The sequence below is a fragment of the Cupriavidus sp. 01T418 genome (assembly GCF_056398885.1).
Map to the genome: position 1 here is coordinate 1 of NZ_JBFTQG010000034.1, position 57,388 is coordinate 57,388.

Genomic DNA, 57,388 nt, shown 5'->3' on the forward strand with positions numbered 1-57,388 from the left:
CAATATCAACACCCTGGCCGTCAACCCCGGCCTGTTCAGCAAGCTTCCCTATGATCCGCAAAGGGACTTTGTGCCCGTGGGCCGCATGTTCTCGATCTACAACCTGCTCGTGGTTCGTGGCGACTCCCCGATCAGGAACGTCGCCGAACTGATTGCGCTGGCCAGGAAGGAGCCCGGCAAGCTGTCATATGCCGCGGCCGGTACCGGTAGCAGTGGCCACATGGGCGGCGAGCTATTCAAGAAGATGGCGGGCATCGACGTGTTGTTCATCCCCTACAACGGCGACCCGCCGTCCCTCACCGACCTCGCCGGCGGCCGGCTTGACTACACGTTTACCAATGCCTCGGTCGCATGGCCGCTCGTCAAAAGCGGCAAGCTGCGCGCGCTGGCGATCACCAGCCGCGAGCGTATTCCACTCTATCCCAATCTGCCGACCCTGGACGAGTCCGGACTGAAAGGCTACGAGAACGTCTCGTGGGGCGGTCTGGTGTTTCCCAAGGGCACGCCACAGCCGATCGTCGACCGGGTTAGCGCCGCGCTGGAGAAAGTGCTGAAGACCGACGCCTTGCGCAAGGAGCTGACCGACGCCAACGCATCGGTAGGCACCGGCTCCCGCGAAGAGTTCGCGCGATTCGTCGCCAGCGAGCAGAAGAAATGGGCCGGCCTCATCGAATCCGCGCATATCCCAAAACAGAACTGAGCTGAATCGTCTGCCTGGCGTTTTCTCTCGCCCCGCGCAAAAGGTCGCACGCCAGTCGTTCGACAAGACTCTCGTGCTCGATACGGCGAAGGGTGGTGTCCCAACCTTGTGGATGCTGCACGAAATGCAATCGCGCGATATGACGCCGCTGGCGATCGTGTTCAATACTGTCAACACAGTCCTCGCACAGGGAGCAGCGCTGGGGACATGATCCAGATCGATCCGGAAGCCAGGACGATTCGCGTGCTGGTTCGATGAGGCGCAGCTATCGGGCCAGATCGCGGAAGGGCCGCAACGCGTGCACGGGCCGAAATAAGGTAACAGGCCGGTCCCTGTCCGCGGTGACGGGGACTACCATTCCGTGCAATCGAGTGCCTGAAAACGGGTGTCTCGTTGCCGTTTCCTCGAATCCTATCGTGGCCAGTCGCCGCACCGCGGCGAACGCCTCAAGGATATAGCCGCCCGACGGCGCACGAAACGGAGTTGCGCAAACAAAAGCGAATGTGGTTGAAGGAGAAGGATATGCATACCGGCAAGAAGTCCGTGCGTGTGCAGGCCGCCAAGTGGTTCGGGCCTGGTGCGGCGTTGCGTGTGATCGAGTTCACTCGCGCGCCTTCGGATCGAAGGCGCTACGTCCGCATTGGCACGTTGCGGCCAGAAGGATGGGTGACGATCGTTTTCTTCCGGCACGATGACGGGTCGTGGAATGTCTTCCCACCAAAGACGGACATGCTGGGGATACGTGCCTGCCAGCTCGCGGCATGAGCGACAGGCCAGGCGAGAGATCTATGGTTTATAGGCTCCAGATGAACATCCTCGAATTGGCACAGGATGCCGGGATGCTGATCGACCTTGACGGCAAGATCGGGGTACCGAATACCGAAGCGTCCATAGAACAATCGACGCCTTTCAGCGTCTTGCACATGCGTTGCAGTCGGCCTTAGCGAAAGGAGATGCGGGGCAAACTCGCGCCGATGCAGCCGCGCCGGCGAGGGTTCACGTCGCTTGAATGGCGGTCTTCTCGTCGATACTGAGCACCACGGCGTTTCGAGGCGACTTGCGGTACAACTTCCCCCACGATGGCGCGATGCTCGATCTGATCTGCCGCCCGCTGCACAGCGTTTCCGAATCTCAACGACAAGCTCGAACAGCGGGGGTGCCAGATAGTGCTACCGCGGTAGCCATCCAGTAGGCACATCGTTTTGCACCAGAGCCGTTGCCGGCCCTGTGCATGCGAGCGGGCGCCTATGCGTTTGGGGTGGCCGGCTCGCCTACAGGATCCGGATGGATTTGCATGATGGCGTCGCGCTTCTCCAGCAAGTGCCGCTTCAGGATGGTGCCCAGCAACTTGCCGTCGCGCGCTTCCAGCGCCTTGATCATGTCTTCGTGATCGTGCACGGCGCGATCCCACTTGTCGGTCTGTTGATTCGAGCGGAAGCGCAGCGCCTTCAGGCGCCGGTTGATGCTCTGGTAGGTCTGGCGCAGCGTGGCATTGCGCGCCGCCTCGTTGATCCGGTCGTGAATTTCCTGGTTGCGGCTGTAGTAGCCCGGCAGGTCGTTCTGCACCCGGCAGGCCAGCATCGAATAATGCAGCGCCTTGATCTCCGCCAGTTCGGCCGGCGTCATGCGCTCGCACGCCAGCTCGCCCGAAAACGCCTCGAGGCCGCTCATCAGCTCGAAGGTTTCCCACACTTCCGATTCCGTCATGCGCGAGACGCTGGCGCCCCGGTTGGGAGAAATCTCGATCAGGCCTTCCGCCGCCAGCACCTTGAACGCCTCGCGCAGCGGCGTGCGTGAGATCCCGAGGGTTTCGCACAATTCGCGTTCATTGAGCTTCATGCCTGGCGCCAGCACGCCTTCCACGATGAATTTGCGCAGGTGCTCGACCACCGTGTCGTGAAGCCGTTGCCGTTCGACTTTGGGGAGGACCGGCGCAGGGCGGACGAGGTCGCCGCCAATTAGATTCTGCATACAAAGTCCTTATCTCTGCGTTTTTCGCATTTTACTGCATCTCCTGCCCGGCGCCCGGGATCGGGGTAAACCCCCAGTGTTTACCCCGAAACAGTACTTGGAGATTGCCCGCCACGCCTGCTAAAGTATTTTGAATGCAAAATGCATAATCCACAAAGGAGGGACCAATCCATGATCAAGCTAGACTTCCACCCCGCCGGCCGCCACTTCCTCCAGATCCCCGGTCCGAGCCCCGTGCCCGACCGCATCCTGCGTGCCATGAGCTATCCGACCATTGATCACCGCGGTCCGGAGTTCGGCGCGCTGGGCCGCAAGGTGCTGGCCGATATCAAGAAGATCTTCAAGACCGCGCAGCCGGTGATCATCTATCCGGCCTCCGGCACGGGGGCCTGGGAAGCCGCGCTGACCAATACGCTCAGCCCCGGCGACAACGTGCTGATGTTCGAAACGGGTCACTTCGCCACGCTGTGGAAGAAGATGGCGGAGGCACTGGGGCTGAAGCCGGAATTCCTGGGCCTGCCGGGCATCGAGGGCTGGCGCCGGGGCGTGCAGGCCGACATGATCGAAGCCCGCCTGCGCGCCGACAGCGCGCACGCCATCAAGGCCGTATGCGTGGTGCACAACGAGACTTCGACCGGCGTTACCTCGAACATTGCCGCCGTGCGCCGCGCCATCGACGCGGCCGGCCACCCGGCGCTGCTGCTGGTTGACACCATCTCCGGACTGGCCTCGGCGGACTACCGCCACGACGAGTGGGGCGTGGACGTAACGGTGTCGGGCTCGCAGAAGGGCCTGATGCTGCCGCCGGGGATCAGCTTCAACGCGTTGTCGCCGAAGGCGATCGCCGCCAGCAAGCAGGCAAAGCTGCCGCGCGCTTTTTGGGGATGGGACGAGATCATCGAGGCCAACAAGAACGGCTACTGGCCGTACACGCCGAACACCAACCTGCTCTATGGGCTGTCGGAAGCGCTGGACATGATCCTGGATGAGGGCCTGGATAACGTCTTCGCGCGGCACCAGCGGCTGGCCGAGGCGACCCGCCGCGCGGTGCGGGCCTGGGGCCTGGAGATCCAGTGTGCGGACGCCTCGGTGTACAGCCCGGTGCTGACCGGCGTGATGATGCCGGAGGGCGTCGACGCCGACGCGGTGCGCAAGCACATCTACGAACGCTTCGACATGTCGCTGGGCCAGGCGCTGGGCAAGATGCGCGGCAAGATGTTCCGCATCGGGCATCTCGGCGACTGCAACGACCTGACCCTGATGGCCACGCTGTCCGGTTGCGAGATGGGGCTGAAGCTCGCCGGCGTGCCGGTGGCGGCGAGCGGGGTCGTGGCGGCGATGGAGTACCTGGCCTCGCACGCGGACACGCCAACGCTGAAGGCCGCGGCCTGAACCGTCACCGGAAGGCCGAGCGGCTCGCCCGCGTGGCAGGCGCACGCCGGCCTTCCTGAATCACAGCAAGTGCAGACAGGCATGGCTTCGCCTCCCGGGGTGAGGCCAGGGAGAGGTGTTGCCTTTTGGTGCCCCGCCGTCTGACGCGCACCAGCGGGAACCGGCCAGAGAGCCGGCCCCGATGAATTTACCCCGGGCCCGGCACCCGCCGGGCGGGCAGGAACAATGCAACGGAGACAAGCCATGAAGCGCCTGCGTGCAACCAGCGTCGTGCTGGGGATGCTATGCATCATGTATTTCATCACCTACCTGGACCGCGTCAACGTCAGCACGGCCGCAGCCGGCTTTGGCCAGGAGTTCAACCTCAGCAAGACCCAGATCGGCCTGGTGTTCTCGGCCTTCGCCTACCCCTACCTGGTGTTCCAGATCATCGGCGGCTGGGTCAGCGACCGGTTCGGCGCCAAGCGCACCCTGATGGTCTGCGGCGTGCTCTGGGCCATTGCCACCTTGTTGACAGGTTTCGCCGGCGGGCTAATTTCCCTGTTGGCCGCGCGCCTGCTGCTCGGGCTGGGCGAGGGCGCCACGTTTCCGGCTGCCACCGCCGCCATGGCGCGCTGGGTGCCCAAGGAGAGGCGCGGCTTCGCGCAAGGCATCACCCACGCCTGCGCACGGGTGGGCAACGCCGTGGCCCCGGCCGCGGTCGTCGCCATCATGGCGGTCTATGGCTGGCGTGAGTCGTTCTATCTCTGCGGCGTGATCAGCCTGGTCTGGGTGGCGTTGTGGGCGGTGACCTTCACCGAGCACCCGAAGGATCATCCCCGCATCACGGCGGACGAGCTCGAAACGCTGCCCGCCCCCAAGAAGAAGGCCGGCAACGTGCCCTGGCGCCGCCTGTTCAAGCGCATGGCGCCGGTGACCATCGTCTACTTCTGCTACGCCTGGACCCTGTGGCTGTTCCTGAGCTGGATTCCCCAGTACTTCCTGCATAGCTACGACCTGGACCTGAAGAAGTCTGCCATCTTCGCCTCCGCCGTGTTCTTTGCCGGCGTGCTAGGCGACACGCTCGGCGGCATCGTCACCGACAAGCTCTACGAGCGTACCGGCAGCCTGAAGCGCGCCCGCAGCTGGATGGTGGCGGTCTGCATGCTGCTGACGATGCTGTCGCTGATCCCCATGTTGTTCACCCACCAGCTCTACGTCTCGATGGCTTGCCTGGCCGCCGGTTTCTTCTTTTCCGAGATGACCATCGGGCCGATGTGGGCGATCCCCATGGATATCGCGCCGGAGCATTCCGGTACCGCGAGCGGGATGATGAATTCCGGCTCCGCGCTGGCCGCGATCATCTCGCCGGTGCTGTCGGGCTACCTGATCGACCGCTTCGGCAGCTGGGAACTGCCCTTTATCGGCAGCATGGTGCTGATGGGCATCGGCGTGGTGCTGGCCTTGCGCATGCAGCCGGAAAGCAAGTTCGAGAGCGAGCCCGCTGCCGCGGCCAACTCCAAGCAATTGCACGCATCAGCGATGCGCGCTCCCCATTCGCCAACAGAAACCTGATCATGAGCTATCCCCATTTGGAACAGGAACTCGCCAGCCGGCTCGCACGCGCCGGCAGCGAAGGCCTTTGCTTCTCCGCCTTGCCCACCGAACTGCTGCCGCAGGATGCCGACACCGCCTACGCAGTGCAAGCCGAAGTGCTGCGCCTGCGCCAGGCCGGCATCGGCGGCTGGAAAGTCGGCGCGAAATCGGCGACCGGCCCGATCCAGGGCGCGCCGCTGCCGGACGACTGCGTGCATCCGAGCCCGGCAACGCTGTCGCGCAGCGGCTTCCGCCCGCTTGGCCTGGAACTGGAGATTGCGTTCTGCTTCGGGCGGGCCTTCACGCCGCGCGGCGCTCCTTATTCCTGCGAGGAGGTGCTGGATGGCGTGCAAACCATGGCGGCCGCGATCGAGGTAGTGGCGAGCCGGTACCAGGAATGGCCCGCGGTGGACAAGCTGGCGCAGCTTGCCGACCTGCAGAACCACGGCGCCCTGATCGTCGGCGAATACGTGCCCTACGAGCCCGGCTATCCCTTCCTGGATCCAGGCCTGTTCTTCACCTTCGATGGCGAGGACGTGGTCAAGGGCGCGCCGGCCAATCCCGCCGGCGACCCGCGCCGCCTGCTGCCGTGGGTGGTCAACCACTGCACCGCGCGCGGCATGACCGTGGGGCACGGCACGCTGGTCACGACCGGGTCCTATACCGGCATGCATTTCCCGGACAAGCCGGGCGCGGCGCTGGGCAGGATCGCCGGCCTGCCTCCGGTCGAACTCATCCTCGCGTAACAAGCCGCGCGCAGACGCGGCGCCGATACCCACAAGCCACTGGTAGAAAGCCATGAACCATCCCTCCTCCCTGCTGGCAAAGCCGATCCACCTCGTGCCGTCGCAAAGCCAGTGGTGACGGGCGGGGGTACCGGCACGGCGGAGTTCGACGCCGGCAGCGGCGGCGCTTGCGCCGTAGGGAGCCTCGCTCCCCGCCAGCCGCGAGCGATCCCGGACGTATTGCCAGTCTTGACGAGATGAATGTGTTCATCGCGTCGCCACTTAGCGCCCGCTCTGGCGCGGTCTCGACATGCCGGGATGATATTGACGTGCGGCTTGGGAAAGCCAGCGCGAAAGCGCTTCATGGCCTTGCGCAGCAGCGCGGCCTGCACGGTCGAGCAGCGCCTAGTCCAGCGGCGTCATATCGAAGATAGTGCGCGCGCGGACCCTCATCGATTCATAGAGCTTGAGGAAGCGGAGGCTTCGGGCAGCAGCCTGCGGCTCTCCTCGCTCAGCGCGATCGACTTGCCAGCGCGATCGAACAAACTGTATCCCAGGTCCTCCTCCAGCCGGCGTACCAGCGTGCTCATGGCAGCAAGCCGTGCGCCGGCGGCGGAGAACGAGGCAGCTTCCGCGACGACAAGGAAGGTACAGAAGTAGTAGCCCATCTATCGAAATTTTTGATTCTTAGAACAGAAATAATTCGTTTCATATTACGAGTTCTGCTGATTACAATCAGTGCAACGGGAACACCACAACACTTCTCAATTCCGCTACCCCGTGACAAGAAAGAACCTTCTCATGAACGCAACTCCGTTGTTTCACCTGGCATTTCCCGTTCACGACCTGAGCGAAGCCCGCCGCTTCTATGGCGAACTGCTGGGTTGCCCTGAGGGCCGCAGCTCCGATGCCTGGATAGATTTCAATTTCTACGGCCACCAGGTGGTCGCCCACCTGGCGCCGGAAGAATGCGGCCATCGCGCGACCAGCGCGGTCGATGGCGATGAGGTGCCGGTGCGGCATTTCGGCGCGATCTTGCCGATGGAAGAATGGGAAGCGCTGGCGAACAATCTGCGCGCCGCTAATACGAAGTTCGTAATCGAGCCGCATGTGCGCTTTAAAGGACAGGTTGGCGAGCAGGCGACCATGTTCTTCCTCGACCCGTCGGGCAACGCTCTGGAGTTCAAGGCGTTCGGCGACCTCAGCCAGGTTTTCGCCAAGTAATTAATTTCTCCTCGTACACGGGCCCACGTTGGCCCGCACGGAACAAGTACCGAAAATGACTGAATTCGTTATCCAGCCCGCCGAGCAGGCGAGCGTCGCCGTGGCCGGCAGCAGCGCCCGCTTCCCCATCCGCCGCGTGTTCTGCGTAGGCCGCAACTACGCCGCGCACGCCCGCGAGATGGGCAATGACCCGGACCGCGAGCCGCCGTTCTTCTTCACCAAGCCCGCGGACGCCGTCGTGGCCGCCGAAGGAACTGTGCCTTATCCGCCGCTGACGGAAAACCTCCACCACGAGATCGAACTGGTGGTGGCGATCGGCAAGGGTGGCGCCAACCTCAAGCCGGAGCAAGCGCAGGATCTGGTCTGGGGCTACGGCGTGGGTGTCGACCTGACCCGCCGCGACCTGCAGGACACCGCCAAGAAGATGAGCCGGCCCTGGGACTGGTCAAAGGGTTTCGATGCTTCCGGCCCGTGCGGCCCGTTGCATTCCGTGGCCAGTGTCGGGCATCCCGCCGAGGGCCGTATATGGCTCAAGGTGAACGGCGAGATCCGCCAGGAAGGCGACCTGAACGAGCTGATCTGGCCCGTGGCGGATGTCATAGCCTATGTCTCACAAAGCGTGGCCCTCGCTCCCGGCGACCTGATCTTCACCGGCACGCCCGCCGGTGTCGGCGAGCTGCAACCCGGCGATGAAGTCACGGCGGGTGTCGCGGGTGTCGGCGAGATCGCCTTCCGGGTCGGCAGGCGGTAAAACCAGCGCAATGGCGGCAGCAAGGCGGGCAAGACCAGTCTTACCGCGCCCAGCTTCCCGCCTGCCTAAACGGCCCCTCGCGAAGGAACCCCCGATGAGAAAACGAATCGTCGTGTACCGGAGCGTGCCGCAGAGCGCGCTCGCGCTGTTGCGCGAACAGCATGACGTGGTCGAGGTTGAACAGGTCGCTGCCGCAAGCCGCGCGCCGTTGATCGAAGCGCTCGCGCGGGCACACGGCATCCTCGGCAACAACATGAAGATCACGCCGGAGCTGCTTGACGCCGCACCATTTCTGGAAGCGGCATCGACCATTTCCGCCGGATTCGATGCATTCGATGTCGAGGACCTGACGCGGCGCGGCATCGTCCTCAACAACACGCCCGACGAATTGACCGAAACCACCGCGGATCTCGCGTTCACCCTGCTGCTCGCGAGCGCGCGGCGTGTCGTCGAACTCGCCGAATGGGCGCGGCGTGGTGAATGGCGTGCGTCGGTCGGAGCGGCTCAGTTCGGCGTCGACGTTCATCACAAGGCGCTCGGCATCGTCGGGCTCGGACGCATCGGCGGCGCCCTCGCGCGACGCGCGGCGCTGGGTTTCGGCATGGACGTGCTGTATTGCAATCGCACACGTAATCACGAAGTGGAAGAAGCCTACGGTGCGCAATGGCGCACGTTGCCGGAACTGCTCGCGCAGGCCGATTTCGTGTGCCTGCTGGTGCCGTTGTCCGCCGCGACCGAGCGGCTGATCGGCGCGGCAGAACTCCGCCTGATGAAGCGAACGGCGATCCTCGTCAACTGCGCGCGCGGCCAGGTGGTCGACGAAGCCGCGCTCATCGAGGCGCTGCGGGAACGCCGCATCCTCGGCGCCGGACTCGACGTGTTCGAGCGCGAACCGCTGCCACCGGACTCGCCGCTATTGACAATGCCGAACGTCGTCGCCCTGCCGCATATTGGCTCGGCTACGCAACAGACACGCGACGCGATGGCGTTGCGCGCTGCCCGCAACCTGCTCGACGCACTCGCCGGCCGTATCACCTCGACCTGCGTGAATCCAGAAGTGCGAGATGTCCTCGATGCCCGACGCCACGCGGGATGAAGCCCCACATCGTCCGGCATCGTCCGTAAACATTAAGTGCATTGCGCACGATTTGGTCCAAGGTAAACCCGGAATCACCGTGCTGGCAATCGCGGATACTAGAGTACATCCCTCGAGGGTCACCGTATCGGGGGCACCTTTTTTCGGAAGATCATCCAATGCAACAACGCAAACTCGGCACTTTCAACGTCAGCGCCATCGGTCTGGGCTGCATGAACCTGAGCCACGCCTACGGAGTGCCACCATCGGCCGAGCAAGCCGAAAAGGTACTGCTGACCGCGCTGGATGCTGGCGTCAATTTTTTTGACACGGCCGCCCTATACGGCTTCGGTGCAAATGAGAAGCTAGTCGGCAACATCCTGTCCAAGCACCGCAACCAGTTCACCCTGGCCAGCAAGTGCGGCATGACCGGCGTAGACATCAATGGCGATGGCAAGCCCGTGCGAGTCATCGACGGCCGACCACAGACCATCCGGGCCACCTGCGAAGCCGCGCTCAAGCGACTGGGTACCGACGTGATTGACCTGTACTACCTGCACCGCTGGGACAAGAAAGTACCCATCGAGGATAGCGTCGGCGCCCTGAGCGATCTGGTGCGCAAGGGCTATGTCCGCGCCATCGGTCTATCGGAAGTGTCGGCAACCACGCTGCGCAAAGCCCACAACGTGCATCCCATCACCGCGTTGCAGACCGAATATTCCTTGTGGACGCGCAACCCGGAAATCGCCGTACTCGAGGCCTGCCGCGAACTTGGTGTGGCCCTCGTCGCCTTCAGCCCTCTGGCACGCGGCTTTTTGTGCGGTGAACTGACCGACGTAGCCTCGCTCGAAGCCAAGGACATCCGCCGCTCCATGCCACGCTTTGCACCCGAGGCTTACGCCGCAAACTTGTCGCTGCTGGACGGCTACAAAGCCATTGCCCGCGACGTCGGTTGCTCGCTGGCACAGCTCTCGCTGGCTTGGCTGTTGCATCGTGGCAATGACATCATTCCGATCCCTGGCACCACCAGCGTGGCGCACTTACTGGACGATCTCGGGGCGATCGATGTGAAGCTCAGCGCAGATGACATGGCCCGTTTGGAGTCAGTGATCAACCAGCGAACCGTGGTGGGCAACCGCTACAATCCGCAGGGCAACAGCGAGGTGGATACAGAGAATTTCTGACCCGAGACGGGGGTGTCCGAATTTCTGTGACTGCGTAGTGCCGTCCAACTGGCGCAAATCCTGCGGATCGCCCCAAAGCGGGCAAGGTACTCAGCCTCTGGCACAGCCGGCATTTGGTCACAGTGCGTCCGCGGCTGGCAGCGCCGCCGCGAAGACTACTGGGCCAACCCATTCGTATGGCCGAAATCTTTAGCATCCGCACAACCACAAGTTCCGCATCGGCTGCATTGAATACCGCGATTGGGCTTGCACTCCTCAAGGCACAGCGCCTCAAGCAACTCACTGGTAAGCAAAAAACGATTGATCCGGCCGGGGGCCAGCGCTCAGGCAGACCTCGCAAGCCGACCGGCGCGGCGACCGCGCGGCACGTCGCGGCCACCAGGGCCCTCCGCGATTCAGGCTAACACCGGCACTGCCTCCTGGATCGGTTCGCGCAGCAGCACGAAGTAAGCCAGCGCCGCCGCCACGGCAACCGCCGCGCTGATGACGAACGCCAAAGAAAACGAGCCGCTGTACTGCACGCTGAAGCCGGTGACGATGGGCGCGACCGAGCCGGCCAGGTAGCCGCCGAAGTTCTGGATCGAGCCGAACGAGGCCACGCGCCTGGACGATATGACGGTGTTGACGATCATCCAGGCCGTAGCGCTGGCCATGTTGATGGAGAACAGCGCCAGGCACAGCAGCACCACGCAGCCCACCACATTGGTCACGAACGTCACCATCAGGGTAAAGGCCGCCGCCATCAGCAGGCCGGCAATGATGGTGAACTTGCGGCTGCCCAGGACGCTCATGCCACGCCGCACCAGCAGGTCGCAGGCGCGTCCGGCGACCACCGTACCGATGGCGCCGAACAGGTAGGCCAGCGAAACCACCCATGCGGTCTTGTACAGGTCCATGCCGTGCTGCTTCTCGAAATACCCGGGCAGCCAGGTGAGGTGCAGCCAGAGCATGTAGATCACGCCCATGAAGCCGAGGAATGCACCCCAGGTTGTTCCGCTGCGAAACAGCATTGCCCAGTCGGCCATCTGCTCGGACATGCTCGGACGCGCGGCCCGTGCGCTCACCGGCTCGGCGCGGCCGCTACTGGCGATGTATTCGGCCTTGCTCTTGTAGAACACGAACCAGCAGCTGGCGAGCACCAGCCCCAGGACACCGCTGATGACAAACATGCCGCGCCAGCCGAAGTGAACCATGAACAGCGTCAGCAGCGGCGGCGCCACGCAGGGGCCGATGCAGGTGGACGACCACACCAGGCCCGTGGGCGTGCCCCGTTCCTCCGCGTCGAACCATTCGGCCAGTGCCTTGGCCGCCGATGGGAACACCGGCGCCTCGCCGATGCCCAGCAGTACGCGCAGGCCGATGAAGTTGCTGAAGCCGCTGGCGAAGCCGAACACGGTCTGGGCGACGGACCAGAAGATCAGCGACGCGCCCAGGGCGATCTTGCTGCCCAGGCGGTCGATGATGATGCCCATGGGCAGTTGCGAGAAGGCGTAGGCGATGGAGAACGCTGACAGCAGGATGCCCATCTCCGACGGGCTGATGGACAGGTCTTTCTGGATCGAGGTGTTGGCGATGGACAGCGCGCTGCGGTCCAGGTAGTTCACCACGCCGATGAAGAACAGGAACACGACCGCGACCGTCTTATAGCTTTTAATTTTTCTCATTAATGTGTCTCCTTGATATGGAGTATGGGTCTGGCCCGGGCGGGCCTTTATCGGCTGAGCATTGCGGGGAACTCCTTGACCCCCATCCTCTGCGCGGCGGCCTGCAGGCTGGCCACCACGAAACCGGGCAGGTTCACACCATCGCGCAACTGCGCCTCGCGTAGCGCCAGGCCCGCGGCCCCGGGTAGCCGCACCGGCCGCCCGGCCTCCACCGGCGTGCTGGCGCGAACCTGATCCGCGAGGTGAGACGACTCCTCGGTAAAGCTCTCGAGCCCACCGAAGAAGGCCGGGTCGATGGCCATCGTGCACACGGATGCGCCCCAGGCGTCGGGCTTGTCCTTGCGGCCGTGGCCGGCGAGGCCCGAGGTCAGCGCCTCCACCATCAGGCCCAGGGCAAAGCCCTTGTGGCCGAACGCGCGCCCGCCCAGCGGCAGGATGCTGCCGGGCGGCGTGGAGAAGAAGGCTTCCGGGTCATCGGTAAGCACGCCCTGGTTTGACATCAGCACCGGCTGCGGCAGCTTCTCGCCGGCATTGCGCGTCTTGTTGAGGAAACCGTTGGTGATGGTGGACATGCTCACGTCGATCAGCATCGGCGCCTGCCGGGTGGGAATGCCGACCGCGATCGGGTTCGGCGTGAACAGCGGCTCAATGCCGCCGTGGGCCGAGACCGAGGCCACTGACGGATCCGACGAATAGATCAGCGGAACCAGCCCGCAGTCCGTCACGCGCTGGAGGTAGGCGCCAAGGCAGCCGATGTGGTGCGAGCGCCGGACCACCGCAATGCCGATGCCATGGCTGGCCGCCGCCTCGCAGGCAAAGTCCAGCGCCCGGCTCACGCAATACGGGCCGAGCACGTAGCTGCCGTCGAACAGGGCGGACGATGCGCTTTGCGACAGCGTGCGGAACTGCGTGGTGTCGACAATGGCGTGCCCGTCCAGAATACTGCCGAGGTAGCCGTTGACCAGGTTGGTGCCGTGGGTGGAATGGCCCAGCAGGTCGCCCTCGACCAGCGTGCGGGCGACCACCGAGGCCAGGTCGGCTTGCGCACCGGCCTTGTGGAACAGGCCCTCGACGAAGGTCAGCAGCGCGTGGTGGCCATAGCGGCCGGTGTTCAGTTCAGTTTGCATTGGATCTCCTCCTGCCTTTGCTTTGTCCGCTCTCGTGGGGGTGTGATGGCCCAAGCGCTCAAGCCAGGGCCTCGCGCGTCTCCACGCCGTCCACCAAGCGCTCGATCCCTAGCGGGTTGGCATTCTTGAGCGCGTCGGGGAGCAAGGCGTCGGGGAAGTTCTGGAAGCAGACCGGCCGCAGGAAGCGATCGATGGCCAGCGTGCCCACCGAGGTGCCGCGCGCGTCGGAGGTGGCCGGATAGGGGCCACCGTGGACCATGGCGTCGCACACTTCCACGCCCGTCGGGTAGCCGTTGATCAGCAGGCGGCCAACCTTCTCTTCCAGCAGCGCGAGGATGTCGGTGGACGCCAGCAGGTCCGCCGGCTCGCCGATCAGCGTGGCAGTCAACTGGCCGCGCAGGCCGTGCAAGGCGCGCATCAGTTCTTCCCGGTCGGCCACCTCCACCACCACCGTCGCCGGGCCGAAGACTTCCTCCTGCAGCAGCGCGTCGCCCTCCAGCAGGAGGCTGACATCGGCCTTGAAGACCTGCGCATGCGCTTGGTGGCCTTCTTGCTCGCTGCCCGCCAGGCGCGTCACGCCCGGGTGCGCCAGCAATGCCTCCAGGCCATGGCTGTAGCTGGCCAGCGCGCCGGTGTTGAGCATGGTCTGCGGGGCCACGTCGCGCATCAGCCCGCAGAAGCGCTCGAGAAAGGCGCTGAGCTGGGCGGAGCGGATGCCGATCACCAGGCCCGGATTGGTGCAGAACTGCCCCGCCCCCAACACCACCGAGGCCGCCAACTCGCCGGCGACCTTGTCGCCGCGCGCCTGCAACGCGCCGGGCAACAGCACGACCGGGTTGATGCTGCTCATCTCGGCAAACACCGGGATCGGGTGCTGACGCGCTGCGGCCATGTCACACAAGGCGCGGCCGCCCTTGAGTGAGCCGGTGAAGCCCACCGCCTGGATGGCCGGATGCTTCACCAGCGTCTCGCCGACACCCGCGCCGAAGATCATGTTGAACACGCCGACAGGCATGCCGGTACGCCCGGCGGCGCGGAGGATGGCATCCGCCACCAGTTCCGCCGTGGCCATGTGGCCGCTGTGCGCTTTGAACACGACGGGGCAGCCGGCCGCCAGTGCGGCGGCCGTATCGCCGCCGGCGGTAGAAAACGCCAGCGGGAAATTACTCGCGCCGAACACTGCCACCGGGCCAACGCCGATGCGGCACTGGCGCAGGTCCACGCGCGGCAGCGGCGTGCGCTGCGGCTGCGCGCGGTCAATGCGGGCGCCGAGGAAATCGCCCCGCCGCAGAACGCGCGCGAACAAGCGCATCTGCCCGCTTGTGCGGGCGCGCTCGCCCTGGATGCGCGCGGCCGGCAACGCGGTCTCGCGGCAGACGATGGCGATGAACGCCTCGTCCAGCGCATCCAGCTCATCGGCGATGGCATCCAGGAACTGCGCGCGGCGCTCGGCCGGCAGGCTACGATAGGCCGGGAAAGCTGCGGCCGCGGCGTTGGCGGCGGCATCCACCTCCTCCACCGTGGCCTGGATGAAGCGCTGCGGCAGCGCCTCGCCGGTGGTGGCGTCCAGGCTGCGCAAGATGACGGATCCGGCCGCGCTGCGGCCGCCACCGATGTAGTTGTAGCCAGCGTTGTCCGACATAGTAATCTCCTTCGAAAGGATGCACCGGGCGCGCAAGCGTGCGCCCCGGGCATGAAGCATGAAAGCGGATTGCCGGCTCAGGTCAATACCGGCCGGACGAATGGCGCCGGTGCACAGCCTTGTGCGACGGCCGTGCGCAGCCAAAGGCGATGCGGTTTGCGCCAGCCGCAGCCGGACCGGTTGCGGCTGGTTGCGGCTGGTTGCGGCTTCAGGCGGCCGAAAGCGCAGAGTCTGTCAATTGCCGGCGTAGCGGCAATGGGCTGGGCCATGGACTGCATTGGGGGGCTCCTCGGATGGCGCCCCCAAACGTTCTGCCCGGGGCACATCCGGGGGGCTATCGTTTTTGTCTGGAGGCGCGCGTTGCGGCACTTCCACGGCGCCCATTCTAGAGAGACGACCGATACCTTCCCAATGATATATTTGGATTAAACAATAACCTCACGTTATTGAAATCAGGTCGGTCCCGCCGCATCGTCCGCCATGCCGCCAGCCATTCCACCCGCCGCCCCCCGCAGCAGGATCGAGGCAAACTCCCGGGCCGAGCCGGTGAGCGGCTCGTCCTTGCGCGTCAGGATGCCGTAGTCCTGCGGCGTGAGCGTCAGGGAAGTGTCGAGCCGCTTGAGCAAGCCGCCCTGGATATGCATCTGCACCATGGACTCCGGCAGCATGGCGATCATCGGCCCGGACTGGAGCACCTGCAGGAAGGTATGCATCGAGATGGTCTCCACGGTGTTGGCCGGCGACGGGATCCCGGCATCGGCGAACGCCCGCTCCATGCGCGCGCGGATCGGCGTGCCTTGCGGGTAGAGGATCCATGGCCAGTCGCCGAGCTGCTCCAGCGGGGTCGGCGTGATGACGCACAGGGGATGCCGACTGTTCACCACCATGCAGAACGGCTCCGGCTCCAGCGGCTGAAAGTCGAACAATTGCCGTTGGCGCTCCTCGGTGAAACGCGCCACCACCAGGTCGAGCTCTTTCTGTTCAAGCATCTCCAGCAGATGGTCGCTGGTGTGTTCCACCACCTCGATGGACAGCAGCGGGTAACGTTCCTTGATCTTCACGATGGCCTCCGGCAGCACCAGGGAGGTCGCGGCAAAGATGGTGCCCACTTTCAGAAAGCCATGCCCGCCGCTGCGCAGCCGGTTCATCTGGTCGAGGAAGCGGTGCGCGTCGTTCAGCGCCATCTCCGCGAAACGCACCACCTGCACCCCCAGCTCGGTGGGCGGCATGCTCCGCGGCAGGCGCTGGAACAGCGCGAAGCCAAGCAGGTTCTCGGTCTCGCGCAGCATCTTGCTCACGGCCGGCTGGCTGATGTTCATCTGCTCGGCCGTGGCGTGCATGTTGCTGGTGCGTGCCAGTGTGTCGATCAGCACCAGATGCTTGAAACGGAGCCAGTTGCAGAGGTGGGAGAAAGCGAGGTCGGCCATGAGCGCAACATGCCGGATTGATAACCCAGCATTATCGAATGTTGAAAAATTGTCATTGGAGTTTATCAGCAGCCCTCTTTAATGTGGAGCGCCTGTACGCTCTCAGACCGCAAGACCGGTAGACGACCCATGCCCCACGTGCAACTCACAGTTTCCAACTCCCTGCCCGAAGACTGGGAGCGCGCCACCCTGATCGGCCGCGCCTGGATTCCCGGCGAGATCGCCGGCCCATCGCCCGTGGCACTGCGCGCCGACGGTGTGTTCGACCTGTCCCGCTCCTTTGCCACCCTTAGCCAATTGCTGGAAAGCGACTCCCCCCTGCAAGCCGTGCGCAGTGTGCAGGGGCGCCTGGTCTGCAGCATCCAGGACCTGCTCGACAACAGCGCCGGCACGCCGGAACCGGCACGCCCCTTCCTGCTGGCGCCCGCAGACCTGCAGGTGATCAAGGCTGCCGGTGTGACCTTCGCCGCCAGCATGATCGAACGCGTGATCGAAGAGCAAGCCGCCGGCGATCCCGCCAAGGCCGAAAGCGTGCGCCAGTTCGTCCAGGCCACCATCGGCGACAACCTGCGCGCCATCCGCCCCGGCTCGCCCGAAGCTATGCGCCTGAAGCAACTCCTGATCGAACAAGGCATGTGGTCGCAATACCTGGAAGTCGGGATCGGGCCGGACGCGGAAGTCTTCACCAAAGCGCCCGTGCTGGCCAGCGTCGGGTCCGGCGCCGCCATCGGCATCCACCCGAAGTCCGAATGGAACAACCMCGAGCCCGAAGTTGTGCTGGCCGTCGACAGCCGCGGCCGCATCCATGGCGCCACCCTCGGCAACGACGTCAACCTGCGCGACTTCGAAGGCCGTAGCGCCCTGCTGCTCAGCAAGGCCAAGGACAACAACGCCTCGTGCGCCATCGGCCCTTTCATCCGCCTGTTCGATGAACACTTCACCCTGGACGACGTCCGCGCCTGCGTAGTCAACCTGGAAGTGGCCGGCGACGACGGCTACACCCTGCGCGGCGCCAGTTCCATGAACCAGATCAGCCGCGACCCGGCCGACATCGTCGGCCAGACGCTCAATGCCAATCACCAGTATCCGGACGGTTTCCTGCTTTTCCTCGGCACGCTCTTCGCGCCCACCGAGGACCGCGACCAGCCAGGCGACGGCTTCACCCACAAGCTGGGCGACCGCGTGAGCATCCGCAATGAACAACTCGGCGGGTTACACAACGTGGTCACCCACAGCAGCCAAGCCACGCGGTGGACATTCGGCATCGGCGCGCTAATGGCGAACCTGGTCAAGCGAGGCCTGCCGGTCGGAAAGCAAGAGTCTGCCTAAACATCGCGTGGTCCAATGCGAGTAGACCCTGTCGACAGCCAGGGCTTAGCGCTGTATTTGCAGCGCTGCCAGCGCAAAGCATGAACCGATGGCATGTGCCGAGCCAGCCTCGCGCTTCCCAGACAGCCTGACCAAGGGTATCGCGGTCCGGCCGGCGTTTCCTGGTACATCGACGCGGTTGACGGATACCGTCGTCCGCTTCGAGATGGAGCTACCGGAACGCCTGTCTGTACGATGTCACGGTAGACCTATCGGCGTACCCGACTGTAGACCCATGGCCTGGAAGCAGATTGATGATGATGGAAAACAGTCACCCGGCAGGTGACCAATTGAATGAAGCCCGTAGCCCCTCCCCTATGCGGGCTTGGCTAGCGGTGGGTTCCGTGACTGTGGGCGCCTTTGCGTTCGTCACAACGGAATTCTTGCCGGTCGGACTTTTGCCACAAATCGCCCGGGAGTTCGGCGTAACGCCTGGCACCGCTGGCCTCATGGTCACGATCCCCGGCGTGATGGCGGCCATTTCCGCGCCCGGCATGATGCTCGGGGCTGGACGGGTCGACCGCCGGCATATCCTGCTCATACTTTCGGTGTTGCTGCTGACGTCCAATCTGGTATCCGCATTTGCACCCAATTTCGCGGTCATGCTGATCGGGCGCGCCATCCTGGGTGCAAGCCTGGGAGGCTTTTGGACTCTCGCGCTTGCCGCCGCGGGAAGACTGGTGCAGCCGCATGAAGCAGCGCGCGCGACCGCAATGATTCTGGCGGGGGTCACGTTTGCTACAGTGATTGGAGTACCCCTCGGCACGTTTATCGCCAACCTTGCGTCATGGCGGGCATCATTCATAGCGACCGGTACTCTCGTAACCGTCGCCTTGGTAGCCCAGGCGATCCTTGTCCCGTCACTGCCCTCGAAGGCTGCATTGCGTTTCGCTGATCTGTTCGCGCTCTTGCGCCGGACGCACTCGCGCAGAAGCCTGATCATGGTCGCCTTTATCTTCGGCGCTCACTTTTCTTCCTATACGTTCATTGCCCCTTTCCTGCTGCAATACGCCGACTTCAGCACCGAGGGCATTACGTGGGTTTTACTGGGCTTCGGAGCCATCGGCTTCGTTTCCAATTTCGCCGTGTCGGCAACGGTAACGCGCAACCTCAAGGCGTCGCTGGCTACGATGGTCCTGATGCTGCTGATCTCGCTGCTAGTGATGCCTGCGCTGCGCCATTCTGCCCCGACAGTGGTGGCGATCGTCCTTGCGTGGGGCATCGCATTTGGCGCGATTCCACTGTGCCTCAGCTTGTGGATTCAGAAATCGACAGCCGATCTGCCAGAAGCAGGCTCAGCACTGTTCGTTGGCATAATTCAGGTCGCAATCGCGGTGGGTTCGTCTCTCGGCGGCGGTGTCGTGGACCGGGTTGGCATTCCAGCGGACTTCGAACTCGGTGCGGTTCTCGCGCTGGTCGGGCTTGCGATGCTCGGGAGCTTCCTCACCCCTCAAAGGGATACTGGCTCAACTTCTGTCCCAGGAGAAAGCCTTGGGACCCGTCGCCCCCGCCGAAAGTTGCCAGCGCGGCGATGGCCACCTGCAAGCGGTCGTTGTTGACATGGTCCTGCGCCTGTTCCGCGGCGATCCGCGCCAGTTGGTCTTGCTGGGCCAATCGATTCTCCCGGGGATTTTGTTCCGTCACGCCTTCTCACGCGATGCTGTGCTCAAGCGCATGCGCTGCCGCCAGCACGCGTGCGTCGCCGCGGCATGGGCCGATCAGCGTCACGCCCACCGGCATGCCGTGCGCACCTGTGCCGGTGGGCACATGGACGCAGGGATTGCCCAGCAGCGTCCACATGCGGTTGAAGATCGGGTCGCCGGTAGCGGCCAGGCCTGCAGGCGCCTCGCCCTCGGCGCTCGGTGCGAGGACGATATCGACGGTATCGAACATGGACTCGAATGTCCTGCGCGCAGCAGCCGCAAGCGCCTGGGCCGTGAAGTAGCGGCTGCCATCGATGCTGCTGCCCGCCGCTAGCAGCGCGGCAAATGCGCTGCTGAAACCTTCGCGGTGCGCGCGCATCTCCGGCGCGAACGCAGCGGCTGCTTCGTAAGCCATGATGTCGATCTGGGCTTGCGTCAGTTCGTCGAATACGCCAGGCAGCACGAGATCGCCCAGCACGGCGCCCTGGCTCTCCAGGAAATGCGCTGCTTCGTCGAGCGCGCGACGGCTGTCGTCGCTTGCGCGTCTCCAGTGTGGCGTGCGACAAATGCCGACGCGCAGCCGTCCAGCCTGCCCCGCTTGCGGCGCGAGCGGCAGGCGCGCGAGCGACCCGATGAAGAAAGCGGCATCGTCCACCGTGCGTGCCAGTGCCCCCACGGTGTCCAGGCTTGGCGCGAGCGACTTGATGCCGGCCGACGGCAGCGTGCCGTAAGTCGGCTTGTAGCCTACCACGCCGCAATAAGCGGCTGGGCGCACGATCGATCCCGCCGTCTGCGTGCCGAACGCGACCGGCACCATGCCCGCGGCCACCGCCGCCGCCGAGCCGCTGGACGAACCGCCCGGCGTGCGCGGCGCCTCAGCCGGCGCGCGCGGATTGCGCGTGACACCAGGCTGGAATGTAGCGAACTCGGTGGTAATGGTCTTGCCCATCACCACAGCGCCTGCCGCGCGCGCCACAGCCACGCACGCGGCATCCGTGACGGGTCGATGCGCAGCGTAGATGGGCGAGCCGTAGGTGGTAGGCATATCCGCGGTGTCCATCAGGTCCTTCACAGCGATTGGCAGGCCGTGCAGCGCGCCCGTTGCGGGACCTGCATCGAGCAATCGCGCTTGCTGCAAAGCCAGTACCGGATCGAAAAACTGCCAGGCATGTATGCCGGGCTCAGTCGCTTCGATTTGCTCGATATAGGCGCGTACCACTGCCTCGGCGCTGAGTTCACGCTGCGCCATGCGTGCCGCGAGTTCGCGCGCGGGCAATGTCAGGAAATCGTCCATATCAGTTCTCCGTGAGCCGAAATACGCGGAGCGCACTTCGTCGTTACTTGCTATTGCCTCGGCCGTACGCTGCGCCACCACGTGCCCCTGCGAGAGCACGTAGCCGTAGGGCAACATGGCCAGCGTTTGCCGCGCATCCTGCCCGACCGGCAAGACAGTGATGCCCAGGCGTTGATCTGCCTTATGACCTTGAAACCGGGAACGAAGCCGCGCAGCGCGCGCTTACTGCTTGGAGAGAATCGCTATAGGCTAATGAACCAATGATTGCGAGCATTGCTGTGCTTGGTGCCACTATGGTGCAAGCCGTAACGAACAGCTGCACGCGTGCATCATCGACCCGCGTATCGCCCTACGGATACCGGCACCATCGAAGCCACCCCCGTCAATTAATGCGCACGTTCGCGTCTTTAACCACTCTCGCCCACTTTGCTAAATCCGCTTTCATCATCGCGGCGAGCTGCTCCGGTGTGCTAGCCTCCAAGATAGCACCCTGATTACCCAAACGCGCCACCAAATCGGGCGCTGCAACTACCTTCGCCATCTGTGTGTTGAGCAATTGGACGATCTCTTTCGGCGTGCCAGCGGGAGCAAGCAATGCGAACCAGTTTTTGGCGTCAAAACCGGGCAGGCCGGCTTCGGCAAGGGTTGGGATATCTGGACTCGTAGGCAAGCGCTTGGCGCCCACGACCCCCAGCGCTCTCAGTTTCCCATTTTTCACTAATGGCATGGACGAAGGAACGCTGTCAAAAAAAACGGAAACATTTCCCGCCAGCAGGTCCGGCATCACATTATTACTACCCTTATAAGGGACGTGCAGCATATCTACTCCGGCAGCCCYCATGAACATTTCAAGTTCTAAATGAGACAGGGTGCCATTTCCTTGGGAAGCTGCCGTTAACTGTCCCGGTTTTGCTTTGGCCAGGGCTATAAGTTCCTTGACAGACTTTGCCGGCACAGATGGGTGCACTACCAGCATGTGCGGCACATGGCCAACCAGCGACACAGGCGCGAAGTCTTTAATCACGTCGAAACCAAGCTTGCTGTAAAGGTTTACCGCGATGGCAAGCGAGCCCGATGCCAGCAGCAAAGTGTAGCCATCGGGAGCAGCCTTGGCAACCAAGTCTGTTCCGATGGTGCTGCCTGCACCAGGGTGGTTCTCCACCAATACCGTTTGGCCGAGACCTTCCGACAGCTTCTGGGCAATGGCACGACCCATGACATCCGTCGCACCAGCGGGCGGGAACGGCACAATCAACTTGATCGGCTTGCTCGGATATTGCTGCGCCATCACAACATCCGCGCTGGTAGCCAATACGCAGATGGATATCACTAGAGTAACCAGATGAACAATCTTTTTCCTCATCGAAATTTCCCCTTTTATTGACTGAATTGCACTCCTGAATCAATTCGAAACGACGAGATAACCATGCAATATTTATGCCGGCGTCATAGCGACAATCCTGCACCACTTTTGGAAATAATCGTCTTCGCCACTGGGAATTTTTTCTGTCGTGGCTTGATATAAAAATTGACTGCGGGTGAACTCCAGTTATCGCTGTACGAACGAACTAGAGACTGCAACCGAGTGCCTCGGTACAGTTGCGAGGACTCAATTCGCAGTCGCTGCGAAAGCGGGGCGAAAGCGCGGGGAATAAATCCGAATCCATGAACTTTATGCGGCCGCAGCGGGGATACGGTCATGCCAGTCGGTCGCCTCCTGATAGGCGTGCCCGATACGCAGCGCCAGCGCTTCCTGGTAACCGCCGCAGGCGATTTGCAGGGAAGTTGGCAACCCCCCGGCGGTAAAGCCGTTTGGCAGCGACAATGCGCACATTTCGAGTATGTTGGCGAAGCGCATGAAGCGGGTCGGCGTGGTCGTCTGATCCACCTCTTGCAAGGGCATTGCCGCCGTCGCCGTGGATGGGGTCAGGAATGCATGCACTCCGGTCAGCGCGGCTTCCATCAACAGCTTCATCTCGTCCCGGTGGCGCAGCGCCGCCAGGTAATCGCTGGCCGAGAGGCCGGCTCCGGCGAGCAGCCGGCTGCGCACGACCTCGTCGAGCTTCAGACTGCGATCCTCGACGGTCGGGCCGCGCAGGAAATACGACTCCGACTGCATGATGTGTGTCATCGACACAAAATCGACGAGCTGGAACGGCAGAGTGATGTCAACGATCTCCGCGCCGAGTCCGGCCAGCACGGCCAGCGAACGGTCGTACGCATCCAGCACGTCGGCCTCGACGCCAGTGCGTTCCACCGCCGGCAGACGCGCGAGCCGCAGACCGCGCACGCCATGCTCCAGGGTCGGCATCGGATCGGTCGCCTGACGGCCGCGCGTGACGGGATCCAGCGGATCCGGCCCTTGCAGCAGATCGTAAAGCAGCGCCACGTCCCGCACTGTACGGGCCATTGGGCCGGGTGTGTCGAGACTGGGGCTGAGCGGCAGGATACCGTGCGTGCTGATGCGGCCGATCGTCGTTTTCAGGCCGGTAATGCCGCACCAGGAAGCCGGCATGCGGATCGAGCCGCCGGTGTCGGTGCCGAGCGCCCAGGGCGCCAGGCGCGCCGCAACCGCGACGCCGGAGCCGCTGCTCGATCCGCCGGGCGTACGCGGCGTCCTGGCGTCCCATGGATTCCATGGCGTGCCCATATGCTGGTTTGTGCCCCAGGCGCCGCAGGCGAATTCCACCGTCTGCGTTTTGCCCAGCACAATCATCCCTTGACTGACCAGCCGGCGCACCACCGTCGCCGTGGTCGTCGCGCGATGGTTCAATCTGCTAGCCGAGCCTCCAGTGGTGATCCGGCCTTCGATGTCGATGATGTCCTTGATCGCGATCGGAATGCCGTGCCAGGGGCCAAGAGCATGGCCTGATCGTATGGCCTTATCGGCGGCTTCCGCAGCCAGCCGCGCTTCGGGTGCATAGACTTCGACGAAGGCATGCAGTTTCGGATCATGTGTTGCGATCCGCGCCAGCAATGCATCCATCAGATCGACCGGCGAGAGACGCCGCGCGGCAACGTCCCTCGACAGGACATGCGCTGGAGACAAAAGAGGATCGTTTGTCATGTTTTCCTAATGCATACTGACCAGGGTCAGGTCGAGCAGCCATGATTGCGCCGGGACAAACCCATGCACCTTCTTGTTCATCGCGCGCGGGTTCAGGTCATGCACCACGTAGAGCCATGGCGGATTGTCTACCAGGCGTTCATGTGCGGCGCGGTAAGAGGCCAGAATCGTTGCCGGATCCGTTGCCTTCGCCGCCGTGTCCAGCGCCGCCTCGAACTTGTCATCTTTCCAGTGCTCGAAATTGTTGCCCGCCGGCGTAGCGTTGGCTGCGGCGAAATAACGCGCCATCAAGCCGATGTCGGTCGTGGCCGAACTGGGATTGACCGCCATCGCGCCGTGCAGCCCGGGATTGTCGGGCGCAAGACGCGCTGTGCTCGACAGCACTTGCCACTCCACCACATCGAATTTCACATCCACGCCGCAAGCCTGCTTCAGGTTCTGCTGCAGCAGCTCGTTCATCGGAAGCGGCAGCATTTGGCCGGAGCCGGAATTGGAAATCATCACCTTGAACGACAACGGCTTTTGCGCGGTATAGCCGGCTTCCGCCAGCAAGGCCTTGCCCTTCGCGGGATCGAAACTGTAGCGATTGGCCGGTTTGCCAAAGGCCGGATCATTCGGCTTGAGCCAGCCGACCGCGGGCTCGGCGGTGCCGTTGAGCAGCGACACAATGGCGGGACGGTCGACGCAATAGTTCAGCGCCTGCCGCACGCGCACATCCTTGAATGGACTGTTCGGGGCGCTCATGTTGTACATCCACGGCCAGACATGCGGATAGGAATTGGTCGAGATGTTGAAACCAGCGGCCTTGAGCGACGGAACGCCGTCGGGCAGCGGCACTTCAATCCAGTCCACTTGACCCGAGCGCAACGCAGCCAGCCGGGTGTTGGCTTCCGGTATCGGCCGCAGCAGTATGGAATCGACCTTGGCTTTGTGTCCGGCATCCCAGTAACCGTCCCAGCGCGCCAGCCGCACCGATTGGCGCGGCGTGACCTGCGTGATGCGGAACGGACCGGTGCCGGCGGCCGGCAGCGTGGCAACGCGGGCCCAATCGTGGCCCGCCTTCTCGAACGAGGCCGGCGAAGTGAACAGCACGTAGACCACCATTAATGGAAAATAAGAAGTCGGCGCGGTCGTGGTGAGCGCAACTGTGTTGTCGTCGATCCTCTTGTAGCTGGCCAGCAGCGGTACGCGGGCGCGTGTGATACCGGAGGCTCCGGCCTCAAACTGCGGACTCTCCTTTCTGAAGTAGCGATCCAAATTCCAGATCACTGCATCGGCATTGAAATCGGTGCCGTCATGAAACTTCACGCCGCGCCGTAGGTGGAAGATCCAGGTCTTCTTGTCGTCTTTCGCCTGCTCCCAGCTTTCGGCCAATCCCGGCCGTATGGTTGCCAGGCGGTCGGAATGGCTCAGATCCCACAACACCAGTCCTTCGAAAATCGGATAGCCGAGAAAGCGCATGCCTTCCCAGCCGTTATTGGGCATGCCGGTGGTGGTCGGAATATCGGCTGCGGTCATGGCAATGCGCAGCGTATCTTCGGCCTGGGCCGGCGAGACCAGCGCGATGGCCAGGCTCAGGGCCAAGGGCCAACCGTGGAGAGCGGCACGGAAGCGACGAATATGCATTAATGGTATTCCTATTGTTAGTGCAGAGTGACCAGACTCAGATCGACGAACCAGGATTGCGCCGACACGAAGCCATGCACCTTCTTGTTCATCGCGCGCGGGTTCAGGTCATGGACGACGTAGAGCCATGGCGGATTGTCCACCAGGCGTTCATGCGCGGTCCGGTAGGAAGCCTGGATCGTTGCGTTGTCCGTTGCATTGGCCGCCGTATCCAGCGCCGTCTCGAACTTGTCGTCTTTCCATTGCGAGAAATTCGAGCCGGCCGGCGAGGCATTGACTGCTGCGAAATAGCGCGCCATCGCGGCGATGTCGGTTGTGGGCGAGCTGAAATTGAGCGCCATCGCGCCGTGCAGCGCCGGATTGTCCGGGTCCAGACGCGCCGCGGTGAGCAGCACTTGCCACTCCGCGACATCAAACTTCACGTCCACGCCGCAAGCCTGTTTCAAGTTCTGTTGCAGAAATTCGTTCATCGGCAGCGGCAGCATCTGGCCGGAGCCGGAATTGGAAATCATCACCTTGAACGACAACGGCTTTTGCGCGGTATAGCCGGCTTGCGCCAGCAAGGCCTTGCCTTTCGCCGGATCGAAACTGTAGCGATTGGCCGGTTTGCCGAACGCCGGATCATTCGGCTTGAGCCAGCCGGCCGCGGGCTCGGCGGTGCCGTTGAGCAGCGACACAATGGCGGGACGGTCAACGCAATAGTTCAGCGCCTGCCGCACACGCACATCCTTGAATGGGCTGTTTGCGGCGCCGATGTTATAGAACCACGGCCAGACATGCGGATAGGAATTGGTCGAGATGGTGAAACCGGCGCTCTTGAGAGACGGTATGCCATCGGCTGGCGGCACTTCGATCCAGTCCACCTGACCCGAGCGCAACGCAGCCAGACGGGTGTTGGCTTCCGGTATCGGCCGCAGCAGTATGGAATCGACCTTGGCTTTATGTGCGGCATCCCAGTAACCGTCCCAGCGCACCAGCCGCACCGATTGGCGCGGCGTGACCTGGGCGATGCGGAACGGCCCGGTGCCGGCGGCCGGCAGCGTGGCCACGCTGGCCCAATTGCGGCCCGCCTTCTCGAACGAGGCCGGCGAGGTGAACAGAATATAGACTGCCGTTGACGGGAAATAGGAGGCTGGCGTGGTTGTGGTGAGTGCAACCGTTCTGTCGTCGATCTTCTTGTAGCTGGCCAGCAGCGGCACGCGCGAGCGCGTGATACCGGTGGCTCCGGCCTCAAACTGCGGACTCTCCTTTTTGAAGTAGCGATCCAAATTCCAGATCACCGCATCGGCATTGAAATCGGTGCCGTCATGAAACTTCACGCCGCGCCGCAGGTGGAAGATCCAGGTCTTCCTGTCGTTTTTCGCCTGCTCCCAGCTTTCGGCCAGTCCGGGCCGTATGGTTGCCAAGCGGTCGGAATGTGTCAGATCCCACAACACCAGCCCTTCGAAGATCGGATAGCCGAGAAAGCGCATGCCTTCCCAGCCGTTATTGGGCATGCCGGTGGTGGTCGGAATATCGGCTGCGGTCATGGCGATGCGCAGCGTATCTTCGGCCTGGGCCGGCGAGACCAGCGCAGCGGCCAGGCCCAGGGCCAAGGTCCAACTGGCGAGAACTGCACGGAAGCGACGAGTAATCATGAGCGGTTTCTTTAGATATATAGTTAGTATTAGTGTCAGGCGTGCGCCGGCCTAGGCCCGCACATCCATGGCTGCGCGCAAGCCGTCGCTGACCATGTTGAAGCCGATGCTGGTGGCGAAGATGCAGAAGCCGGGCAGCATGGTCAGCAGCGGTTGGGTGTAGATCGCACCGCGCAAGGTATTGAGCATCAGTCCCCATTCCGCGTCCGGCGGTTTGGTGCCGAGGCCCAGAAAGGAGAGACCTGCGCCAAGGATCATCGATACGCTGATCAAGCTGGTCGCGTACACGAAAATCGGGCCAAGTACATTGGGCAGCACGTGCACGCGCACGATGGTGAAGCTGCCGGCGCCGCTGGCCCGCGCGGCCTCGATATAGTCGAGCTCCCGAACGCTGGTGGTGACCGTTTCCGCGACCCGGATGATCGGCGGAATGAAGACCAATGTGAGCGACAGGATGATGTTGAAGATGCCGCCTCCCAGCGCGCCGCTGATAGCGACCGCGAGCAGCACCGAGGGAAAGGCGAAGAACACGTCGGTGGCGCGCATGATCATCATGTTCACGCCGCCGCCCGCAAAGCCGGCGGTGATGCCGAGCAGGCCGCCGATGGCAAGGGCGATGACGACCGGGGTGATGCCGAGAAACCAGGAGGTGCGCCCGCCGTAGAGCAGGCGCGTGAGCATGTCGCGCCCGAGCTCGTCGGTGCCGAGCGGATGATGCCCGAAACCGATCGGCATCAGGCGGTGCAGCATATCGCCCTGGAAGGGATCGTTGGAAGTGAGCTCCGATGCCAACAGGACCGCCGCGAACATCAGCAGCAAAATGACGCCAAAGACGATGGTCGTCTTGTCGCGCAGCAGCCGGCGCGACACGCCATGCCAGTAGCCGTGGCTTTGCGTTGCATGTTTGGTTTGGATCGTGAGATCCGCCGGGGTAGTCGAAATGCCGGTCATGAGCGTTTAATCCTTGGGTCAAGGGCGGTCTGGAACAGATCGACCAACAGGTTGAGTGCAACGAAGCACATGGCCAGGACAAGGATCGTGCCCTGCAGCACAGGGATGTCGCGCTGGAAGATAGCGTTGTTTAGCAGAAAGCCGGTGCCGGGCCAACTGAACACCGTTTCGACCAGAATGGAGCCGCCCATCAGATAGCCGAGTTGCAGTCCCATCACCGCGGACGCGTTCGGCGCCGCATTCTTGACCACGTGGATGAAGATGTCACGCCGCAGCATGCCTTTTCCGCGCAGCGTTGTGATGAAGTCCTGATTGAGGATCTCGACAACGATGCCGCGCACGGTACGGGTAATGATGCCCATCGGGATGGCGGCCAGCGTCACCGCCGGCAGCACCAGATGCTGCAGATGATTCAGGTCCCACAACCATACCGCGGATCCGTCGGGCCCCGCCCCCATCGCCGGCAGTACATTCAGCATGACGCCGAATATCACCACCAGCACCATGCCGAGCCAGTAATGCGGCAGCGATACGCCGGCCACCGCGATGCCGACCAGGGTGCGGTCGATCCAGGTGCCGCGGAATGCGGCGGCGAGTCCGCCGAACAGCGAGCCGAACACGAAACCGAGCGTGGCTGCGACCATCGAAAGCCGGTAGGTGTTGCCTATCGCATCCGAGAGATCTTCCAGCACAGGCCGGCCGCTGGCGAGCGAGCGCCCCAGATCTCCGTGTACGACGTGCACAAGCCAGATCCCGAATTGCACCGGCAGCGGTTTGTCGAGGCCGTAGTCGTGTTTGAGTTGCACCACCAGCTCTTGCGGTGCGTCGGGCGGCACGATGGCGTTGATCGGATCCCCCGGCGCGATATGCACAAGCATGAAGCAGACGAGGCTGACCGCAAGCGCAATCGGGAAGGTATAGATGACCCGGCGCAGCAAGTAGAAAATCACAGGTAACTCCTTCGTGTTCCAGATACGGTCAGACGGCGTCCGGCACGAGCACGCAACGTATGGCGCGGCTTGGGGAGCGCCTGCGCAGCGCAGGCGTTTCGGCCAGGCATGCGGCTTCGGCCTGGGCGCAGCGCGGTGCGAAGGCGCAGCCTTGCGGCAACCGTTCGAGGTTGGGCGGCGCGCCGCGGATGGTTGCGAGGCGTTCGCCGCGCATGCCGGGGTGTACCGTCGCGCCGAGCAGCCCCTGCGTGTAAGGGTGCAGCGGCCCGCGCATGATTTCACGCGTCGTCCCCTCCTCGATGAAGCGGCCGGCGTACATGACCGCAATCCGGTCGGCGATTTCGCCGGCCACGCCGAGGTCGTGCGTCACGAAGATCACGCCCATTCCCAGTTCTTGTTGCAGCCGCCGCAGCAGTAGCAGGATCTGGATCTGCACGGTGGCGTCGAGCGCAGTGGTCGGCTCGTCGGCCAGCAGCAGCTTCGGGCGGCAAGACAGCGCCATCGCAATGACGGCGCGCTGGCGCAATCCGCCCGAGAGTTCGAAAGGATAGGCGTTAAGGCGTTGCTTGGCGGAGGGGATCTGCACCAGTTCCAGCAGATCGAGCGCGCGGCGATCGGCCTCTGCGCGGCTGATACCCTCATGGCGGACGATGGTCTCGGCGATCTGGGTACCGACCTTGAAGACCGGGTCCAGCGCTGTCATCGGCTCCTGATAGATCATCGAGACGACGCCGCCGCGCAAATCGACGAGCTGCCGTTCGGAGGCGGCGATCACATCCTGGCCAGCGATTCGCATGGCACCGGACATCACCGTCTTACGCGGCGGGTTCAGGCGCATCAACGAACGCAACATCACCGATTTGCCCGATCCACTTTCGCCCAGGACACAAAGCGTCTCACGCGGCGCGAGGTCGAAATCGATGCCGTTGACGGCGCTCACCGTCGCGTCCTTGGACACGAAGCTGACCTTCAGGTCGCGTACTTGTACTAGTGGTTCCATGATGCCCCTTAAGCTGCGACGTGCAGTGAACGGCTGTGGCCACTACCGGGCTCGGCCATCAGACAGGCCGCGAAATGGCGGTCGCTGACAGCCGCCATGGCCGGGCTCTGCTCGCCGCAGACCTGTTCCGCATGCGCGCAGCGGGTGCGAAAGCGGCAACCCGAGGGCGGGTTGACCGGATTGGGAGGATCGCCGGCCAGCGGCGGCTCGTTGGCGCGCTGCTCCGGATCCATCGATGGCCGGCTGGCCAGAAGCGCCGCGGTATAAGGATGAGCCGCGTCGGTGTAGATCGCGTCCGCCGGTCCGATTTCCACCACGCGCCCGAGATACATCACCAGTACGCGGTCCGACATATGCTGGACCACATTGAGGTCGTGGCTGATGAACAGATAGCTCAGGTCGTATTGCGCTTTCAGATCAACCAGCAGATTGAGCACTTGGGCCTGAACCGACTTGTCGAGCGCAGAGACCGGCTCGTCGAGAATGAGCAGGCGCGGCCGCAGCGCCAGTGCGCGGGCGATGTTGATGCGCTGGCGCTGGCCGCCCGACAGTTCGTGCGGATAGCGGCGGCCGAACTGGGTGGGATTGAGTCCCACCGCAGTCATCAATTCATGCGCAGCAGCGAGCGATTCCCGTTTGCCCAAGCCATGCACCTGCGGCGCAAAGGCGACGATGTCTTCAATGGTCAGCCGGGGATTGAGCGAAGAATAGCTGTCCTGAAACACCATCTGCACCTGGCGGCGGTAGTCTTTCATCGTCAACCCGCGCGATCCGACAGTCTGTCCGTCGAATACTATCTCCCCCGCGGTCGGCTGCATGAGGGCCATGATCAGCCGGGACGTGGTGGACTTGCCGCAGCCTGATTCGCCGACGATGCCTAGCGTTTCGCCTTTACGCAGTTCGAAGTTGACGCCGGCGACCGCTTGAACCTTGCCCGGGCTGCGCCCGAACAGGCCCCCCTTCAGAGGGAAATGCTTGATCAGGCCCTGAACGCTTAGCAACGCCTGCGCAGGACCCCCAAGATCGGGAATTTGTTTGAGTGTTTCGGACATGCTCTTCCCAAGTTGCTACATGAGATCGCTTGTGCAAGTAGCATGCCAGTATTTCACATATTGCATTCATTATTCGAACATGGCACACGGCGATGCCGCGTGGACGCCTGGCGGGCAGCCGTATGCGCGCATCTAAATGCCGCCTATACACATCTAAATGCATCATAGGTGCACCTATATATTGCATTGTGAATGCAAACTTCAGGCCCCGAATCTGACCGGGTTGYCATCCTTGCGGTGATCGGATGCGCTACGCAGCCAACGTTGCCTGAGATGTATACAACCCATACGCCACTTTGGGCGCTGAACAGGTCGGCCGTTTCCAAAGTTGATACAAGGGATCGTGCGCGCAAGTGGCGCGCCGTAATTTTCGGATGTTGCATTCAATATGCAAACGCAGTGTGCAGCGAATTGCACAACGCGTTTGCACCCATATGGCGCCTGTATGCACCTAAACGGATCGTTCAGTGCACCTCCACATTGAATATTGAATGCAAAATGGAGAGTCAAATTCCGACGGGATAGCCATCCTTGCGGTGATCGCATGCAGCTACATAGCCGCCATTGTCCAGGCGCAAAGCCGCCTGGGCGCTGCCGAACTCGGTATCAAAGCGTTTGGCAACCGTGATCGGATGCCCGCGCGATGTCAGTCCTTCAATCACCGCTTGCGGCATATTCCATTCGACGGTAACGCCATGGTTGTCGTCAAGTACGCGCCAGCGCGGCGCATCGCTAGCCGCCTGCGGGTTCAGTCCCTGATCGACCATGCGCGAGACCATCTGCATATGACCCTGTGCCTGCATGGATCCGCCCATGAGGCCGAAGCTCATCAGCGGCCGGCCGTTTTGCATCAGGAAGCCGGGGATGATGGTGTGGAATGGACGTTTTCCAGGCGCCACTTCGTTGGTATGGCCTGGACGCAAATTGAAGCCCCAGCCGCGATTTTGCAAGGCGATGCCGGTATTGGGCACGACCACGCCGGAACCGAAGCCCTTGAAGTTGGATTGAATAAACGAAACCATCATGCCGTTGCGATCCGCCGTGGTCAGGTAGACGGTGCCGCCGCCAAGCGGCTTGCCGATGCGGGCCGGCGCTGCCCGCTCGGGGTCGATCAGCTTGGCGCGCTTTGCCAGATATGCCGGGTTGAGCAGGTCGGCCGCAGTTACTTCCGTCATGTGATCCACGTCGCCGACGTATTCATGCAAGTCGGCAAAGGCCAGTTTCATTGCCTCGATCTTCAGATGCATCGCCAGCGCGCTATCCTGGTCCATGATCTTCAAATCGAAATGCTCAAGCATGCCCAACGCCATCTGCGCCGCAATGCCTTGACCGTTAGGCCCGATCTCGTACAGTTCAACATCCCGGTAGCGGATGCTGATCGGCTCGACCCAGTCCGCCTCATGCGCGGCGAGGTCGGCTTCAGTGATCGCGCCGCCGGTATTGCGCGCGTGGTCGGCGATCGCACGGGCCAGTTCGCCATGGTAAAAATCGTCGCCCTTGGTGCGCGCAATTCGCTCGAGCGTATTTGCCTGTCCCGGGCAAATGAAGCGCTCGCCCTGAAGCGGTGCCCGGCCGTTGGGGGCAAACGCTTCGCGGTAGCCCGGCTGATCGATCAGGTCGTCGACCTGTTTTTGCCACTGATTGTGGACATTGTGCGAAACCAGATAGCCTTCACGCGCATAGCGCAGCGCCGGTTCGAACAGCGCTTCGAACGGCAGGCTGCCAAAGCGCTCCCACATGGCGCGCCACGCTGAAACGGTGCCTGGCACGGTTACGGAGTCCCAGCCCCGCTTCGGCATCTCCTCGTATTTTGAAAAATACTCGCGCGTCCATGCGGCCGGTGCGCGGCCCGATCCGTTCAAACCGTGCAGCTTTTTGCCATCCCAGATCAGCGCAAACGCGTCGCCGCCGATACCGTTGTTGCACGGCTCGACCACAGCCAGGGCGATTGCAGTGGCAAGCGCCGCATCGGCTGCATTGCCGCCGCGCAGCAGCATTTGCAAGCCGGCCGCGGAGGCAAGCGGCTGCGAGGTCGTCACGACGTTGTCGGCGACCAGCGGCAAACGCTGCGACGTGTAGGGGAAGGTCCAGAAGGCGCTTTGATTCGATTGCATGTTGTCTTGATGTAAATAGCAGCCGACGCGAAGTCTGGCGGCGGCAAGCCGTTCAGCTAAGTACGGCGGTTGAAAAAATGTCGGCGCAATTAGGCGCTTCGACGGAAAGTATGCGGTCAAAGCCGCACATGTCGGCATTCACGAACTTGCCGGCGCGCTCGCTCAGCGGCGCGGCACGGTCATCGTTAGGGAAGCGCATGGAAATCTCCGGGCAATTGGCAGTGCGGGTAACGCGAAAACACATCGACCCATATCAGTCCACATCAGTCCACAACGATGTTCTGTCGCTTGGCAAGCGCCCGCCACCGCTCCACGTCCTGCACGATGGTGGCGGCGAACTGGGCCGGCGTGACGGGCCTGGCTTCGGCGCCTTCCTTCAGGAAGGCCGCCTTGATCTCGGGCTTGGACAAGATAGCGTTGACGGCGGCGTTGAGCTGGTTGACGATCGCCGGCGGCGTGCCGGCCGGCGCCAGCAGGCCCCACCAGAGCTCGAACTCATAGCCCGGCACGGCGCTGGACATAGGCGTGAGCTCCGGCGCGATCGGGCTCGCCTTGAGGCTGGTGATGCCAACAGCGCGCACCTTGCCGGCGCGGATCATCGGCAGCAGCGAGGGGCCGGTGGAGATAAGCAACTGCGTCTGGTTGCCGATCAGGTCGGTCAAGGCCGGGGGCATGCCGCGATACGGGATATGCGTGATGCGCAGGTTGCCGGCCTTGGCCTTGAGCAGCTCGGTGCCGAACTGGTTGACGCCGCCCGCCCCGGACGAGGCGTAGTTGTACTTGCCCGGCTTGGCGCGGATCGCGGCAATCAGTTCCTGCGGAGTCTTGGCGGGGAATTCATTGTTGACCGCGACGATGAACGGCCCTTGCGCAAACATCGCCACGGGCGCGAAGCTCTTGACCGCATCGAACGGCAGTTTGGCCTGCACCGCGGCATTGGTCGTCATGCTGGACGACACGACAACGAGCGTGTACCCGTCCGGGGCCGACTTTGCGACGATGCCCGTGCCGGTATTGCCGCTGGCGCCGGGGCGGTTGTCGATGACAACGGGTTGCTTTAGCTCCTCGCCGATCCCCTTGGCGACGATGCGCGCGAAGATATCGTTGGATCCGCCCGCCGGATACGGCACGACGATGGTGATGGGCTTGCTAGGATACCCGCCCCGCGCGAAGACCACGCCAGACACCAGGCTGGCAATTAGCATGGCGGCGAACGCCACGCTACGGGAAACGGATGCGGATGATGCTTTCACAATGCCTCCTTCGTCCTCGAGGTCGAACGACAGGCCGTCTGCTGCGCTGGCGGATGCCTTGTCGAACAATTCCGGGCAGGAGCCAGGGACGAACAGTTTGCTTCTCATGGCAGCGTGAACGCGTGGCTTTGTAATGCGGAAGTGTGGGTCACGCCGGAGCAAAGATAAACCATGCAAGTCTTTCTTTAATCCAAAGAGAATTTATGGATACAGGCAGGCCGACCGGTACCTGCGGCAGGCCGGAATCACCGCGCACGAGCGGTTCGAGCTTGGCTCGCTAGTGGCCATCGCCATGAAGGTCGAAAGTGGAATATGCCCAAAACAACACATGCAGGTGAGAATCCATATTGAGATGAATAAATGGCCCGGTGAACGGGCCATTTATTCAAACATAGATTTTCAGTCGACGCGTGCTAAGCGCGCCGTGGACGTGGACGCTGGCGCCCTGCGCGCGAGGGAAGCCTGTTCAAAACCATACGCGTACTGGATCAGCTGAGGTTCACTCCATGGCTGACCGAGAAATTCCATGCCGACAGGCACGCCGCGCGGAGCATCCTCGGTTGGAGAAGAAAACCCGGCAGGAACAACAACGGCGGGGAAACCTGTTAGCGAAGCCAGAATACCATTACGCTCCTTCTGGTCATACTCTCCAATCGGCACAGGCAGGCGTTTTTGGTGTGGATAAATCATCGCATCCAGCCGATTTTCCGCCATCAGGTTTGCAAGACTCATCTTAAGCGCGTCGATCTTTAGTAGCCGTTCCTTGTAGTCCGGTTCATTCAGGCCATTTTCCAGACCTTGGGCGGACAGCAAGAATTTACTCAGCGATTGATGCGTTTTTCCACTGGCGATGATCTCATCCAGTGAATGCGCGGGGTAATTATCTCCGCCCGTTTTGAGGTAGGCATTAATGCTGCTTTTGTATTCATACTTCTGCACATCAAGACTGGCATTCAATTTGTCGGTATCCATCTCCGGCGTTGAGATGGGTACAATAATTGCTCCATTTTTCTTCAGAATATCGATTGCATTCGCCATGACGCGATTGACCTCCTGATGGTCAGGCCCAATTCCGAAAAGAGTCTGCATTACGCCGATCCGCACCCCTTTCAACCCTTCCTTGTGCAGGGAATCGGTATACGTCTTGGGGATGTGCCCGACGCTAAATGCAGTCACTGGATCGGCTCGATCATACCCGGCCATGACGTCCAGCATGCGGGCGGCATCGCCCACCGAACGCGCAATAGGTCCCGCCTCATCTTGGGTGAAGGAAACCGGCACGATGCCAGATCTGCTGACCAATCCAAGCGTCGGTCGAATTGCAACCAGGCTATTATTAGAAGCTGGCGAACGAAGCGAATTTGCCGTATCCGATCCGGTACCAATCGTTGCGAAATTTGCAGCCAGTGCCGCCGCGGTGCCGCCGCTTGAGCCACCGGGAGTCAATTTTAGATCGTAGGGATTCTTTGTTTGCCCGCCCAGGGAGCTCACAGTAACGCCGCCTAGCGCAAACTCCTGAAGATTAGTTTTTCCGAGAATTAATGCACCATTATTTTTTAGTTTACTTACAACAAATGCATCTTCCGCGGGCCGCGCTCCAGCCAACGAAGCGGAGCCCCCGGTGGTTGGCATGTCTGCGGTATTGTAATTGTCCTTGAGTACTGTCGGAATGCAGTGCAATGGTTTCATTTTTCCACTACGCTTGAATTCCAGATCCATGGCATCTGCTTGCGCAAGAGCGTCCGGGTTAATGTAGAGCATGGCGTTCAATGCCGGACCTTGCTTGTCATAAGCCTGAATTCGATCCAGATATTGCTTTACAAGTCCATGGCATGTCAAATTTCCTGCCTGCATCGCCTCATGGATCTCGGCAACGGACGATTCCATAACATCAAATGGCTTGTCAGCCGAATAAGCTGCTAAAGGTAGCAACCCGGATACTACTACCATTGTATTGACTGCTATCTGCTTCATTAGAATGCCTCTATCAAGGTTAACGCGGAAGTATAAATATTTCATCGAACCACAAAAAATAAAGCGTCCCGAAGAATTGGCCGCGCAGGCCTTATCCGAGGTAGCGCCGGCTTGAGCACAGCAATCGCCAACAATGCTGTCGAAATGTCGAGGGCAATGGCGACACCAAATACAGGCATCCAGCTACCGAGTCTTTCGTGCATCAGGGCAGCGAGCGGTCCGCCCAGGATTGAACCAATGCCCTGGGAGATGTAGAGCCAGCCGTAATTGGTGGTTGCATAGCGCGTGCCGAACGTATCGGTCAACGTGGATGGAAAGAGCGAGAAGATCTCTCCCCAGCCGAGAAACACGACGCCGGACAAGAGCACGAACAGCACGGCGTTCTCGCGGGTCAGGAGCCACAGCGCCATCGCCACCCCTTCCAGCGCAAAGGCGAAGCACATCGTGTTTTCGCGGCCCCACCGGTCGGACACCCAGCCAAACAGGCCCAGAAGGACATGGCAGTGAGACCAAAGGCGAAGCCAGACAGCCCTTGAACGAAGCCCGCAACAATGGCTCCAATTGTCACAACCAAGATCACTGCATCCATGCGTAAAAGCCTATCCTGATTGGGGAGTCATCCGAGAATACGCGGTCAATCGATATCCTCAAGCCGTCCCGTAAATTCGACAAGACAGCCAAAACCGCCATGGAACAGAGCTTCGCGTTCATCCTCATGGACACCGCATTCCAGGATTTTGTCTGCGTACCGTTCCGCATCGTCTTCGGGTACATAACCAAGGAACCGCACGTTGGCATTGTTCCAGCGATTTCTGGCATTGGCCGAAACGCCATATGCGATAAGGAAGTGATACTTCGGTGCATCGATCGCTCGGCGCGTCAACTGCACAGTATCCCGATGACTGATCCACGAGAAAAGGTGGCGTTCCACGGTGGGTTGGTCGTCGGGACGAAATGACCCGATACGCAGACACGCCACTGACAGGCCATATTTGTCCGCATAGAGGCGGCCAAGCGCTTCGCCAAAGACTTTGGACACGCCATAGCGGCTGTCCGGACGCGGCATTACTTCGTCATTGATGATTCGATCGCGGCGATGAAAGCCAACAGCGTGATTCGAGCTTGCAAAAATCACGCGTTTGACGCCAGCCATGCGGGCAGCCTCGAACACGTTGTAGCAACCTTCGATGTTCAGACGGCGAATACGGTCCCATGTGTCCTCATCTGGAATGCCGGCCAGGTGAACTACACAATCGATTCCCTGCATCGTTCGAGCGAGTTGTTCGATGTCCGTAATGTCAGTCGTCACGACTTCCTCGCCGGCACCAGCAGGCGCCTGGCGTGCGACATCGGCAAGCCGTATCAGTTCGTAATGCCCTTGCAATCCTTTGCGCAGCACACGGCCGATGTGACCGGCAGCGCCAGTAATCAAGACGCGCTTCATGAACTTCTCCTATATATTGCGTGCTCGGCCTGCTTCGAGAAGCAAACCTTCTAACGGGAAGGACGGATAGTCGCCATCCATTCTGATGCGTCGCTGAACACCTGCTATGCAGCGGAATTGCTCGCTGCCGGTTGGCTCATTGTGGTCCCGCTATTGATCACGAACACCATGGCCAGAACACCCACCAGATCGATCGTTGCGCCAAGCGCAAAAGCACTGCTGTATCCGCCGAAGTACTCAACCGCGAAGCCAGTGACGGTGGGGCCGACGATGCCGGATATATTGCCCAGAAGGTGCACAAATCCACTGACGCCGCCCAGATGTTTCCCCGGAACGAGTTCGTGCATCAGTGCCCAGCAAGCCTGCGAGGAGGCAGTCAGGAATAGCACAGCAGCCGCCACAAGAGCCACTGCCGTGGCTGTCTCCGTAGCGAAACTCACGACGAGCATGGCGAGTGCGGACAAGGCAAGTGGCAAGACCGCCGAGAGCTTGCGTGCATTCAGCGGATTCTTCATGCGCTTGTAGATGAAATCTGACAGGATGCCACCGCCGAAATAGCCGATTGCGCCGCACGCCCAGGGAATTGTGCTCAGGATGCTCATCTGTTTCAGGTCGAGGTGCAGCGCATTAGTGAAATAGCTCGGCAGCCAGGAGACGAAAATGAACAGGGTGTAGTTCACCGCAAACAAGCCGGTGCCCAGCGCCAATATACTGGGCTTGAACAGATACTCGCGCAGCGTCGTTCCGCGTTCGCCCTCATCGGCTGGGTGCGCGGCACTGCGGCTCTGTTCGATCAGCCGCACTTCGTCAGCGGCCACACGGCGGTTCTGCGCCGGGTTATCGGTAACGAAATAGCGCCAGAATCCGATCCAGATGAATCCAATCAGCGCAATCACGACAAAGGAAATGCGCCACCCGAAGGAGATTGCCACCAGTCCGACAATCGGGCCGGCGATTGCACTGCCGAGCGTTTGCCCCGAGAAGGAGAAGCCGATCATCCTGCCGGTTTCACCACGCGGAAACCAATTGGTAATGGTCCGGTTGGTTGTCGAATTCATCGGCCCTTCCCCGAATCCGAACAATGCGCGCGACAGGAGAAGAGTAGTGAAGCCTGTCACACCCGCAGTGAGTCCACACAGCAGTGACCAGCCTCCCATCGCCCAGGAGAAGACACGCCGTGGCCCATAGCGGTCAGCAAGTTGTCCGCCGACAAACGCAAAGATGGAGTATCCAAAAAAGAAGCTGCTAAAGACAATTCCGAGCTGCGACGGGGAAATGTTCAGCTCTTTGCTAATAATCGGGGCAACGACGCCCAGCGCAGCGCGATCCATGTAGTTGATCATCCCGGCCGCAAATAGAAGGCCGGCCACTACATATCGATACTTTCCAGACATCATTGCCTCCAAAAAACCTATACTATTTATAAGTACAATTACAAAATATTAATTGCAAATTAAATGACTGAGCTCTCCAAGGAGCTGAAGAGGGAGGAAAAGTGTGGACGGCAAGACGGAGACTCAGCCGCCTACGGCGCCTTGCGTGTTCACATACAAGGCATAGACTGACTGGCAAGAAGCCATAAAGAGCCGATTACGCATCAGTCCACCAAAACAAAGATTTGCACAGCGTTCAGGAAGCGCGATCCGGCCGATCAGTTTTCCCTCGGGCGACACACACATGACGCCGTCAAGATCATCGCTGCCCATGCCCCAACCACACCAGAGGTTTCCGTGAATATCGCAGCGCATGCCGTCGATTGTTCCTGCGCCCGCATCTAGCAGGATTCTTCCGTTGGCAATACGCGTGCCACCATCGACGAGGTCATAGGCCCAAATCTTGCGCCCTGGCGTTCCGCGCGATTCGATTACATACAAGATGCGCTCATCCGCGGAGAAGCACAGGCCGTTGGGCCCCTTCAGCTCCGTTGCCATGACGGTCGGCGAACCCGACTCGGCATCGAGCCGGTAGACCGAATGAGGCAGTTCCGGGGTCGCGGCGCGACCTTCGTAATTGCCTTGTATTCCCATCGGCGGATCAGTGAACCAGATGGAACCATCTGATTTGACGACAACATCGTTGGGCGAATTGAGGCGCTTTCCCTCAAAGCGGTCGATCAACACCGTGAGGCTACCGTCGTATTCAGTGCGCACCACGCGGCGCCCGCCGTGTTCGCACGTGATCAATCGTCCTTGCCGGTCGCGCGTGTTGCCGTTCGCGTAGCCCGATGGTTGCCGGTACACGCTGACCGCGCCAGTCTCCTCCTCCCACTTCATCATTCGGTCATTCGGAATGTCGCTCCACAATAAAAAGCGGCCATCGCCGAACCAGACCGGCCCTTCCGCCCAGCGAAATCCAGTTGCGATCTGCTCCACCGCGGCGTAGGCGATCCGGTATTTCTCGAACTCCGGATCCAGCACCTGGATGCGAGGATCGGGGTATCGTGCACTTGCTTGCCACATGACGTACCTTCCTTCTTACTGTTCCCGTATGCCGGTAGTCAGCTCATGATGCCGATATGCCAGGGCACGAATTCGTTGTCCCCGAGCCCTAGCAGTTCGCTCTTCGACGCCTTGCCCGAAGCGGTAAGCAGCATCAGCTGGAAGATCTCTTCGCCGACCTGCTCAATGGATTTCTCGCCGTCGAGAATCGTGCCGCAGTTCAGGTCCATGTCTTCCTCCAGCCGCCGATACATCGGCGAATTGGTGGCCAGCTTGAGGCTGGGGACGGGCTTGGCACCGAACATCGAGCCCCGTCCGGTGGTGAAGGCGATCAGGTTGGCGCCGCCGGCGATCTGGCCAGTGGCCGATACCGGGTCGTAGCCCGGCGTGTCCATGAATACAAGCCCGTGCTGCGTGACCGCCTCGGCGTAACGGTACACCTCCATCAGCGGACCCGTACCGCCCTTCATTGACGAGCCCAGTGATTTTTCGAAAATATTGGCCAGGCCACCCATCTGGTTGCCCGGGCTGACCGCGCCGTTGATCTGCACGTCACGTCCGACGGAATAATCCTCTTTCCACCAGAGTACGCGTTCCAGCAGCTTCTCGCCGACTGCGCGGCTGGCGGCACGACGGGTCAACGTGTGCTCCACCCCGTAGATTTCCGGCGTCTCCGACAGGATGGCGGTGCCGCCGTGGCGCACCAGCAGATCCACAGCCGCGCCCAGGGCCGGATTAGCGGTGATGGACGAAAACCCGTCCGAGCCGCCGCACTGCAAGCCCACGGTCAGGTGGCTGGCCGGCACCGCACGGCGCTCCACGCTGTTGACCAGCGGCAGCAGTTCCCTGACCGCGGCAATGCCGGCCTCGATGGTCTTGCGCGTACCGCCGCTTTCCTGCATGACGAAGGTGCGCAGCAGGGGGCCGGGCTCCAGAGAATGCGCGTCGAGCAGGCCCTTTAGCTGGTTGCGTTCGCAACCCAACCCTACGATGAGAGCGGCGCCCAGGTTGGCGTGGCGCGCATAGCCGGCCATGGTCCGGCGCAGCAGATCCATGGGCTCTCCTGTCATCTCCATGCCACAGCCCAGCGAGTGACTGAACGCCACCACGCCATCGACGTTGGGGAAGTCTGCAAGCCGCTCCGGCGTGAACCACTCCGCGATCTTGCGTACGACGGTGGCGGAGCAATTCACCGTTGACAGGATGCCGAGATAGTTTCGCGTGCCCACACGGCCGTCGGCCCGCACGATGCCGTCGAAGCTTGCCTGCCGGCCTGCTTCGACCGGGTCCACGGGCCGGTAGTCGCGGCCGAAGGCGTAGTCCCGTTCGTATTCCTGAAAGCTGACGTTGTGCGAATGGACGTAGCTGCCCGGCTGGATGTCGGCCGCGGCAAAGCCGATGCAGACGTTGTACTTCAGGATCGGCTCGCCGGCCTTGATAAAGCGGGCGGCGATCTTGTGGCCGGCGGGAACCTGGCTACGCACGCCCCAGGTTTCCCCCGGCACTTGCGCGCCAATGGCCACGTTCATGCGGGCGACCAACACGTTGTCCGCAGGATGCAGGCGGATACAAGGTCCGATGATGCTCTTTTGCTGGGTTTCCATACTACGTTTCCTGGATTGCGGAGTCGGATAAAGCCTGGGCGCTCACTCGGCCTGGATGCCGGCGCTCTTCACCACGCTGCCCCACTTGGGGACTTCGGTGGTCATGAACGTGCTGAACTGTTCGGGACTGGTGCCGAGGATAGTGAGCCCCTGCTCGGTGAACTTGGCGCGCAACCCTGGATCTTTCAGGGCTACGCTGACTTCGTCGCTGATCTTGCTGGCGATGGCCCTGGGCGTCTTGGCAGGCACAAACAAGCCGTACCAGGTCAGCACCTCGAAGTTCTTCAACCCCGCCTCCGACAACGTTGGCACCTGCGGCAGCGCCTGGGCACGCGCCAGGCTGGACACCGCGATTGCCTTGAGCTTGCCGCTCTTGATGAACGGCGCGGCCACCGGCACGTTGGCAAACATCAAGGACACAGTGCCGGACATCACGTCGGTCAACGCCGCCGCCTCACCCTTGTAAGGCACGTGCGTCAGCTTGATGCCGCTCATCGAATCGAACAGCGCACCGGCAATGTGCTGCGGGCCGCCTGCGCCCGACGAGGCATAGCTCCTCAGCTTGTCGGCACGCGCGAGCGCGATCACATCCTGCACCGTGCGGGCCTGCACCGACGGATTCACTACCATCACCAGCGGCATCGATACCACCTGTGTCACCGGCATGAAGTCCTTCAGCGGATCGAACGGCAGATTGGCGTACATGCTCGGCGCGATGACCATGGTCGACTGCGACGCCAGCATCATCGAATAGCCGTCGGCAGCCGACTGGGCCACGTTGGTCGCCGCGATGGTGCCGGTAGCGCCGGGCCGGTTATCGACGATCACTGTCTGGCCCGTTTGCCTGGCGAGCTGGTTGCCGATCTGGCGGGCCACGATGTCGGCGCCGCCGCCAGGGGCAAAGCCCACCACGATGCGGATAGTCTTCTTCGGATAGGCGTCGGCCGCCCTTGAAGGCGAGGCGCAGCCAATCGCAGCGATACCGGCAATCGCTGCGCACAGCATGATGCGCCGGCGCGCATCGTTGGACTGGTGGGTGAAGGGCGTGGCTGGCATAGGTGTCTCCCGGATGTTATGTCCTGTTTTCAACACTGGTCCATGGCAGTTCTTTGTCCACGGATGGGCCGATGGTCCTGTTATCGGTTCAGGCTGCCAGTAGTTGCGCGCCCGGCATCACAAATCCAAGCGGGTCCAGCGACTGCGCCAGTGCCTCGCGCTGGCCCGCCTGCAGCTCCGTCAGCGGCGGCCGCACGATGCGCACATCCGGCAGCGCGCAGGCGCCGGTGCCAGGCATCAGTTGGGAGCCAGGAATACCCGCGTCCAGCAGTACGTCCAGCAAGCGGCGCTTTTCGTCGACCGACAGCGAGTTGGCTTCGGAATTGGTGCCGAACACCGCCAGCCCCACGCCTTGCGCCGTCAACCAGCGGCAATGGCGCACGAAGCGCTCAGCATCCGGCGCATGCTCGGCGCCGAACGGCGTGAGGACGGGAGAGAAAACGCCGCGCGGGCGGGCAACATCAGCCATCAGTCGTCTCCTGGAGAATCTTCATTTGATTTGAGACAAATTGTAGAAACTGGCAGAATGCAAAAACAGCATTGACCGCCTTGTTCAATCAATAGAATTTTTTTTGTTATGGACACCCGCTACCTGCAGAGCTTCGTCGCCGTGGTTGAGTACGGTTCCTTCGCGGAAGCCGGGCGTCGCCTGGGCCTCACGGCAGCCGCAATTGCAGCGCGGGTCCAGGCGCTGGAGGACGCGCTGGATACGGCGCTGGTTAAGCGTGCGGGCCGCACGGTGCTGCCAACCCAGGGGGGCTTGCGCATCCTGCCCAAGGCGCGCGCGGTAGTGCGCGACGTGCGCGACCTGAGCGCGGTGGCGCACGACGACACCCTGGTGGGGGAACTGCGGCTGGGCGTGTCGACTTCCTCGCTGACCGGACTCTTGCCGCAGATCCTGGAGAGGCTCTACGCGGAACATCCGCAGCTGAAGATTTTCGTGGAGCCAGGCGCATCTTCGCACCTGTACCGGCGCATCGTCTCGGGTGATCTGGACGCTGGCATCATCGTGGAACCGCAGTTCACGATTCCCAAGGCATTTGCCTGGCAAGTGCTGGTGGAAGAGCCGTTCATCGTGCTGGCATCGCAGGCCATGGCCAGCCGCGGCGCCCATGACCTGCTCGCCAGCGAGCCGTTCATTCGCTACGACCGCAGCATGTGGGGAGGCATGGTGGCAGACCGCTACCTGCAGGAGCACAACATCGTGCCGCAAGAGCGATTGGAAATCGACGCGCTCAACGCCATCGCCACCATGGTCCACCAGGGCATCGGCGTCTCGCTGGTGCCGGACTGGACGCCGCCGTGGCCCGAGGGCCTGAAGGTGGCGCGGATCCCGCTGCCCGGTCGGGCGCCGGTGCGCAAGGTGGGATTCTTGTGGTCGCCACACGGAGCGCACGCCACCCTGTCGCAGGCGTTCCTGGAGTTCGGGCTGGCCTCGCGGCGGGCGGGGGCACGCTAACCGCGCGGCCGCTGCAGTGACGGTGCGGGCGCGCGTTGGTGCCCGGAGTATTTAGCAGCGGTCAGCGCCCTGGCCCTCCGTCCAAGCCTTGTACCGCGCCTTGTTCTCCTCGTTGGGCGGATACAGTCCGGGCAACGGCATGCCGCGTTCCACCTCCCGCATGATCCAGCCTTCCAGGCGCTCCTGTTCCACTGACGCGGCAATCACTTCGTCGAGCATGGCGGCGGGAATCAGCACCGCGCCGTCCTGGTCCACCACGATGACATCGTTGGGGAATACCGCAACGCCGCCGCAGTCGATAGGTTCCTGCCAGCCGACGAAGGTGAGACCGGCGACCGAAGCTGGTGCCGCTGTGCCCTGGCACCACACCGGCAATCCCGTGCTCAGCACTCCCGCCACATCGCGCACCACACCGTCGGTCACCAGTCCTGCCACGCCGCGCTTGCGCAAGCGCGCACACAGGATATCGCCGAAGATGCCAGCATCGGTCACGCCCAGCGCACCCACCACCGCGATGCAGCCGGCCGGCATGTCCTCGATGGCCGCGCGCGTGGAAATTGGCGAGTCCCACGAGGCCGGCGTCGCCAGGTCTTCGCGAGCGGGCACGAAGCGCAGGGTAAAAGCGCGGCCGACCAGGCGCGGCTGACCGGGTGCCAGCGGCCGCGTGCCGCGCAGCCAAACGTTGCGCAGGCCATGCTTGAGCAGCACGGTGGTCAGGGTTGCGGTGGTAACGCCTCGCAGAGCCTTGATCACACTTTCGTCGAGGGGAAGCGATGTGGTCGCCATGATGTTTCCTTGTTGCATTTGGTTTGGGGTTTAATCTGCCAGTGCCGCGCGCGGGTCATGCCTGGCCAGACGCCGCAGCAGGTGGTCCACCTCGTGCCGTGCCGTCGCCGACATGGCCGCCGCTGGCTTGCGCTGCGCCGCGGAGGTGAGGATTCCGCGCCGCATCATCACGTACTTGCGCGCGGCCAGGCCGACGCCGGGCTGCTGCTCATACCGCAGCAGCGGCAGGTGGGCGTCGAAGAGGTCGTGCGCGGCCTCGCGCTCGCCCTGGGCCGACAAGCGCACCACGTCGCAGAGCATGTCCGGGAAGCAGTAGCCGGTATTGGCGCCGTCGGCACCGCGCTCCATTTCATAGTCCAGGAACAGCCCGTTGTTCCCGCACAGGATGGAGATGTGCCGCATTGAACCCTCCTTCTCGAAGGCGCGCAGGGCCGAGATCTTTTCCAGGCCGGGCCAGTCTTCGTGCTTGAGCATGACGCACGAGGACAACTCGCCGACGATGCGGCGGATCACGCCTGCAGTCATCTGCACCGAGAATATCAACGGATAGTCCTGCAGCACGAACGGCACGTCGGCGCCGATCGCGTCGACTGCCTGCTGGTAGTAGCCGACGATCTGGTCGTCGGTGCGCAGCGTGTTGGGCGGCGCGATCATGACGCCAGCCGCACCCAGGTCCATCACCTCGCGCGTCAGGGCGCGCATACCGGCGAAACCCGGCGCCGAGACGCCGACCACCACCGGTAGCCCGCCTGCGCGCCGGATCACGCGGGCCGCCACGTCGATCGACTCGGCGTGCTCGAGCTTATGCGCCTCGCCGAGTTGGCCGAGCACAGTCACACCGGTCGCGCCACAGCCGAGATAGAAATCCACCAGACGATCGATCGAGCTTACGTCGATCGATCCGTCGTCCAGGAATGGCGTGGGCGCAATGGGGAAAACGCCTTTGGCGTCGGCGGTCAACAGCATTTTTGGGTCTCCGGCGATGGCAGGTGTTGGGTCGGGTCGGTCTTGCTGGGCGCGCGCAGGCAGTCCCGCGCCCGGCCTCAGATACTCTGGATGAGGCCACCGTCGATACGGATGGTTGAGCCGGTGATATAGCCGGCGCGGTCGCTGGCCAGGAAGGCCACCGCATCGGCATATTCCTCCGGGCGGCCGTAGCGGCCCACCGCGATGGCGGCGGTACTTTCGGCCGAGACAGCCTCCACCGGGCGTTGCTCGCGCCCGGCCTTGGCTTCGTCCAGGAAGCGGATGCGGTCGGTGGCGATGCGCCCCGGCAGCACGATATTGGCCGTCACGCCGTCACGGCCGACTTCACGCGCCAGGGTCTTGGACCAGCCCACCAGGGACAGGCGCAGCGCATTGGAGATGCCCAGATTCGGAATCGGCGCGACCACGCCGGACGAGGTGCTGGTGACGACACGCCCCCACTGCCTGGCCCGCATGCCGGGCAGCACCCGGTCGGTAATCGCGATCACCGACAGCACCATGCTTTCGAAGTGCTTGCGCCACAGTGCCGTTTCCTGGCCGAACGCGGTGGTGGGGGGCGGGCCGCCGGTATTGTTGACCAGGATATCGACCTGGCCGAATTGCGCCTCGATGGCGGCGACATGCGTCTCGATCGACGCCAGGTCCGCCAGATCCCAGGTGCGCGCAAGCGCTGTGCCCCCCTTGGCGGCGATCGTGGCTGCGGTGCGGCTTGCCGCTTCCTCATTGACGTCTGCGACCACGACCTTCGCACCCTCCGCCGCCAGTGCCAGCGCAATGGCGGTGCCCAGGCCGCCGCCGCCGCCCAGCACCAGAGCTACCTTGCCCTCGATTCCTAATTGCATGAATACCTCACTTGAAAAACTTGAAACGCTTGAATTGACAATTTACCTTTGCCGCACGCAGGGTTCCGCTCGGGAGTTGCCCTGCCGCGCGGAGAGCAGACCGGCGCTCACGCCATGGACCACCGGCGTCAATGCCGCTCCGCCACCCAGCACGGCTCGCACGTTATCCAGCATCAGCCTCAGCATCACCGCACGCGTCTCCCGCGTGGCCGAACCCGCGTGCGGAGACAGCAACACGTTCGGCAGCGCGGTCAGCTGCGAATCGGTCAGCGGCTCGGACTCGAACACGTCGAGAGCCGCCCCCCGGATGGTGCCTGCTTTCAGGGCCTCGCATAGTGCCGCCTCGTCGACCACGCTGCCGCGCGCCATATTGAGCACGTAGCCGTTCGGCCCCAACGCAGCCAGTATCGCGGCGTCGACCAGATGGCGGTTCTGTTCTGTCGCGCGGCAGGTGAGGACCAGGATGTCTACCGACGCGGCGAGTGCGAGGGGGGTCTCGTAATAGCGATATGGCAGGATTGGGCGCTGCGTGCCGGTGTAGGCCATTTCCACGCCGAAGGGAGTCAGCCGCTGCGCAATACCCATGCCGATGCGGCCGAGCCCGACAATGCCGACACGCTTGCCGGCCAGGCTGGTGGTGAGCGGGAAGGCGTTCTCACGCCAACCGCCGCCGCGCACATGGCGGTCGGCAGCGGGAATCTCGCGCACCAGCGCCAGCAACAGGCCGATGCCCAGTTCGCAGACGGCCGCGTCCAGCACCCTGGGCGTGTTGGTGACCACGATGCCGCGCCTGACTGCGTGGGCGACGGGGATGCCGTCGTAGCCCACGCCCGAGGTCGCAATCACCTGCAGCGCAGGCAGGCGGTCGATCACCTCCGCGGGCACCTGGTAATTGCTGCGCGTGACGATGGCGCGCACCGCGCCGCGCAAGGCGCCGTCAGCCGCGATTTCGGCCTCGGAGACGCAGCGAAAGCTGGCGTCGATGACGTCTTGCTGCGCAGCGTCGAAGGAACCGATGCGCAGCACCGGCTCACGTGGATCGCCTGTCATTCCCGCCCCTCCTCACTCAGGCGCCTTGCCGCGCGTTTCGGGCGCGCGCAGGAAGTCGAAGTCGACGCCCTGATCGGCCTGTGTCACGGTCTGCAGGAACAACTTCAGATAGCCACGCGGCGCACTCGGCTCGACCACGGGGCAGGCCGCGCGACGGCGTTCCAGTTCCTCGTCCGACACCAGCAGGGCCAGTTCGCGGCGGCTCACGCTCAGGCGGATGCGGTCGCCAGTCTGCACCAGCGCCAGCGGACCGCCCACGGCAGCTTCGGGGGTCACATGCAACACCACCGTACCGAACGCGGTGCCGCTCATGCGTCCATCGGAGATCCGCACCATGTCCTTGACGCCGGCCCGCGCCAGCYTGCGCGGAATCGGGATATAGCCGGCCTCGGGCATGCCTGGCGCGCCCTTGGGTCCGATGTTCTTCAGCACCAGGATATCGTTGGCGTCAACGTCCAGGTCGTCCAGGTCGATGCGCTCGATCAGGTCCTGCGCGCTCTCGAAAACCACCACGCGGCCCTCGTGCTCCATCAGCTCCGCGTTCGCCGCGGACTGCTTGATGATGGCGCCGCCAGGCGCCAGGTTGCCGGCGAGCACGGCGATGCCACCTTGCGGGTAGATCGGGTTGTCGAAGCTGCGCACCACATCTTGTGCGAAGCCCGGGCCGGCATTGTCCAACTCCTCGCCTAGCGTGCGACCGGTGACGGTCAGCGCATCCAGGCGCAGCAGCGGGCGCAGTTCGCGCAGCAAGGTGGCCATCCCCCCGGCTTTGTGGAAGTCCTCCATATAATGCTGACCGTTCGGCTTCAGGTCGAGCAGTACCGGGGTTTCGCGGCCCATGCGGTCAAGCGCCAGCATATCAATATCCAGGCCCATGCGGCCCGCGATGGCCGCCAGGTGCACGATGCCGTTGGTCGAGCCACCGATGGCCAGCAGCACGCGCATGGCATTCTCGAACGCGGCCGGCGTCAAAATACTGTCGATGGTCAGACGCTCGCGCGCCATCGCCACGGCGCGCGCGCCGGTCTCCTCGGCGATGCGGATACGGTCGGCAGTCACCGCCGGCGGCGTGGCGCTGCCTGGAAGGCTCATGCCCATCGCTTCGGCCAGGCAGGCCATGGTGCTTGCGGTGCCCATCACCGAGCAGGTGCCGACGCTGGCCACCAGCTGGCTGTTGACCTGCGAGGCCTCCTCGGCGTCGATCTCCCCCGCGCGGAACTTGCCCCAGTAGCGGCGGCAGTCGGTGCAGGCACCCACCCGCTCGCTGCGGTGCGAACCCGTCAGCATAGCGCCAGTGACCAGTTGGATCGCGGGCACGCCGGCAGAGGCCGCGCCCATCAGCTGCGCTGGTACGGTCTTGTCGCAGCCGCCGATCAGCACCACGGCATCCATCGGCTGGGCGCGGATCATTTCCTCCGTATCCATCGACATCAAGTTGCGCAGATACATGCTGGTCGGCGCGGCAAAGCTCTCGTGAATGGAGATGGTCGGGAATGCCATCGGCAGCCCGCCGGCGAGCATGATGCCGCGCTTCACCGCATCGATCAGCTGCGGCATGTTGCCGTGGCACGGGTTGAATGCGCTACCGGTATCGGCGATGCCAATCACCGGGCGGTCGAGTGCCGAATCGGTATAGCCTGATCCCTTGATGAACGCCTTGCGCAGGAACAGCGAGAACCCAAGGTCGCCATAGTTGGTCAGTCCTTTGCGAAGGCCTGTTTCCTTGGAAGAAGCGTCAGGTCCTTTAGGTTTAGTCGTGGTCATGATCGTGGGGAGAAGTCGGTTCAGCTATCGGAATTGATATGGGCGTCGGTGATTACCTCTTCCCAGCGTGTGACCTCGGTGCGCAAGCGCTCGGCCGCTTTTTCTGGGGTCGTAGGCGGCAAGGCATAGACCCCCTGTTTCAGGAACTGTGCCTTGACGTCGGGCATTGCCAGGATCTTTGTCAGCGCCGCATTCAGGCGCTCGACCACAGGCGCGGGCGTGCCCGCCGGCGCCAGCACGCCGAAGGTGGAATTGACGTCCAGTGACGGCATGCCGCTCTCGGCGGCAGCGGGTACGTCCGGCAGCATCGAGATGCGCTTGGGTGCCGCCACCGCAAGCGCGCGCAACTGGCCGGCCTTGATGAACGGCTGCGCGGCTGGCACCGTCTCCACCATCATGTTGACCTGCCCGGCCACCAAGTCTGTCATGGCGGGGCCGCTTCCTTTGTACGGCACATGGGTCATGTCGATAGCTGTTACCTTCTTGAAGATCTCAGCCGCCATGCGTTGCGGGGCGCCGGCACCAGACGAGGCGTAGTTAAGCTTGCCGGGATTGGCCTTGCCGTACTTGACCAGTTCCTGCAGCGTATTGACCGGCAACTTGGGATTGACCACCACCACCAGTGGCACCGAGCCGACGACCATCACCGGGGCGAAGTCCTTGATGATGTCGTAACGCAAGTGCCCCTTTTCCAGGGTGGCCATGGTTGCATGGGACGTCAGTGCGCCCATCAGCAACGTATAGCCGTCTGGTGCGCTCCGGGCGACCACTTCCGCGCCAATATTTCCGCCCGCGCCTCCCCGGTTGTCAACGACCACTTGCTGGCCCAGCACTTCGCCCAGGCGAGTGGCAACGATGCGACCGATCACGTCCGTGGCGCCCCCCGGCGGATAAGGCACGACCAGCCGGATCGGCTTGTCCGGATAGGCCGCGAACGCGGCCGGGGCAATGGTGAAAGCGGTCAGGGCGGTGAGGGCCAGCAGTCCTGCCCCCAGCAGGGCGCGACGAGTTGCATTGGTGATGGGGCAATCCATGTCGTCTCCGGTTTGTTATTGTCAGCGCACCCCTAGCCAGGAATGCGTCATGCACGGAGTTTGACGAAGACGGAAGCCAAAAAGAAGCGATCCCCAGACCGATTAACCAAAAGATTATTTTGGTTTCGGCGGCGCCCCGCCCGCGCGGGTCAGAGGCCGCCTAGCGCCGCCTTTCCGCACCGTCTCGGCGCATACAGGCACCACCAGCGTGAGCCAAGTACTGACCAAATGATCCATATTGGACCATTTGGTAAAACATCACCCTATTGAAGTAGCTAAGTTATTGAATAATATGAACATTAAAAGATGGCACGGCAAATGCTTCCATCGATTTCCAGACCATGAGTGCAGCCGCATGACGCGGCCCCAGGGGTCCTAACCTACGCGAGGAAAACATGAAAGTCGGCGTCTTCATTCCTATTGGCAACAACGGCTGGCTCATCTCGGAGAACGCTCCACAGTACAAGCCCACTTTCGAACTCAACAAGGAGATCACGCAGACGGCCGAGCACTATGGATTCGACTTTGCGCTCTCGATGATCAAGTTGCGCGGCTTCGGTGGCAAAACCGAATTCTGGGACCACAACCTCGAGTCCTTCACCCTGATGGCGGGCCTGGCCGCGGTGACCAAGCGGATCAAGCTCTTCGCCACAGCCGCGACGCTCACCATACCCCCGGCCATCGTGGCCCGCATGGCCACCACCATCGATTCGATTTCCGGCGGGCGCTTTGGCGTCAACCTGGTGACTGGATGGCAGCGGCCCGAGTATTCGCAGATGGGGATGTGGCCCGGCGACCAGTTCTTCGGGACACGCTACCAGTACCTCTCTGAGTATGTACAGGTGCTGCGCGACCTATGGTCCACGGGCAAGTCAGACTTCAAAGGCGAGCACTTCACCATGGAAGACTGCCGCGTGAGCCCCATGCCCCAGGTTGGCATGAAGGTGATCTGCGCCGGCCAGAGCGATGCCGGCATGGATTTCTCGGCGAGGTACGCCGATTACAACTTCTGCTTTGGCAAAGGCGTCAACACGCCGAAGGCCTTTGCGCCGGCCGCGGAGAAGCTGATCGAGGCCACCGGCAAGACGGCACGGCAGGTCACCTCCTTCGTACTGATGATGGTGATCGCGGACGAGACCGACGAAGCCGCACGGGCCAAGTGGGAGCACTACAAAGCCGGTGCCGATCAGGAGGCAATCGCGTGGCTTGGACAGCAAGGCGCGGTCGACACCAAATCCGGTGGCGACACCAATGTGCGGCAGATGGCCGACCCTACGTCTGCAGTCAACATCAATATGGGCACGCTGGTGGGCTCCTACGAGAACGTCGCGCGCATGCTCGACGAAATCGCGGAGGTGCCGGGCACCGAGGGCGTGCTGCTGACCTTCGACCACTTCGTGGAAGGCGTACGCAACTTCGGCGAGCGCATCCAGCCCCTCATGAAGAGCCGCGCCCACGTGGACAGTCCGGTGCCGTCGGCGGTTCCCCAACAGTGCCAGGCCGCCTGAACACAAGGAGGATTGCCATGTCACAGGCCAAGAACACCACGCTTACCTCCTGCACGCCTGCAGGCGTGCCCGTCGCGCCCGGTGCGCCGATGCCACTCGTGATGCCGGCGCGCCCCGAGCCCGTGGCCCTGCATGCGGCCAACACGGCGCTGATTGTCGTCGACATGCAGAACGCCTATGCGTCGGCCCAGGGCTACCTGGACCTGGCCGGTTTCGATATTTCCGGCGCCCATGCCGCCACGGCCAATATCGCGCGTGCCATCGCCGCGGCGCGCGCCGCGGGCATCCTGGTTGTATTTCTGCAGAACGGCTGGGACGCGGACTATGTGGAAGCGGGTGGACCGGGTTCGCCGAACTGGCACAAGTCCAACGCGCTCAAGACGATGCGCAGCAAGCCCGAACTGCATGGCAAGTTTCTCGCCAAGGGCGGCTGGGACTATGCGCTGATCGATGCACTGGTGCCGCAAGCCAGCGACATTGTGGTGCCCAAGACGCGCTATAGCGGCTTCTTCAACTGCATGCTCGACAGCACGCTGCGCTCACGCGGCATCCGCAACCTGGTCTTCACTGGCATCGCGACCAATGTGTGCGTGGAATCCACGCTGCGCGACGGCTTCCACCTTGAGTACTTTGGTGTCGTGCTGGAGGACGCCACCCACCAGGCCGGTCCCGACTACATCCAGAAAGCGGCCCTATACAACATCGAGACATTCTTCGGATGGGTCTCCAGCGTGGAAGACTTCTGCCGAACCGTGGCACCGGAAAGCACCGCGTCCCACATGCAACCCGCGCCGCCCGAAGCGGCCATCGCCTGATTTTCCCAAGGAGCACATCATGCCAAAGCAAGCCATCATCCCGCCGGGCACCGGCACCCCCATCGCTCCCTTCGTTCCCGGTACGCTCGCCGACGGCGTGCTCTATGTCTCGGGTACGCTTCCCTTCGACAAGGACAACAATGTGGTCCATGTCGGCGACGCCGCAGCGCAGGCGCGCCACGTGCTCACCACCATCCAGGGCGTGGTCCACGCGGCCGGCGGCACGATGGACGACGTCACGTTCAACATGATCATGCTCAAGGACTGGGCTGACTACGCCAGCATCAATGCCGTCTACGCCGAATTCTTCCCAGGCACCAAGCCCGCCCGCTACTGCATTCAGTGCGGACTGGTGAAGCCCGATGCGCTGGTGGAGATCGCCTCGATCGCACACGTGGGAGCCTGAGGCAATGACCCCGACTTACGATCTGCACGGCCCTGTAGATGCGGCCGACACGGTGCTCCTCAGTTCCGGGCTGGGCGGCTCCGCCGCCTTCTGGCAGCCACAAATCCCAGCACTCGTGCAGGCGGGCTACCGCGTGATCGCTTACGACCAGCGCGGTACCGGCCGCAGCCCCGGTGCGCTTCCAGCGCCTTACACGATTGCCCATATGGCGCAGGATGTGGCCGATATCCTGGATGCTACCAGTACAGAGCGCTGCCATATCGTGGGCCACGCACTGGGCGGGCTGGTGGGCCTGCAACTGGCGCTGGACGCGTCGGCGCGCGTGTCCAGCCTTGTGCTGGTCAACGCCTGGTCGAAACCAAATCCGCATTCGGCTCGCTGCTTCGACGCACGACTGGCGCTGCTCGACGCGTATGGGCCGCGCGCCTACGTGGAAGCGCAGCCCATTTTCCTGTACCCCGCCGCCTGGTGCGCCACAAATGCCGCGCGCGTACAGGCGGAAGTGGAGCATGCCTTCTCCCATTTCCCCGGCGATGTCACGATGCGCGCACGCATCGGCGCCCTGCGTGCCTTCGACGTCGAAGCTCGCCTGGCCGGGATCAAGGTACCTGCACTGGTGGCCGCCGCCACCGATGACGTCCTGGTGCCCTGGACCTGCTCCCAAATCTTGGCCGAAGGCTTGCCATACGCCAGGCTGGAATGTGTGCCGCACGGCGGCCATGCGCACAGCGTTACCGACGCGGACGCATTCAACCGCAGCTTGCTGGCCTTCCTGGCCAGCGTGTCGAATCACCGAGAGATTGCCGCATGACCGCACCCCTGGATGATATTGCGCTGGCCAGGCTGTTTACCGATGCCCGCAGCCACAATGGCTGGAGCGGCGAGCCCGTGTCCGATGCCCTGCTCGAGCAACTCTATGCGCTGGCACGCATGGGCCCCACTTCAGCCAATTGCTCACCGGGACGCTTTGTCTTCGTGCGCACGACGGAAGGCAAGCGGCGCCTGGCGCCAGCCTTGTCCAAGGGCAACCTGGAAAAAACGTTGAGCGCGCCAGTCACGGTGATTGCCGCATGGGACACGGCGTTCTACGACAGGCTGCCCGTGCTGTTCCCGCATGCCGATGCGAAGAGCTGGTTCACTGGCAGCCCGGCTGCGGCACACGAAACAGCCTTCCGGAATGGCACGCTGCAAGCGGCGTACCTGATCCTCGCGGCTCGTGCCATCGGGCTGGACGCCGGGCCGATGTCCGGCTTTGACCACGCGAAAGTCGACGCCGAGTTCTTCGCCGGCACCACCTGGACCGCCAATTTCCTGATCAATTTCGGGCATGGAGATGCCTCTAAAGTCTTCGATCGCCTGCCGCGGCTCGACTTTCTTGACGCATGCGCGCTAGTCTGACGCGCCCCTGATTAACGGAGCATGACCATGCTGAATACCATCGCCCCCGAAAGCAAACTCACCGCCCCCCTGGCACCGTTCCCCGCCCTGCCCAAGAGTGACTACCGTGATGCGATGGCACGCCTGGGCGCGGCCGTCAACATCATCACTACCGACGGCCCCGCAGGATGCGCCGGATTCACCGCCTCAGCGGTATGCAGCGTCACCGACGAACCACCCACGCTGCTGGTCTGCCTTAACCGCACCGCTTCCGTCTACGCTGCCGTCTTGTCAAACGGGGTGCTGTGCGTGAATGCGCTCGGCGCGGGGCAGCAGGCGCTTTCCGGCCTGTTCGGCGGCAAGACACCGATGGACGAGCGCTTCGCGGCGGCGCGCTGGAGCCGCAATCTGACCGGGGCACCGGTGCTCGACGGCGCGGCGGTATCCTTCGATTGCCGCGTGGCGCGAAGCATCAGCGTCGGCACACACGATGTCCTCTTCTGCGAGGTGCTTGCGCTCACGAAGCATACGGAAGCACACGGGCTCGTGTACTTCGGGCGTCAGTACCACGACGTGCGCGCACCGGCGAATTGAGCGCCGCCAGCATCAGAGCGGCACTGCATGGGCACGTACCGCAACACCGTTCAGGATGATGCGCTGTACGTTCTCCACCGTCTGCTCGAAGAACTCTGGATCCTCCAGCGTCCGGCCGGTGAGGGTCTGGACCTGCACCGCGAAGTCGGCGTAGTGCTGGGTAGTGGCCCACAGCGCAAACACCAGGTGGTGCGGCTCCACCGGGGCCAGCCTGCCAGCAGCGATCCAGGCTCGGATCACTTCGGCCTTGCGCTCCATCAGGTCGCTCAACTCGCGTGCCAATTCGTCGCGCATCAACGGTGCGCCCTGGATCATCTCGAGGCAGAACAGGCGCGAAGCCTGCGGCTGGTCGCGCGAGATCATGAGCTTGCGCCGGATGTACTCGGCGATGGCCTCGTGCGGATCCTGGTCGGCGTTAAAATCGCGCAGCGGTGCGATCCATAGGGTCAGCAGGTGGCGCAGCACCGAGATATAGAGTTCCTCCTTACTGGCGAAGTAATAAAGCAGGTTGCCCTTCGATACGTCGGCGTGCGCGGCAACCTGGTCCAACGACGTGCCATGCAGCCCGAAACGCGAGAAGAGTCCCAGCGCCGCGTTCAGGATGACACCGCGCTTGTCCTCGATCTGCCGCCAGCGCCGGCTGCCTGCAGGAGCTCCACGCACCCCGACCGGCGCGGTCTTGGAGGCGGTCTTGGAGGCGGCGCGCGCCCCCCCCTTCGTCGTGGCGTTGGGCGCCGTCTTGCGCGCGGGGGCGGTTCTCTCCTTCTTGATATCTCGTGGCATGAAAAGCGATGTCCTGGCGTTGCGATCGTCGTACAGAAGCTCGCCACTCGCGCACGGTGCGCGGGGCGGCAACGATGCAAGCATGCCACAGCTTTCGCATCAGGCGGTGCACCAATACGACACTGCAGTTTTGCCCGCCGTGGCGCTATCCCGGTTTCGGCTCTTGAAAATACACCGATCGGGCGCGCGCCAACGCCACCGCAGCGAGTGTCATGAACGCGAGACGGCTCACTCACATCGTTTTGACCAAATGGTCAAACTGGCACGAATGTTGCCTAACGCAGAGAGCCTGCAACACGGCTTGCTACACAGTACAAATAAGGAAGCGAATTTCTAACTCACAACACTACGGTGGAAGCGCCCATACTGGACCATGACTATATTGCGGGGGGCATTCACACTGTCAGCGGCACCGGCTAGTCGGCGCTGGGTCGTGTGAAGCCATAGTCGCCGACCACGGCGCCCGACTGCTTGGTCGGGCTGTTCGGCGTATTCAGTTCCTCATATGCCACGCCCAGCGACAGATCGTTGCGCTTGTATGAGATGCCAAGGCTGTAGGCATTGTTCGAGTGGAAGTCGCCGGGCTTCTCGCCGAGGCTGAACATGCCGGCGAACTGCAAGCCGCCGTAGGACGGGCTCTTGCAGGCGAGCGTATTGTTCACGCGAAAGGTATTGAACACATGGTCGCTGTCACCGATATGGGTGCCGTAGGCAGCGAACTGTGTCGCAGATTCATATGGCCAATGCCGGTCGAGATCAGCCCATACAGATTGACACCGCTTTCCGCGTGGGCCACCTGGCACGCCAGCAATACCGTCGTAGCGACGATGGCACTTCGCTTCATAGTGATCTTCCTGTCATTCGGCATTAGAAAAAAGTAAAAAGCGGTCCTTCCGCGCGCACCGCGGTGCGCGCGGATCCGGGAGCGAGAAGAGCTGAATTAGGAGAGACGCGGGCGAAGGAGCCGCCAGTAACAGATCTTGGTCACGTCCGCAGCAGCGGGAAGGCTGGAAGGAATCGCCCGCCGCGAGGCAAACAATCTGCTGAACAGGCCT

Annotated in this window: 51 protein-coding genes and 3 pseudogenes; 20 read left to right on the plus strand and 34 right to left on the minus strand. The window is 62.7% G+C overall.

Annotated features, from left to right (window positions below):
* The 4 genes from AC1DQ3_RS25875 to AC1DQ3_RS25890 form a co-directional block, all read left to right on the plus strand.
* Positions 1-700, plus strand: a 700-nt coding sequence (locus tag AC1DQ3_RS25875) for a Bug family tripartite tricarboxylate transporter substrate binding protein (RefSeq protein WP_477123015.1), incomplete at its 5' end; no start/stop codon positions are given.
* A 10-nt stretch (positions 701-710) separates the two neighbouring features.
* The gene (locus tag AC1DQ3_RS25880) at positions 711-911 is read left to right on the plus strand and encodes an aconitase X swivel domain-containing protein (RefSeq protein ID WP_477123079.1); all 201 of its coding nucleotides are present in this window, start codon (positions 711-713) and stop codon (positions 909-911) included.
* Between the two features lie 311 nt (positions 912-1,222).
* A complete protein-coding gene (locus AC1DQ3_RS25885; RefSeq protein ID WP_477123016.1) occupies positions 1,223-1,465 on the plus strand; it encodes a hypothetical protein in 243 nt (80 codons plus the stop codon).
* 41 nt (positions 1,466-1,506) lie between these two features.
* Positions 1,507-1,644 (plus strand): hypothetical protein, encoded by a 138-nt coding sequence (locus AC1DQ3_RS25890; RefSeq protein ID WP_477123017.1) that lies wholly within the window; start codon positions 1,507-1,509, stop codon positions 1,642-1,644.
* Positions 1,645-1,945: 301 nt separating this feature from the next.
* Here the strand turns inward: AC1DQ3_RS25890 and AC1DQ3_RS25895 are convergent, their stop codons facing one another.
* Positions 1,946-2,671 carry a GntR family transcriptional regulator gene (locus AC1DQ3_RS25895; RefSeq protein ID WP_477123018.1) on the minus strand — a complete coding sequence of 242 codons (726 nt, stop codon included), beginning with the start codon at positions 2,669-2,671 and terminating at the stop codon, positions 1,946-1,948.
* Positions 2,672-2,842: 171 nt separating this feature from the next.
* On the opposite strand from AC1DQ3_RS25895, the gene AC1DQ3_RS25900 reads away from it, so the two are divergent.
* From AC1DQ3_RS25900 to AC1DQ3_RS25910, 3 genes are all read left to right on the plus strand, one after another.
* The gene (locus tag AC1DQ3_RS25900) at positions 2,843-4,063 is read left to right on the plus strand and encodes a pyridoxal-phosphate-dependent aminotransferase family protein (RefSeq protein WP_477123019.1); all 1,221 of its coding nucleotides are present in this window, start codon (positions 2,843-2,845) and stop codon (positions 4,061-4,063) included.
* 243 nt (positions 4,064-4,306) lie between these two features.
* Positions 4,307-5,617: an MFS transporter gene (locus tag AC1DQ3_RS25905; RefSeq protein ID WP_477123020.1), complete on the plus strand. Its 1,311-nt coding sequence runs from the start codon at positions 4,307-4,309 to the stop codon at positions 5,615-5,617.
* Positions 5,618-5,619: 2 nt separating this feature from the next.
* Positions 5,620-6,384: a 2-keto-4-pentenoate hydratase gene (locus tag AC1DQ3_RS25910; RefSeq protein ID WP_477123021.1), complete on the plus strand. Its 765-nt coding sequence runs from the start codon at positions 5,620-5,622 to the stop codon at positions 6,382-6,384.
* Positions 6,385-6,812: 428 nt separating this feature from the next.
* Here AC1DQ3_RS25910 and AC1DQ3_RS25915 read toward each other — a convergent pair whose 3' ends face one another.
* Positions 6,813-7,031 carry a LysR family transcriptional regulator gene (locus tag AC1DQ3_RS25915; RefSeq protein WP_477123022.1) on the minus strand — a complete coding sequence of 73 codons (219 nt, stop codon included), beginning with the start codon at positions 7,029-7,031 and terminating at the stop codon, positions 6,813-6,815.
* A 133-nt stretch (positions 7,032-7,164) separates the two neighbouring features.
* Here AC1DQ3_RS25915 and AC1DQ3_RS25920 point away from each other — a divergent pair, with 133 nt between their 5' ends.
* The 4 genes from AC1DQ3_RS25920 to AC1DQ3_RS25935 all read left to right on the plus strand — a co-directional run bounded on the left by AC1DQ3_RS25920 (position 7,165) and on the right by AC1DQ3_RS25935 (position 10,597).
* On the plus strand, positions 7,165-7,587 hold the full coding sequence (locus AC1DQ3_RS25920; protein ID WP_477123080.1) for a VOC family protein: 423 nt from the start codon (positions 7,165-7,167) through the stop codon (positions 7,585-7,587).
* Between the two features lie 55 nt (positions 7,588-7,642).
* Entirely contained in the window at positions 7,643-8,338 is a 696-nt protein-coding gene (locus AC1DQ3_RS25925; RefSeq protein ID WP_477123023.1) for a fumarylacetoacetate hydrolase family protein, read from the plus strand.
* A gap of 94 nt (positions 8,339-8,432) precedes the next feature.
* Complete coding sequence (locus AC1DQ3_RS25930; protein ID WP_477123024.1) at positions 8,433-9,434, plus strand: 2-hydroxyacid dehydrogenase; 1,002 nt, start codon at positions 8,433-8,435, stop codon at positions 9,432-9,434.
* Between the two features lie 158 nt (positions 9,435-9,592).
* Complete coding sequence (locus tag AC1DQ3_RS25935; protein WP_477123025.1) at positions 9,593-10,597, plus strand: aldo/keto reductase; 1,005 nt, start codon at positions 9,593-9,595, stop codon at positions 10,595-10,597.
* A gap of 395 nt (positions 10,598-10,992) precedes the next feature.
* Here AC1DQ3_RS25935 and AC1DQ3_RS25940 read toward each other — a convergent pair whose 3' ends face one another.
* The 4 genes from AC1DQ3_RS25940 to AC1DQ3_RS25955 form a co-directional block, all read right to left on the minus strand.
* Positions 10,993-12,261 carry an MFS transporter gene (locus AC1DQ3_RS25940; protein ID WP_477123026.1) on the minus strand — a complete coding sequence of 423 codons (1,269 nt, stop codon included), beginning with the start codon at positions 12,259-12,261 and terminating at the stop codon, positions 10,993-10,995.
* A 47-nt stretch (positions 12,262-12,308) separates the two neighbouring features.
* Positions 12,309-13,388 (minus strand): Ldh family oxidoreductase, encoded by a 1,080-nt coding sequence (locus AC1DQ3_RS25945; RefSeq protein WP_477123027.1) that lies wholly within the window; start codon positions 13,386-13,388, stop codon positions 12,309-12,311.
* A 58-nt stretch (positions 13,389-13,446) separates the two neighbouring features.
* Positions 13,447-15,030, minus strand: coding sequence for an aldehyde dehydrogenase (NADP(+)) (locus AC1DQ3_RS25950; RefSeq protein ID WP_477123028.1), 1,584 nt, complete (start codon positions 15,028-15,030; stop codon positions 13,447-13,449).
* A 452-nt stretch (positions 15,031-15,482) separates the two neighbouring features.
* Positions 15,483-16,457, minus strand: a complete 975-nt coding sequence (locus tag AC1DQ3_RS25955) for a LysR family transcriptional regulator (protein ID WP_477123029.1) — start codon at positions 16,455-16,457, stop codon at positions 15,483-15,485.
* 129 nt (positions 16,458-16,586) lie between these two features.
* On the opposite strand from AC1DQ3_RS25955, the gene AC1DQ3_RS25960 reads away from it, so the two are divergent.
* Both AC1DQ3_RS25960 and AC1DQ3_RS25965 read left to right on the plus strand, forming a co-directional pair.
* Positions 16,587-17,786, plus strand: a complete 1,200-nt coding sequence (locus AC1DQ3_RS25960) for a fumarylacetoacetate hydrolase family protein (RefSeq protein WP_477123030.1) — start codon at positions 16,587-16,589, stop codon at positions 17,784-17,786.
* A gap of 293 nt (positions 17,787-18,079) precedes the next feature.
* The gene (locus AC1DQ3_RS25965; protein WP_477123081.1) at positions 18,080-19,384 is read left to right on the plus strand and encodes an MFS transporter; all 1,305 of its coding nucleotides are present in this window, start codon (positions 18,080-18,082) and stop codon (positions 19,382-19,384) included.
* A 91-nt stretch (positions 19,385-19,475) separates the two neighbouring features.
* Here the strand turns inward: AC1DQ3_RS25965 and AC1DQ3_RS25970 are convergent, their stop codons facing one another.
* From AC1DQ3_RS25970 to AC1DQ3_RS26065, 20 genes and pseudogenes are all read right to left on the minus strand, one after another.
* Positions 19,476-20,762 (minus strand): amidase, encoded by a 1,287-nt coding sequence (locus AC1DQ3_RS25970; protein ID WP_477123082.1) that lies wholly within the window; start codon positions 20,760-20,762, stop codon positions 19,476-19,478.
* A gap of 382 nt (positions 20,763-21,144) precedes the next feature.
* Positions 21,145-22,125 (minus strand): tripartite tricarboxylate transporter substrate binding protein, encoded by a 981-nt coding sequence (locus AC1DQ3_RS25975; RefSeq protein ID WP_477123031.1) that lies wholly within the window; start codon positions 22,123-22,125, stop codon positions 21,145-21,147.
* A 309-nt stretch (positions 22,126-22,434) separates the two neighbouring features.
* Positions 22,435-23,829 (minus strand): amidase, encoded by a 1,395-nt coding sequence (locus AC1DQ3_RS25980; protein ID WP_477123032.1) that lies wholly within the window; start codon positions 23,827-23,829, stop codon positions 22,435-22,437.
* A 6-nt stretch (positions 23,830-23,835) separates the two neighbouring features.
* Positions 23,836-25,290, minus strand: coding sequence for an ABC transporter substrate-binding protein (locus AC1DQ3_RS25985; protein WP_477123033.1), 1,455 nt, complete (start codon positions 25,288-25,290; stop codon positions 23,836-23,838).
* Positions 25,291-25,472: 182 nt separating this feature from the next.
* Positions 25,473-26,984: an ABC transporter substrate-binding protein gene (locus AC1DQ3_RS25990; protein WP_477123034.1), complete on the minus strand. Its 1,512-nt coding sequence runs from the start codon at positions 26,982-26,984 to the stop codon at positions 25,473-25,475.
* Positions 26,985-27,143: 159 nt separating this feature from the next.
* Positions 27,144-28,043, minus strand: a complete 900-nt coding sequence (locus tag AC1DQ3_RS25995; protein WP_477123035.1) for an ABC transporter permease — start codon at positions 28,041-28,043, stop codon at positions 27,144-27,146.
* Positions 28,040-28,993 (minus strand): ABC transporter permease, encoded by a 954-nt coding sequence (locus tag AC1DQ3_RS26000; protein ID WP_477123036.1) that lies wholly within the window; start codon positions 28,991-28,993, stop codon positions 28,040-28,042. Before AC1DQ3_RS26000 ends, AC1DQ3_RS25995 begins: the two co-directional genes overlap by 4 nt.
* A gap of 28 nt (positions 28,994-29,021) precedes the next feature.
* Positions 29,022-29,993, minus strand: a complete 972-nt coding sequence (locus AC1DQ3_RS26005) for an ABC transporter ATP-binding protein (RefSeq protein ID WP_477123037.1) — start codon at positions 29,991-29,993, stop codon at positions 29,022-29,024.
* 8 nt (positions 29,994-30,001) lie between these two features.
* Complete coding sequence (locus AC1DQ3_RS26010) at positions 30,002-31,045, minus strand: ABC transporter ATP-binding protein (protein ID WP_477123038.1); 1,044 nt, start codon at positions 31,043-31,045, stop codon at positions 30,002-30,004.
* A gap of 506 nt (positions 31,046-31,551) precedes the next feature.
* Complete coding sequence (gene ggt, locus AC1DQ3_RS26015; RefSeq protein WP_477123083.1) at positions 31,552-33,159, minus strand: gamma-glutamyltransferase; 1,608 nt, start codon at positions 33,157-33,159, stop codon at positions 31,552-31,554.
* Positions 33,160-33,422: 263 nt separating this feature from the next.
* Entirely contained in the window at positions 33,423-34,364 is a 942-nt protein-coding gene (locus AC1DQ3_RS26020) for a tripartite tricarboxylate transporter substrate binding protein (RefSeq protein ID WP_477123084.1), read from the minus strand.
* Between the two features lie 447 nt (positions 34,365-34,811).
* Positions 34,812-36,386, minus strand: coding sequence for an amidase family protein (locus AC1DQ3_RS26025; protein ID WP_477123039.1), 1,575 nt, complete (start codon positions 36,384-36,386; stop codon positions 34,812-34,814).
* A 41-nt stretch (positions 36,387-36,427) separates the two neighbouring features.
* Positions 36,428-36,871 (minus strand): annotated as a pseudogene (locus tag AC1DQ3_RS26030) (MFS transporter); the annotation flags it as partial.
* Positions 36,871-36,975: pseudogene (locus AC1DQ3_RS26035) on the minus strand (sulfite exporter TauE/SafE family protein); the annotation flags it as partial. The pseudogenes AC1DQ3_RS26030 and AC1DQ3_RS26035, both read right to left, overlap by 1 nt.
* Before the next feature lie 45 nt (positions 36,976-37,020).
* Entirely contained in the window at positions 37,021-37,830 is an 810-nt protein-coding gene (locus tag AC1DQ3_RS26040) for an NAD-dependent epimerase/dehydratase family protein (protein ID WP_477123040.1), read from the minus strand.
* A gap of 104 nt (positions 37,831-37,934) precedes the next feature.
* Positions 37,935-39,227, minus strand: coding sequence for an MFS transporter (locus tag AC1DQ3_RS26045; RefSeq protein ID WP_477123041.1), 1,293 nt, complete (start codon positions 39,225-39,227; stop codon positions 37,935-37,937).
* Between the two features lie 120 nt (positions 39,228-39,347).
* Positions 39,348-40,289 (minus strand): SMP-30/gluconolactonase/LRE family protein, encoded by a 942-nt coding sequence (locus AC1DQ3_RS26050; protein WP_477123042.1) that lies wholly within the window; start codon positions 40,287-40,289, stop codon positions 39,348-39,350.
* Between the two features lie 38 nt (positions 40,290-40,327).
* The gene (locus tag AC1DQ3_RS26055; RefSeq protein WP_477123043.1) at positions 40,328-41,872 is read right to left on the minus strand and encodes a UxaA family hydrolase; all 1,545 of its coding nucleotides are present in this window, start codon (positions 41,870-41,872) and stop codon (positions 40,328-40,330) included.
* Positions 41,873-41,914: 42 nt separating this feature from the next.
* On the minus strand, positions 41,915-42,928 hold the full coding sequence (locus tag AC1DQ3_RS26060; protein ID WP_477123044.1) for a tripartite tricarboxylate transporter substrate binding protein: 1,014 nt from the start codon (positions 42,926-42,928) through the stop codon (positions 41,915-41,917).
* Between the two features lie 205 nt (positions 42,929-43,133).
* Positions 43,134-43,397 (minus strand): annotated as a pseudogene (locus tag AC1DQ3_RS26065) (dihydrodipicolinate synthase family protein); the annotation flags it as partial.
* 108 nt (positions 43,398-43,505) lie between these two features.
* Here AC1DQ3_RS26065 and AC1DQ3_RS26070 point away from each other — a divergent pair.
* Entirely contained in the window at positions 43,506-44,387 is an 882-nt protein-coding gene (locus AC1DQ3_RS26070) for a LysR family transcriptional regulator (protein WP_477123045.1), read from the plus strand.
* A gap of 51 nt (positions 44,388-44,438) precedes the next feature.
* On the opposite strand, the gene AC1DQ3_RS26075 is transcribed toward AC1DQ3_RS26070, so the two are convergent.
* The 6 genes from AC1DQ3_RS26075 to AC1DQ3_RS26100 form a co-directional block, all read right to left on the minus strand.
* Positions 44,439-45,173: a ribonuclease activity regulator RraA gene (locus tag AC1DQ3_RS26075; RefSeq protein WP_477123046.1), complete on the minus strand. Its 735-nt coding sequence runs from the start codon at positions 45,171-45,173 to the stop codon at positions 44,439-44,441.
* Positions 45,174-45,203: 30 nt separating this feature from the next.
* Positions 45,204-46,139, minus strand: coding sequence for a dihydrodipicolinate synthase family protein (locus AC1DQ3_RS26080; RefSeq protein ID WP_477123047.1), 936 nt, complete (start codon positions 46,137-46,139; stop codon positions 45,204-45,206).
* Positions 46,140-46,216: 77 nt separating this feature from the next.
* Complete coding sequence (locus AC1DQ3_RS26085) at positions 46,217-47,002, minus strand: SDR family oxidoreductase (RefSeq protein WP_477123048.1); 786 nt, start codon at positions 47,000-47,002, stop codon at positions 46,217-46,219.
* 42 nt (positions 47,003-47,044) lie between these two features.
* The gene (locus AC1DQ3_RS26090) at positions 47,045-48,052 is read right to left on the minus strand and encodes a 2-hydroxyacid dehydrogenase (RefSeq protein ID WP_477123049.1); all 1,008 of its coding nucleotides are present in this window, start codon (positions 48,050-48,052) and stop codon (positions 47,045-47,047) included.
* Between the two features lie 12 nt (positions 48,053-48,064).
* The gene (locus AC1DQ3_RS26095) at positions 48,065-49,816 is read right to left on the minus strand and encodes an IlvD/Edd family dehydratase (protein ID WP_477123050.1); all 1,752 of its coding nucleotides are present in this window, start codon (positions 49,814-49,816) and stop codon (positions 48,065-48,067) included.
* Between the two features lie 20 nt (positions 49,817-49,836).
* Entirely contained in the window at positions 49,837-50,850 is a 1,014-nt protein-coding gene (locus AC1DQ3_RS26100) for a tripartite tricarboxylate transporter substrate binding protein (RefSeq protein WP_477123051.1), read from the minus strand.
* A 395-nt stretch (positions 50,851-51,245) separates the two neighbouring features.
* On the opposite strand from AC1DQ3_RS26100, the gene rutA reads away from it, so the two are divergent.
* From rutA to rutF, 6 genes are read left to right on the plus strand one after another with little or no spacing between them, the layout of a single operon-like run.
* Positions 51,246-52,358, plus strand: coding sequence for a pyrimidine utilization protein A (gene rutA / locus AC1DQ3_RS26105; protein ID WP_477123052.1), 1,113 nt, complete (start codon positions 51,246-51,248; stop codon positions 52,356-52,358).
* A gap of 17 nt (positions 52,359-52,375) precedes the next feature.
* Complete coding sequence (gene rutB, locus AC1DQ3_RS26110; protein WP_477123053.1) at positions 52,376-53,173, plus strand: pyrimidine utilization protein B; 798 nt, start codon at positions 52,376-52,378, stop codon at positions 53,171-53,173.
* A 19-nt stretch (positions 53,174-53,192) separates the two neighbouring features.
* A complete protein-coding gene (gene rutC, locus AC1DQ3_RS26115; protein ID WP_477123054.1) occupies positions 53,193-53,579 on the plus strand; it encodes a pyrimidine utilization protein C in 387 nt (128 codons plus the stop codon).
* A 4-nt stretch (positions 53,580-53,583) separates the two neighbouring features.
* Positions 53,584-54,390 carry a pyrimidine utilization protein D gene (gene rutD / locus AC1DQ3_RS26120; protein WP_477123055.1) on the plus strand — a complete coding sequence of 269 codons (807 nt, stop codon included), beginning with the start codon at positions 53,584-53,586 and terminating at the stop codon, positions 54,388-54,390.
* Positions 54,387-54,977, plus strand: coding sequence for a malonic semialdehyde reductase (locus AC1DQ3_RS26125; RefSeq protein WP_477123056.1), 591 nt, complete (start codon positions 54,387-54,389; stop codon positions 54,975-54,977). The genes rutD and AC1DQ3_RS26125 overlap by 4 nt, the downstream gene beginning before the upstream one ends.
* A 27-nt stretch (positions 54,978-55,004) precedes the next feature.
* The gene (gene rutF / locus AC1DQ3_RS26130) at positions 55,005-55,550 is read left to right on the plus strand and encodes an NADH-dependent FMN reductase RutF (RefSeq protein ID WP_477123057.1); all 546 of its coding nucleotides are present in this window, start codon (positions 55,005-55,007) and stop codon (positions 55,548-55,550) included.
* Positions 55,551-55,562: 12 nt separating this feature from the next.
* On the opposite strand, the gene rutR is transcribed toward rutF, so the two are convergent.
* Positions 55,563-56,333 (minus strand): HTH-type transcriptional regulator RutR, encoded by a 771-nt coding sequence (rutR, locus tag AC1DQ3_RS26135; RefSeq protein ID WP_477123058.1) that lies wholly within the window; start codon positions 56,331-56,333, stop codon positions 55,563-55,565.
* Between the two features lie 416 nt (positions 56,334-56,749).
* Positions 56,750-57,013, minus strand: a complete 264-nt coding sequence (locus AC1DQ3_RS26140) for a porin (RefSeq protein WP_477123059.1) — start codon at positions 57,011-57,013, stop codon at positions 56,750-56,752.
* Between the last annotated feature and the right edge of the window lie 375 nt (positions 57,014-57,388).

Bases quoted from the DNA above. Each gene is read 5' to 3' on its own strand.
- AC1DQ3_RS26125 (WP_477123056.1), top strand. From the start codon at position 54,387: ATGACCGCACCCCTGGATGATATTGCGCTGGCCAGGCTGTTTACCGAT.
- rutF (WP_477123057.1), top strand. From the start codon at position 55,005: ATGCTGAATACCATCGCCCCCGAAAGCAAACTCACCGCCCCCCTGGCA.
- ggt (WP_477123083.1), bottom strand. From the start codon at position 33,159: ATGCAATCGAATCAAAGCGCCTTCTGGACCTTCCCCTACACGTCGCAG.
- rutC (WP_477123054.1), top strand. From the start codon at position 53,193: ATGCCAAAGCAAGCCATCATCCCGCCGGGCACCGGCACCCCCATCGCT.
- AC1DQ3_RS25955 (WP_477123029.1), bottom strand. From the start codon at position 16,457: ATGGCCGACCTCGCTTTCTCCCACCTCTGCAACTGGCTCCGTTTCAAG.
- rutB (WP_477123053.1), top strand. From the start codon at position 52,376: ATGTCACAGGCCAAGAACACCACGCTTACCTCCTGCACGCCTGCAGGC.
- AC1DQ3_RS25900 (WP_477123019.1), top strand. From the start codon at position 2,843: ATGATCAAGCTAGACTTCCACCCCGCCGGCCGCCACTTCCTCCAGATC.
- AC1DQ3_RS25965 (WP_477123081.1), top strand. From the start codon at position 18,080: ATGATGATGGAAAACAGTCACCCGGCAGGTGACCAATTGAATGAAGCC.
- AC1DQ3_RS26045 (WP_477123041.1), bottom strand. From the start codon at position 39,227: ATGATGTCTGGAAAGTATCGATATGTAGTGGCCGGCCTTCTATTTGCG.
- AC1DQ3_RS25885 (WP_477123016.1), top strand. From the start codon at position 1,223: ATGCATACCGGCAAGAAGTCCGTGCGTGTGCAGGCCGCCAAGTGGTTC.
- rutD (WP_477123055.1), top strand. From the start codon at position 53,584: ATGACCCCGACTTACGATCTGCACGGCCCTGTAGATGCGGCCGACACG.
- AC1DQ3_RS25890 (WP_477123017.1), top strand. From the start codon at position 1,507: ATGAACATCCTCGAATTGGCACAGGATGCCGGGATGCTGATCGACCTT.
- AC1DQ3_RS25995 (WP_477123035.1), bottom strand. From the start codon at position 28,043: ATGACCGGCATTTCGACTACCCCGGCGGATCTCACGATCCAAACCAAA.
- AC1DQ3_RS25915 (WP_477123022.1), bottom strand. From the start codon at position 7,031: ATGGGCTACTACTTCTGTACCTTCCTTGTCGTCGCGGAAGCTGCCTCG.
- AC1DQ3_RS25950 (WP_477123028.1), bottom strand. From the start codon at position 15,030: ATGTCGGACAACGCTGGCTACAACTACATCGGTGGCGGCCGCAGCGCG.
- AC1DQ3_RS25930 (WP_477123024.1), top strand. From the start codon at position 8,433: ATGAGAAAACGAATCGTCGTGTACCGGAGCGTGCCGCAGAGCGCGCTC.
- AC1DQ3_RS25945 (WP_477123027.1), bottom strand. From the start codon at position 13,388: ATGCAAACTGAACTGAACACCGGCCGCTATGGCCACCACGCGCTGCTG.
- AC1DQ3_RS26055 (WP_477123043.1), bottom strand. From the start codon at position 41,872: ATGGAAACCCAGCAAAAGAGCATCATCGGACCTTGTATCCGCCTGCAT.
- AC1DQ3_RS25905 (WP_477123020.1), top strand. From the start codon at position 4,307: ATGAAGCGCCTGCGTGCAACCAGCGTCGTGCTGGGGATGCTATGCATC.
- AC1DQ3_RS26070 (WP_477123045.1), top strand. From the start codon at position 43,506: ATGGACACCCGCTACCTGCAGAGCTTCGTCGCCGTGGTTGAGTACGGT.
- AC1DQ3_RS26100 (WP_477123051.1), bottom strand. From the start codon at position 50,850: ATGGATTGCCCCATCACCAATGCAACTCGTCGCGCCCTGCTGGGGGCA.
- AC1DQ3_RS25970 (WP_477123082.1), bottom strand. From the start codon at position 20,762: ATGGACGATTTCCTGACATTGCCCGCGCGCGAACTCGCGGCACGCATG.
- AC1DQ3_RS26080 (WP_477123047.1), bottom strand. From the start codon at position 46,139: ATGCTGTTGACCGCCGACGCCAAAGGCGTTTTCCCCATTGCGCCCACG.
- AC1DQ3_RS26005 (WP_477123037.1), bottom strand. From the start codon at position 29,993: ATGGAACCACTAGTACAAGTACGCGACCTGAAGGTCAGCTTCGTGTCC.
- AC1DQ3_RS26040 (WP_477123040.1), bottom strand. From the start codon at position 37,830: ATGAAGCGCGTCTTGATTACTGGCGCTGCCGGTCACATCGGCCGTGTG.
- AC1DQ3_RS25925 (WP_477123023.1), top strand. From the start codon at position 7,643: ATGACTGAATTCGTTATCCAGCCCGCCGAGCAGGCGAGCGTCGCCGTG.
- AC1DQ3_RS25980 (WP_477123032.1), bottom strand. From the start codon at position 23,829: ATGACAAACGATCCTCTTTTGTCTCCAGCGCATGTCCTGTCGAGGGAC.
- AC1DQ3_RS25920 (WP_477123080.1), top strand. From the start codon at position 7,165: ATGAACGCAACTCCGTTGTTTCACCTGGCATTTCCCGTTCACGACCTG.
- AC1DQ3_RS26050 (WP_477123042.1), bottom strand. From the start codon at position 40,289: ATGTGGCAAGCAAGTGCACGATACCCCGATCCTCGCATCCAGGTGCTG.
- AC1DQ3_RS26090 (WP_477123049.1), bottom strand. From the start codon at position 48,052: ATGACAGGCGATCCACGTGAGCCGGTGCTGCGCATCGGTTCCTTCGAC.
- AC1DQ3_RS26075 (WP_477123046.1), bottom strand. From the start codon at position 45,173: ATGGCGACCACATCGCTTCCCCTCGACGAAAGTGTGATCAAGGCTCTG.
- AC1DQ3_RS25985 (WP_477123033.1), bottom strand. From the start codon at position 25,290: ATGCGCTTTCTCGGCTATCCGATTTTCGAAGGACTGGTGTTGTGGGAT.
- AC1DQ3_RS25910 (WP_477123021.1), top strand. From the start codon at position 5,620: ATGAGCTATCCCCATTTGGAACAGGAACTCGCCAGCCGGCTCGCACGC.
- AC1DQ3_RS26085 (WP_477123048.1), bottom strand. From the start codon at position 47,002: ATGCAATTAGGAATCGAGGGCAAGGTAGCTCTGGTGCTGGGCGGCGGC.
- rutA (WP_477123052.1), top strand. From the start codon at position 51,246: ATGAAAGTCGGCGTCTTCATTCCTATTGGCAACAACGGCTGGCTCATC.
- AC1DQ3_RS26020 (WP_477123084.1), bottom strand. From the start codon at position 34,364: ATGCTAATTGCCAGCCTGGTGTCTGGCGTGGTCTTCGCGCGGGGCGGG.
- AC1DQ3_RS25940 (WP_477123026.1), bottom strand. From the start codon at position 12,261: ATGAGAAAAATTAAAAGCTATAAGACGGTCGCGGTCGTGTTCCTGTTC.
- AC1DQ3_RS26010 (WP_477123038.1), bottom strand. From the start codon at position 31,045: ATGTCCGAAACACTCAAACAAATTCCCGATCTTGGGGGTCCTGCGCAG.
- AC1DQ3_RS25895 (WP_477123018.1), bottom strand. From the start codon at position 2,671: ATGCAGAATCTAATTGGCGGCGACCTCGTCCGCCCTGCGCCGGTCCTC.
- AC1DQ3_RS25990 (WP_477123034.1), bottom strand. From the start codon at position 26,984: ATGACCGCAGCCGATATTCCGACCACCACCGGCATGCCCAATAACGGC.
- rutR (WP_477123058.1), bottom strand. From the start codon at position 56,333: ATGCCACGAGATATCAAGAAGGAGAGAACCGCCCCCGCGCGCAAGACG.
- AC1DQ3_RS26060 (WP_477123044.1), bottom strand. From the start codon at position 42,928: ATGCCAGCCACGCCCTTCACCCACCAGTCCAACGATGCGCGCCGGCGC.
- AC1DQ3_RS25935 (WP_477123025.1), top strand. From the start codon at position 9,593: ATGCAACAACGCAAACTCGGCACTTTCAACGTCAGCGCCATCGGTCTG.
- AC1DQ3_RS26025 (WP_477123039.1), bottom strand. From the start codon at position 36,386: ATGAAGCAGATAGCAGTCAATACAATGGTAGTAGTATCCGGGTTGCTA.